The organism is Pseudarthrobacter sp. NPDC059871 (assembly GCF_042731175.1).
In the GTDB taxonomy this organism is placed as follows: Bacteria; Actinomycetota; Actinomycetes; order Actinomycetales; family Micrococcaceae; genus Arthrobacter.
Window position 1 is genome coordinate 1 of record NZ_JBHWJV010000004.1, and the last position, 55,304, is coordinate 55,304.

Sequence of the window (55,304 nt, forward strand, 5' to 3'; positions counted from 1 at the left end):
CTTCGCCGTGTGCGCCACATCCTTGGCTGCAGACGTTGCCTGTCCTGCCACGTCAGAGGCCTCCGCCTTTGCCGCATCGGTTTTCGAACCGCCGGACGGGGTGCCCGCCTGGTAACCGCCTGGCTGGTAGCCGTCTGTCCCGGGTACAGACGTCTGTGGAGTTGTGGCGGCGGGGAAGGTGGTTGCAGCCCGCTCGCCGGGAATTCCTGTATTGGCCGTGGGAACCGCGTTGGGGTCCTCGGGCCATTGGTTCTCTGTCATCTTCCATCTCTCTTTCCAAGAAGGCCGGTTGTTGATCAAGAACCAGCAATACTGGCCGTAAAATGATAAGCATGATTACTAATGAAAGGTAAGTACCCTTCGTAAACGAGTTATAACCGAACCCGAAAAGTCAGCCGGACGGCGAGGGCCTGCCCGGTCACAACTGAAGTGGAAAGTGGTGGGTAGCGTGGAAACAGCTCCATGGATTTGGATAATCATTGCCGTCGTTGTGGTGTTGCTGATTGTTGTCCTGCTGATGAGCGGGCGGCGCCGGAAGGCCGTCCAGGAAAAGCGCGAGCAGGAACACCGCGAAAAAGCAGCAGAAATCCGCAGGGAAGCGGAAACCAAGGAAATTGATGCCCGCGAACGTGAGGCCAAGGCTGCCCGCGCACGCGCTGACGCCGAGCAGGCGCAGGTCAACGCCGCACGCCTTCGCCAGGAGGCTGACGCGAAAGCCCGCGAGGCAGGTTCGCTCCGCAACGAAGTCGCCGATCACACGCGCAAGGCCGACGAAATAGATCCCGACGTCACGACCGATGCCGGCCGGCGGGCGCGCAGGGCCGACGACGGCGAGCAGCGTCCGCGCCAATCTGACGCGGCTGCCGGGACAGTCGGCCATGGGCATGATGACCGCGTGCAGGGCGACCATACACGCACCACCTCTTCGCAGGATGACCAGGCCTATGGCGGCCAGGCCGACGGGTCACCGCGTGATGCGGCGCGCGATGACAGTGCCCGCGATAACCGGGCGTACGGTGACCCGGTGTATGGCGACCACACGGGAAGCAGCCGCGAGGCTGACGGGCGGGGGCCAGTGGCCGGGCAGGACGGTTCCGACGGCAGGACCCCCGATGATGAGCGACACTCCGGCGAGCAGGATCCGCGCCTGGACCGGGACCGTCAGCCCGGCGACGCCGGCGTTGACGAAATCCGGCATGGGGAGCGTAATCCGCGCGACGGAATCTAGGCAGCAGGGGGCGTCGCGGCTACGTGCCGCTACGCGGTTTCAGTACGGGGGAGGGAGCTACTCCCTTCCCCGTTCCCATGCCTTCCAGTACTTCCCGGACTGCCTCTATAGCCGAGGTCTTTGCCTCCCACCCCAATATCCGCTGTGCCCGCCGGGTGTCCATGACGGGCGCTCCAGCGGCCATCTCAACCCACCCGGAATCGGTGGGTTGCAGCCGCAGCCGCCACGCCAGCCCGGCGGCCCGGTGAAGCAGCCACATGGGCACGGGGAGGATTCTCCTCGCGCCCAGGACCCGGCCCAGCTCCTGGGGATCCAGGACCGGCTCGGCAGCGATGTTGAAGGCACCGCTGGCCCGCTGGTCCACCACGCGCCAGTAAGCCTCGGCCACGTCATCGGCGTGCACCGCCTGGAATACCAGGTTGTCCGGTGCCGGCAGTAGCGGAATCCGCAGCTTGCCGGGCAGCACCCGCGGAATGACCGGGCCCAGGAAGTACCTGCCGATTTCGCTGCCGGCGTCGCCTTGGAAGATCAGGCCCGGGCGGAGCCTGGCCACAGCAATGCCGGGCTCGGACTCGGCGAACCGGTCCAGCAGCCGTTCCTGCTCAGCTTTGTGCCGGCTGTAGTGGGAGCCCTGCATCCCCTGGGCGGGCCAGGATTCGTCCCTGCGGCCGTCCTTGGACGACTTGCTGTAAGCGCCCACCGAGGACGCGCAGACCACTTGTTTTACACCCGCGGCCCTGGCTGCGTCCAGCACGTGCCTGGTCCCGACGACGTTTGTCCGGTACAGCTGCTCCAGGTCCCGGTTGGGCTGGATCTGCCACGCCAGATGGACGACGGCGTCGGCTCCTTCCAGCGCAGCTTCCAGCTTTTGGCGGTCCTGCTCCAGCCCTACGTCGAGCGTGTGCCAGTCCACCCCTGCGTACGGTGCCTGGCTGGTATCCGGGCGGCGGCGGCTGATCCCGGCGAGCTGGAGGCTCCCAGGTTTCCTGGCGAGCTGGCCCTGCAGGTTCCGCAAGAGGGCCGTGCCGGCGTTTCCACTGCCCCCGGTGATGACAATCCGCATGAGGTGCTCCTGACGCAAGGTGGACAGAACTGCGTACCAGACGAGCCTATCGCCGAGAAGGATTGTTTTATAAGCAAGCTTATGATTTGCTGCTCCTAAGTCTTGCCGCAGGCTTTCGGAACCATCCCCGAGGGAACCACCGTCAATGCCAGAATCCTTCTCTCCAGTTTCCGTGGACGCTTCATTCATCCACAGCCACCAGTCCACGCCGACGCAAACACCCGCTTCACCCCACGATCCGCACGCCAGGTCGGGGCGGCTGCGGGAGACTTTCGAAAACGATTTGGTCCTGGGCTACCTGGACCTCGCCGAAGCCCTGGCCGCGCGCTTCGAAGCCCGCGGCCGCGAGCGGGCGGACCTGAACCAGGTGGCCTACCTGGGGCTGGTCAAGGCCGCCCGTGGTTTCGACCGGTCCAAGGGCGAGAGCTTTCCCGCCTACGCCGCCCCCACCATCACCGGGGAACTGAAGAGGTACCTCCGTGACCGGACCTGGGTGGTCCGCCCGCCGCGGAACATCCAGGACCTGCGCACCCGGATGTTCAGGGCCGAACCGGAACTGACCCAGGCGCTGGGCAGGACTCCCAGCGTGGAAGAGCTCGCCGGTGAACTGGAAACAGATCCGGCGGAGGTGCAGGAGGCCATGTCGGCGTCCAGCAGTATGCACCCGGACTCCCTGGATGCGGTCAACCCGCATTCGGACGCGCCGTCCATCGGCGAGATGCTCGCCTGCCCGGACACGCCCCTGGAACGGCTGGAGGAACTGGCCTGTCTGCGCGATGCCATGCATGGCCTGGACCCGGCGGACCGGGAGCTCCTCTACCGCCGCTACTTCTGCGAGGAAACCCAGGTGCAACTGGGCAAGCGGCTGGGGATGTCGCAAATGCAGGTTTCCCGCCGGCTGGCCCGCGTGCTGGTGGAACTCCAGCGCCGCCTCGAAAACAGCTCCCGGCTGGACGAACCGTCCGGCAATTGCCCCGGAACTGCAACCTCCGGAGGGCGGGCGCAGACCCAACGCGCCGCCCACTCCCCACGGGAGCCCGCCCGGCGCCGCGGTTTTGGCCGGCCATCGACGCCGTGACCGGACTGCACTGACTTCCGGTCCGGCCACGGCCGGGCGCTCCACACCACAGATTTCCTATCTTGCCTGTTCAGCGGGCCGGACACGCCGCTGTCCGGTGCCCGGTGCGACGTCGGCCTGTTTAGGAGCAGCAGCAGGAGGGAACAGGACTGACATGGGAAGCCCCACAACTGCCAAGATCCGCGCCGTGCTGTTCGACCGGGATGGAACCCTGGTGGTCGATGTCCCCTACAACGGGAACCCGGCCCTGGTACGGCCCGTGCCCGGCGCGAGGGAAGTGCTGGATAGCCTGCGGGCGGACGGCATCGCCACGGGCGTGGTCAGCAACCAGTCCGGCATTGCCCGCGGACTCATCAGCGAGGACGACGTTGCCAGCGTCAATGCCAGGGTGGAGGAACTCCTGGGCCCCTTCGACGTGTGGGAAGTCTGCCCGCACTCGGACCAGGACAACTGTGCCTGCCGCAAACCCGCTCCAGGAATGGTCCACAGCGCTTGCAGAAAGTTGGGTATTGACGAATCCGAAGCTGCCCTGATCGGCGACATCGGCGCAGACGTCCTGGCCGCCGAGGCTGCGGGAGCCACCGGAGTCCTGGTACCCACCCCGGTGACCAGGGCCGAGGAAGTTGCTGCCGCCCGGCTGGTGGCACCTGACCTGGCCGGCGCCGTCGTCCTGCTCCGGAAGGCGCCGTAATGGGGCGGGTGCTGGTGGCGCGGCTGGACAGCATGGGCGATGTCCTGCTGGCCGGACCCGCAGTGCGGGCAGTTGCCAACGGCCGGATCCCGGACGGCAGCGGTGCTAACCATGTGGTGATGCTGTGCGGCCGGCAGGGCGAGGCTGCTGCGGGACTCCTGCCCGGCGCCGCCGGGGTCTACAGCTGGGACAGCCCGTGGATTATGAACCCGGCACCCAAAATGACGGGCCCCCACGCGGACCGCCTCATCGAGTACGTCCGCAACTCCAGGATCACCGAAGCCGTCATCCTCACCTCGTTCCACCAGTCCCCGCTGCCGCTGGCACTCCTGCTCCGGCTGGCCGGCGTCGAGCGGATCACGGGCGCCTCAACGGACTATGCCGGTTCCCTGCTCGATGTGCGGCTCAAACCCGGTGAGGACTTTCCCGAAGACCAGCCGGAAGCCGAACGTGCACTGGGCATCGCCGAAGCCGCAGGATTCAGGCTCCCCCAGGGCGACGACGGCAAGCTCCACATCACTCCCGGCCCGGATGTCCATGACCTCGTCGGCGACGGGCCGTACGTGGTGGTCCACCCGGGCGCCGCCGTACCGGCAAGGGCGTGGCCCCCGCTCCACCACGCCGCCGCCGTCGAGCTCCTCCAGGGCGCCGGCCACCGCGTAGTGGTGACCGGTGGGCCCGGCGAAACCTCATTGACGGCAACCGTGGCCGGTCCCTCCGCACTGGACCTCGGTGGCCGGACCGATGTGCATACCCTCGCCGGCGTCATGGCCGGCGCCGAGGCGGTGGTCACCGGAAACACCGGTCCCGCCCACTTGGCAGCAGCGGTGGGCACGCCGGTGGCCTGCCTCTTTTCCCCCGTGGTCCCGGCCATCCGCTGGGCACCGTACGGGGTGCCGCTGGAGCTGCTGGGAGACCAGAACGCGGCCTGCCGGATGACCCGCGCCCGCATCTGTCCCGTCCCCGGCCACCCCTGCCTGGACTCCGTATCCCCCGAAGAAGTGGTGGCAGCCGTTGAACGCCTGATCGGCGGAGTGAGCTCGTTCAGCACCCACGTCAGCACCCGTAGAAAGGCCCGTAACAGATGAGAATCCTGCTCTGGCACGTCCACGGATCCTGGACGGATGCCTTCGTCCGCGGCAGGCACGAGTACCTGCTCCCCGTCCTGCCCGAAGGCGGGCCGTGGGGCCTGGGCCGCGCCGGGCGGAACTGGCCGGACTCGGTGCGGGAGGTGGACCTGGCGACGCTGGACGCAGGCTCCATTGACGTCGTCGTGCTGCAACGCCCGGAAGAGATCAGCGAAGTCTCGGGAAGCCTCGGCCGGACCCCTGGCGTGGACCTGCCCGCGGTCTTCGTGGAGCACAACACGCCCAAGGGTGATTTCCCCTTCACCCGGCACCCGCTGGCGGACCAGAACACCATCCCCCTGGTGCACGTAACGCACTTCAACCGGCTCGCGTGGGACAACGGATCAGCCCTCTCCAAAGTCATCGAACACGGGATCCCCGACCCCGGGCAGCTCTATACGGGAGAGCTGCCGGACCTGGGCGTGGTGGTCAACGAGCCCGTGCGCCGCGGCCGGGTGACGGGCACGGACCTGCTGCCCGCTTTCGCCGACGTGGCGCCGCTGCAGGTGTTCGGGATGAAGACCGAGGGACTGGCAGTTGCCGCCGGCATCGGGACGGACCGGCTCACCCCGCGCGGTGACCTGAAGACGCAGGAACTCCACCGGGAGCTGGCACGCTGCCGCGTCTACCTGCACCCCATGCGCTGGACTTCCCTGGGCCTGTCCCTGCTGGAGGCCATGCACCTGGGCATGCCCGTGGTGGTGCTGGCCGCCACCGAAGCTCCCCGGGCAGTCCCGCCGGAAGCCGGGGCGGTGTCCGCGGACATCGACGAGCTGCTCCGGTGCGCACGCAGGCTGGTCGCCAACCCGGATGAAGCACGTCGGCGGGGCGTTGCCGCGCGCGAGGCTGCACTGGCCCGCTACGGCCTGGGCAAATTCCAGGACAGCTGGGACGGGCTCCTGGCGGATCTCGGGCGCAGCCCCTCTGCCCGCCACCGGCCGGGCGGGCAGATCCTTGTTCCGGCGCAAGAAAGGAAGACCGCATGAAGATCGCGATGATTTCCGAACATGCCAGCCCGTTGGCAGCCTTGGGCGGGGTGGATTCGGGCGGGCAGAACGTCCACGTCGCCGCATTGTCCGAAGCGCTGGCAAGGCGCGGACACCAGGTCACCGTGTATACCCGCAGGGACGCGACGGAGCTTCCCGCCCGTGTAAAGGTGGGGCCCGGTTTTGACGTAGTCCATGTGGATGCCGGCCCTCCGCGGCACGTTCCCAAGGACGAACTGCTGCCGTTCATGGGTGAACTGGCCGACGGCGTGGCCCGGGACTGGGACCAGCGGCCCCCGGACGTGGTCCACGGACACTTCTGGATGTCCGGCCTGGCCGCCCTGGACGCCGCCCGCCGGGCCGGCTCGGGCTACCGGGTCCCCGTCATCCAGACGTTCCACGCACTGGGCACGGTCAAGCGCCGGCACCAGGGTGCCGAGGACACCAGCCCGCAAGAGCGCCGGTGGCTTGAACCCGGCGTCGGGCGGTCCGCGGACCGGATCATCGCCACCTGCTCGGACGAGGTGTTCGAACTCAAAGCCATGGGCATCGGGACGGGAAAGATTTCCATCGCACCCTGCGGCGTGGACCTGGATGTCTTCGGGCCGGAGGGCCCGGTGGACGCCAAGCCCCGGTCCCACCGAATCCTTTCGGTTGGCCGGCTGGTGCCGCGCAAGGGCGTGGACCTGGTGATCCGCGCCCTGCCGCACCTGCGCGCAGCAGGCTTTGCCGACGTCGAACTCCTCATCGTTGGCGGCGGCTTGGACTCGGGTGCCCTTCACTCAGACCCCGAGGTGCGCCGGCTGCTGGACCTCGCCGCAGAACTCGGCGTCCAGGACCAGGTGGTGCTGGAGGGCCAGGTGCCCCGCGGGGACATGCCCGGCATCTTCCGCAGTGCCGACGCCGTGGTCTGTGCCCCCTGGTACGAGCCGTTCGGCATTGTTCCCCTCGAAGCCATGGCGTGCGGCGTGCCGGTGGTGGCCTCGGCCGTGGGCGGGCTGCGGGACACCGTGGTGGACCATGCCACTGGACTGCACGTCCCGCCCCGCGATCCGGAAGCCATCGCGTCGGCCCTGGCCATGCTGTTGGGCAACCCCTCCCTGCGGACCGAACTCGGCGATGCCGGCCAGCGCCGCGCCCGTGCCCGCTATTCCTGGGACCGGGTGGCCGCGGAATCCGAAAGGGCCTACAAGCTGGCGATGGCTGGTGCCGCCGCCAGCCCGGCAGCCATCCCCATGGAAGGAGCGGCGCTGTGACTGCTGAATCATCCGTCCGCGACATAGACCTGGCGCACCTGGCCATGGCCCCGGCCCTCCCGGCGGTGCTGCCCGGCGCCGCGTACGTGGATTCCGCCAGCACCGATGCCGTCAGGCTGCACCTGGACAACGTGGTTCCCGCCCTGGAATCCCTGCGCAGCCAGTCCGGCCGGCTCGCTGCCTGGGGTGTGGAACTGGCCCAGCGGATGCTCCGGGGGCAGCGGCTGCTGGCGGCCGGAAACGGCGGGTCCGCCGCCGAAGCCCAGCACCTCACCGCCGAACTGGTGGGACGGTTCGACGGCGAGCGGGTTCCGTTTTCTGCCATCTCCCTGCACGCGGAAACGTCCGCCATGACGGCCATCGCCAACGACTACGGGTACGACGACGTCTTCGCCCGCCAGGTGCGCGCCCACGGCCGCTCCGGAGATGTTCTGGTTTTGCTGTCCACCAGCGGCAAAAGCCCCAACCTGCTGCGTGCAGCGGAGGCCGCATCCCGCCTGAACATCACCACCTGGGCGCTGACCGGTGCAGGGCCAAACCCCTTGGCCGGCGCCTGCGATGAAGCCGTGATGATCGATGCCCTCAACGCGAACGCCCAGGAGGGCCACCTGATCGCCCTGCACGCCGTCTGCCGGGCCTTCGACCTCGAGGTGGACCGCCGCAGCCCCGCAATCCTGCAGCCGGGAGGCCGGCCATGAGGATCGTGGTGGTGGGCGACGTGATGCTGGACGTGGACCTCTCCGGCGAAGCGACCCGGTTGAGCCCGGATGCACCCGTCCCGGTGGTGGACGTCTCCGGGATCCGCAGCCGCGCCGGCGGCGCCGGACTGGTGGCGCGGATGCTGGCCGGGGAAGGCTGGCCCGTCACCCTGGTGACGGTGTTCGGCGATGACGACGCCGGGCGGCAACTCCGCGGCCACCTAGCCGGCGTGCGGCTGGTGTCCGGCCCCAGCGGCCACCCCACACCGGTGAAAACCCGGGTCCGGGCCGGCTCCCATGCAGTGGTCCGGTTCGACCAGGGGTGCGGCAAGCCACCGGTACCGGAGATGACCCCCGCCATGCTTCGCGCCGTGGAGGAAGCCGGGGCCATCATCGTGGCAGACTACGGCAGGGGAGTGGCGGCCAGCCCGGAGCTGCGCCGCCTGCTTGCCAGGCGCACGGCGGAAGTGCCCGTCATCTGGGATCCGCATCCGTCCGGGCCGGAACCGGTGCCGGGAGTTGCCGTGGTAACGCCCAACCTGGCGGAGGCCACCAAAGCCGCGGCGGCTTACTCAAGCCCCGCTTCAGGTGACGGCGCGCCCGGTGACCCGGCCGCCGTCGTCGGACGCATCCTGCTTGAACGCTGGCAGGGCAACGCGGTCCTGGTGACCAAGGGGTCGGATGGGGCCGTGCTGCTGCAGCGGGACAGCGTGTCCCCCCTGGATGTTCCGGCGCCGCGGGTGGAAGCCGGGGATCCCTGCGGGGCCGGTGACCGCCTGGTTGCAGGCCTGGCAGTCCACCTTCTGGCCGGCAGCGCCCTGCCCGAGGCGGCGGAGCTGGCCGTCAATGACGCCGCCGACTTCCTGGGCGCCGGTGGTGTCTCTGCCTTGCCTGACAGTAGCGCGGACCGCGGCGTGGTCCGGGACGACGGCGGGGATTCACCGGCATCAACCGGTCCGTGGGCGGGACTGCCGGCGGATGGACCCACACCGCTCCGGCGCCCCACCGAACCGCTGCTGCTGGCGCGCGCCGTCCGCGGCAACGGAGGAACGGTGGTGGCTACCGGCGGCTGCTTCGACCTGCTGCACGCCGGGCACGTGCGCTCGCTGGCCGCCGCCCGTGAACTCGGCGACTGCCTCATCGTCTGCCTGAACTCGGACAGCTCGGTCCGGCGGCTCAAGGGCGCGGAACGCCCCATCATCGGCCAGCAGGACCGGGCCGAACTCCTGCTGGCCATGGAGTGCGTGGACGCCGTAATGGTGTTCGACGAGGACACCCCGGAAGCCGCCCTGGACCGGCTTCGCCCTGACATCTGGGTCAAGGGCGGCGACTACAAAGGTTCCCGGTTGCCCGAAGCCGAGCTCGTGGAGAGCTGGGGCGGCCGGTGCGTGACTGTTCCCTACCATCCGGCACGGTCCACCACCGGATTGGCGGATGCTCTCGCCAAGGTGGGCTGACCTACCCTACTCACCCAGATGCCGCACCAAAAGATCAACAGCAAAACACCCGACGATTGTTTTCCCCTTGAAAGGAACACCATGACTGCAGATGCCAACAACCCCGGACGCGTACTGGTCACCGGAGGCGCCTCCGGACTGGGTGCCGCCGTCGTCGAAGCCGTCCTGACGGCAGGCGGAACGCCCGTGGTGCTGGACCGCGATATCAGCAGCGTGTCCGGAGTGAAGGCGTTCGAAGTGGACGTTGCGGACCGGCTGGCCGTCGAAGCGGCGGTCCGTGAGGCTGCCGAAACGGTGGGCGGCCTGGACGGCGTGGTCACTGCGGCCGGAATCGACCGCTGCGGCAAGCTCGCCGACGTGGAGGCAACGGAGTGGGAGAAGGTCATCGGGGTGAACCTGATGGGCACCGTCTCCGTGGTGCGCGCCGCGCTGCCCTACCTGAAGGCCAGCCACGGCCGCGTCATCACTGTTGCCTCCACGCTGGGCAAACGCGCCGTGGCCGATGCCACCGCCTACTGCGCCTCCAAGTTCGGTGTGGTGGGTTTCAGCCACGCCCTCGCGGCGGAAACCGGGGGCGAGATCGGTGTCACCACCATCATCCCCGGCGGCATGAAGACCCGGTTCTTCGATGACCGCACCGAACAGTACAAGCCGCAGGACGATTCACGCCTGAACGATCCCGCCAACACTGCCGAAGCCATCCTGTTCGCGTTGAACCAGCCCCGGGGCTGCGAGGTCCGCGAAATGCTGATCTGCCACGAGGAAGAAGGGTCCTGGCCCTAAAGCCGGCCCTAAACCCGGCCACAGGACACGTCCGTACACGACGGGAGGAACCCCATGCCCACCACAGCAATCGACACACCAGCAGGCCGGGACACGGCCGAATCCATCGGCATCACCATCACTGACCCGCGCACCGGCGAGGTCCTTTGGACAGTCCCCGAGGCGGGGTCCGAAGCGGTGAACCATGCCGTGGAGGTGGCCCGCAGGGCTGCACCGGAATGGGCTGCCACCGCTCCCGCGGACCGCGGGGCCGCCCTCAAGGCTGCCGCCCGGGCACTGGACTCCGCTGCGCAGGAGCTGGCAGGGCTCAACGCCAGTGAAACCGGGCGGCCCGTAGAGGAATCGCTGGCCGGCATCGGAGCAGCTGTTTCCACGCTTGAGCAGTACGCCGAGCTTGCTCCGGTGCACCGGGGCCACAGCCTCCGGGGCAACCGGCTCGCCGCCGACTACACCGTGGCCGAGCCGCGCGGTGTCGCGGTCCTCCTGACACCGTGGAACGACCCCGTGGCCGTGGCCTGCGGCCTCATCGGTGCCGCCCTGGCCACGGGCAACGCCGTCATCCACAAGCCGAGCGAACGCTGCCCGCGGCTGGGGGAGGCGCTCGGCGAGGTCCTGGCGCCGGCCTTCCCGCCCGGAGTGTTCCTTACCGTTTCCGGCGGTGCCGGGGTTGGCGCCCTGCTGTCCCAGGCTGAGGTGGACGTACTGGCGCACGTGGGCTCAAGCGCATCAGGCGCCCGGATTGCCCGTGCGGGTGCACTGACCGGCGCACACGTGCTCCGCGAGAACGGCGGCAACGATCCGCTCCTGGTGGACCGCGACGTCGACCCCGCCTGGGCAGCGGAGCAGGCCGCCATCGGCGCCTTCAGCAACAGCGGCCAGATCTGCACGGCAGTGGAGCGGATCTACGTGCACCGGGACATCGCGGAACAATTCACCGCGGCGCTCCAGGCGGAGGCCGCGCGCCGCAACGGCAACGGATCCGTGGCCCCGCTGGTGGACGGGCGGATGCGCGACGAGGTCCACGCGCAGGTCACCGAAGCCCTCGGAGCCGGCGCCACTGCAGTGGAGGGCGGTGACCTCCCGGATGGCCCGGGATCCTTCTACCCGGCCACCGTGCTGGTTGGCTGCACCGCGCAGATGCAGGTGATGACGGAGGAAACCTTCGGCCCGGTTGCCCCGGTGCAGGTGGTGGACTCGTTCGACGACGGCCTGCGGCTCGCGTGCAGCGGCAAGTACGGCCTCGCAGCCACCGTCCTGAGCAGCAACATCACCCACATCCAGCAGGCTGTGGCGGCCCTGCCGGTGGGCACGGTCAAGGTCAACGCGGTGTTCGGCGGAGCCCCCGGCGGCGCAGCACAGCCCCGCGGAGACAGCGGCGCCGGGTTCGGCTACGGGCCTGAACTGCTGGACGAGTTCAGCCAGGTCAAGGTGGTCCACATCTCCGCCCCGCCGGAGCCCCCTGCCGAACAGGACCGGCCGTGAGCCTGAACCCGGAAACTGCCGACCTTTCCACCCAGCGGGCGCTCGCCGAATGGCTGCCCGGACGCTTGGCGGCAGAGCAACCGAGCGTGCTGGTAATCGGTGACCTCATGCTGGACGGCTGGTGGAGCGGCACCATCGAGCGGCTCTGCAGGGAGGCTCCGGCGCCGGTTGTGGACATCGCCGTCAGGGACTCCTTTCCCGGCGGCGCCGCAAACACCGCCATGAACCTGGCCGCCCTGGGCGCCCGGGTCTCCGTTGCCGGCATCATCGGCACGGACGACGCCGGCGCGGACCTGCGCCGCCAGCTCGAGGCGGCGGGCATCGACGTCCGGCACCTGCACTCGCACCCGGACATGGTGACCACCACCAAGATCCGGATCAGCAGCGGCGGCCAAGTGATGCTCCGCATCGACGACGCCGCCCGGACCGTGCCCGCCGAAGCGCTCGCCGAGCTGGCCTCCGCGGTGCGCGCCGCCGTCGAACGCCGGGACGCCGTGCTGGTGTGCGACTACGGCAACGGCGTGCTCGCGGACCCCGTGCAGGAAAACCTGGTGGCAGCCCTGGGCAGCACCACCGGGGATGGCAGGGATGCCGGGAAACGCCGTCCGCTGGTGGTGGTCGATTCCCATGATCCACGGCCCTGGGCGCCGCTGCGGCCGGACCTGGTCACGCCCAATGCGCAGGAGGCTGCACGGCTCCTCGATGTCCGGCTCCCCGACGGGCCGGACCGCGCGGACACTGTCACCGGGCAGGCGCCGGCGCTGCTGGCAGCCACCGGCGCCGCGGCGGTGGTGGTCACCCTGGACCGGGACGGCACCGTTCTCGTCAGGCCCGACGGCGCCACCCACCGCACGTGGGCACGCCCGGCTGCCGAGAAGCAGGCCTCCGGGGCTGGCGATACCTTCGTGGCCGCGCTGACCCTGGCGCGCTCTGCAGGGTTGCCGCTGACGGCGAGCCTGGACCTCGCACAGTCGGCCGCCGACGTCGTGGTGCACCAGCCCGGAACCTCGGTGTGCAGCACCAGCCAGCTCAGCCGGTACCTGGCAGCCTTCGCGGACACCGCCCTCGGCGCTGACGAGCTGCAACAGCAACTGGACCTGCACCGGTCCGAGGGGCAGCGCATAGTGCTGACCAACGGCTGCTTCGACGTCCTGCACAGCGGCCACACCCGCTACCTGAACCAGGCCAAACAGCTGGGCGATGTCCTGGTGGTGGCGCTGAACAGTGATGACTCCGTCAGCCGCCTCAAGGGGCCGGGGCGGCCCATCAACGCCGTCGCGGACCGCGCGGCAGTGGTGGCGGCCCTGAGCTGCGTGGACTACGTGACTGTTTTTGACACCCCCACCGCAGAACCGCTGATCCGGCAGCTTCGGCCCGACGTCTACGCCAAGGGCGGTGACTACACGCCGGAAATGCTGGCGGAGACACCGGCGGTTGAGGAGTCGGGCGGCCGGGTGGCCATTCTGGACTACGTGGCCGAGCGTTCCACCACTGCCGTGGTCAACCGCATCCGCGGCGGCCAGGGAGCTGCCACGGCGCTGCAGGGCTCGGGGGAGTAGCCCCGCCGCAGTTCCACTAGGGTTGGATCCATGACTGAGGCGGGGCACGGGTAATGGCGAAACGCGGAAAGTCGGGTGGCCGCGGGCGTGCTGCGGCCGGCGTCGTGGAAAGCCCGGGCCCCGGGTCCAAAGGTCCGGTGGAAGGCGTCTACTACGTCGATACCGGCGATTGCGAGCTGATCGCGGACCAGGACAACTCCACCGGCTGGCTCCTGAAAATCAATGGGGTCATGAGCTCGCACATCGATCTCGCGGACCCGCTGTTCCTGGATTTCGAGTACATGCGATGGATCGCCGCGCTCATCGAGTCCCGCTGGCCGCCGTCGGACGTTTCGTCCGCCCGGGGCGGGGCCGCCGATAACCAGGGGAAGTTGCGCGGCCTCCACCTCGGCGGCGGAGCCTGCTCCCTCGCCCGGTACTTCGCCGCTGCCTACCCGGATGCGCGGCAGGTTGTGGTGGAACTCGACGGCAAGCTCGCTGAGTACGTCCGCGGCTGGTTCGACCTGCCCAAGGCGCCGCTGCTCAGGATCCGGGTGGGGGAGGCCCGGGAGGTCACCGAAACCCTCACCGCGGACACCCGCGACTTCATCATCCGTGACGTCTTCGCCGGCTCACTCACGCCGCGGCCGCTGACCACCGCCGAGTTCAACCAGCATGTCCGCCGGGTCCTGGCCCCGGGCGGCGTATACGTGGTGAATTCCGGGGACGCCCCGGACCTGAAGAGTGCCCGCGAGGACGCCGCCACGATCGCCGCTTCCTTCGAACACACCCTGATCATTGCCGATCCCGCCATGCTCAAGGGCCGGCGCTACGGAAACATGGTGATGGCCGGCAGTGACATCCCCTTCGGTGACGATCCCAAACTGGCCCGCAGGCTGCTGGGCGGGGCAGTACCGGCGCACATCTGGGATGACGCCCAGGTCCGCGCCTTCGCTGCCGGCATTCCGGTGCGCCACGACCCTCCCCACCCGCACCCCTAACCTCGCAAGTCCACCCCGGCTCCCTGCCCTCGCAAGCTCGGGCCGGGGCCCTCGCCGGGACGGCTCCACGGCCAGGGAACCCGGCGGGCGTGGGCCCACGTAGCTATCAACGGCCCAGCAGCGCGTCCCGGTGCATCGTCACCTGTTCGCGCAGGGCCTGGACGACGGCGGCGACGGCCGGGCGGCGCATCGAATCGGGCCGCAGGACCATCCAGTAGGGAAGCCGTTCGGCGATCCTGTCCGGGAGCAGCCGGACCAGGTCATCGTGCAGGTCGCCCATGAAGCAGGGAAGGAACCCGATGCCGGCGCCGGCGCGGGTCGCTTCAACGTGGACGAAGACGTTGGTGGACGTGAGCCCGTCCCGCATGGCCGGAACCAGGCGCCGCGGGGCGTCCAGGAGGTCCACCTGCAGCATGGAATCCACGAAGTAGACCAGCGGATGCCCATTGAGGTCAGCCACGGTGGCCGGTGTGCCGTGCTCCGCCAGGTATGCGCGTGAGGCGTACATCCCCAGCATGTACTCACCCAGCCGGACCGCCTCCGCGCGGTGCACCTGCGGCTCACCCACCACCACTTCGATATCCAGGCCGGAACGCTGCTGCAGCGCGCGCCGGGTCATGGTGACCACCTCCACGCTCAGCCCTGGGTGCGCGCGCCGGAGCCGGGCCACCGCTGGCGCGGCAATGTACGCGCTGAAACCGTCCGTCGCGGTCATGCGTACGACGCCGGTAATGGGGTCGGGTGCGCGGCCGCCGGGTCCCAGCGTGGCCAGGACCTCCTCCACCTGTTCGGCCACGCGCACCGCCCGCTCGCCCAGTTCGGTCAGCTCCCAGCCGCCCGCCGCCCGGGCCAGGACCCGCCCGCCGAGCGACTTCTCCAGCGCGGCGATCCTGCGTGAAACGGTGGTGTGGTTCAAGCCCAAGGCCTGCGCCGCCGTCGTGAATTTCGCCGAACGGGACACCTCCAGAAGGACCAAAAGATCATCGGGGTTGGCATTCATATCTGCAATTGTGCACACAGCCGGTGCCGCTTTGGTCATTGAAGGCGCAAGTTTGTGCAGCAATACTCAGGGTAGTCACTTGTGCTGGAGATCACAGCACGTGTCAACGTGGACACTAAAGGAGAAAACCAGTGAGCGTAGGAGAACGCCCGGCCAACCAGGGCGCCGGGACCCCCACAAAGGGTGGAGGACTAAAGAAGATCGTGGCCGCCTCCATGGTGGGCACCGTGGTGGAGTGGTATGAGTTTTTCCTCTATGCCACGGCCGCCACCCTGGTCTTTGGCAAGTACTTCTTCCCCTCCACCGGCAACGAGCTGGACGGCATCATCCAGGCCTTCATCACGTACGCGGTGGGATTCGTGGCCCGTCCGCTGGGCGGCATCGTCTTTGGCCAGATCGGCGACCGGCTGGGCCGCAAGCCCACACTGCAGCTGACGATCGTGATCATCGGCGTCTCGACGTTCCTGATGGGCTGCCTCCCCGGCTTCGCCGACATCGGCTACCTGGCCCCGGCCCTGCTGGTGTTCCTGCGGTTCATCCAGGGCTTTGCCCTCGGCGGTGAATGGGGCGGCGCCGTCCTGCTCGTGGCCGAACACAGCCCCAACAAGACCCGCGCCTTCTGGTCGAGCTGGCCGCAGGCCGCGGTGCCGGTGGGCAACCTGCTGGCCACGCTGGTCCTGTACATCATGTCCTCCACCCTCAGCAGCGAAGCCTTCCTCGGCTGGGGCTGGCGCGTGGCGTTCTGGCTCTCCGCCGTGATCGTGTTCGTGGGCTACTACATCCGCCGGCACGTCTCCGAAGCCCCCATCTTCCTCGAGGCCAAGGAGCTTGTGGAGAAGGAGAAGGCTGTCAGCTACGGCGTGGGCGAGGTCATCCGGAAGTACCCCAAGGGCATCCTGCAGGCCATGGGCCTCCGGTTCGCCGAGAACATCATGTACTACCTGGTGGTCAGCTTCGCCATCGTGTATCTGAAGAGCGTCCACAAGTACGACACCTCCTCCCTGCTGCTGGCGCTGCTGATCGCCCACGTCATCCACTTCCTGGTGATCCCGCAGGTGGGCCGTCTGGTGGACCGCTGGGGCCGCAAGCCCGTCTACCTGGTGGGTGCCATCACCGGCGCCACCTGGCCGTTCTTCGCCTTCCCGATGTTCGATACCCGCAACGCCGTGATCATCGTGCTCGCCGTGACCATCGGCCTGTGCCTGCACGCCTTCATGTACGCCGGCCAGCCCGCCATCATGGCCGAGCTGTTCCCCACCCGGATGCGGTATGCCGGCGTCTCGCTCGGATCCCAGGTGACGTCCATCTTCGCCGGTTCGCTGGCGCCGCTGCTGGCCACCCAGTGGCTCAAGGACACCGGTTCCTGGCTCCCCACCGCCATCTACCTGGTGGTTGCCTGCGCCATTACCGCGTTCGCCGTCCTGAGCCTGCGTGAAACCAAGGGGATTGCCCTGCAGGACGTGGACAAGGCCGACGCCGCCCGTGAGGGTCTGCTCAACGCCTCCGCGCGCTGAGCTGCCCCGGCCCCACGACAGTCTGCGCGTACGAAGGGATTCTGAGATGGAACACGAACTGAATGGCCGGAAGGCACTGGTCACCGGCGGTGCCGGCGGCATCGGCGCGGCCTGCGTCCGGGAACTGGCCGCCCGCGGGGCGAAAGTGGTGGTGGCCGACGTCGACGCGGCAGCGGCTGCCGCCCTCGCCGACGAAGTGGGCGGCACGTCCTGGGCCGTGGATCTGCTGGACGTGGACTCGCTCGCCACCCTGAGCCTGGACTGCGACATCCTGGTCAACAACGCCGGGATCCAGCGGATCAGCCCCATCGAGGAGTTCGATCCGGTGCAGTTCCGCCGGATCCTGGCCCTGATGCTGGAGGCGCCGTTCCTCCTGGTCCGCGCCGCCCTGCCGCACATGTACGCCAACAAGTTCGGCCGCATCATCAACCTGTCCTCGGTGCACGGGCTGCGCGCCTCCCCGTTCAAGAGCGCGTACGTATCCGCCAAGCACGGCCTGGAAGGGCTGAGCAAGGTGACGGCGCTTGAGGGCGGAGAACACGGTGTCACGTCCAACTGCGTCAACCCCGGCTACGTCCGCACGCCGCTGGTGGAAAAGCAGATCGCGGACCAGGCGGCCGTTCACGGCATCCCCGAATCCGAAGTGCTGGCCAAGGTGATGCTCACGGAGGCGGCCGTCAAACGCCTGGTGGAGCCGGAGGAAGTGGCGTCCCTGGTGGCATGGCTGGCCTCGGACCACGCCGGCATGGTGACCGGAGCCAGCTACACCATGGACGGCGGCTGGTCGGCGAAATAGCCCTTCCGTTACCCGCCCGTGGGCGAATTACTGAATGCCAGGCTGGGCTGGCCGCTCCGGCGGTCAGTCCAGCCTTCGCAGTTGCCGGTGGTCGTAGAAGAAGAGCCCGCGGACGGTTTTCACGCCAACGGTGGTTCCCTCCTGTGTCACCACTGTTCCCTCGTGCCGGCCATTGAAGGGGTCGTCCCCCAGCACGGCATCCCCGATCCGGTAGGGGCTGCGGGGGCGCAGGGCCTCAACCGCCCTGCCCCATCCCAGCGCCACCGCCGAGCCAAGGCTGATGGGCCGGCCCATGCCGGACAGGTCCTGGACATCACTCGTATCCATGCGTACCAACTCCCAGGCGGCAGCCTGCCGCTCAGTCGCGGTGCCTGGTGCCGGAACGCTCCCCAGCAGAGGATGGTCCTCGTAATCCCGGCGTGCACCTTACGCCAAAGCTATGCGCTAATCACACCAGTCACACCAGTAACAGGTACTCAGGTTTGAAAGCAGCACTACCCGGAGGAGGACACGGGAAGGTCACGGAGCCCGGCGGCCTTGCTGGGCCGGGCTAAGGGGATGCGGGCCAGCCTGTGCCGGTGCCGTATGTCATGCCCTGCCGTTGATGATCTCCTCGGCATTGTCGAAGGTCCACGCCACCAAGGGCACCAGCAGTGCGCTGAGTTCGTAGCCTTTCTCCGTCAGGCTGTAGTCCACCCGCGGCGGGATGACAGGCTGTGCATCCCTGCTCACCAGCCCGTCCCTTTCCAGGGTTTTCAGGGTCTGGGCCAGCATTTTCTCACTGATGCCCTCCGCCCTTCGCCGCAGGTCGCTCCAGCGCTGCGACCCCTCGGACAGGGCAATGAGGATCAGGACCCCCCACTTACTGGTGACGTGGTCCAGGAGCGTCCGGCTGGGGCATCCGGCCGGGAACACGCCGTCGGAAAAGCTCAGGGGAAGGGGAGCGGGCTGGAGGGTTGCGTCCATGGCACCAGCTTACCGCCGGGTCAGTACCTTACGGTGGGGTGAGTACCTTACTTCAAAGTGCGTACTCTCTTTCGGGAAGCAATCCCATCAGGGCATGGTTGTGACCTTTGACAGAGCAACCATCCCGAAAGGATCCACCCATGAGCATCGTCGTTACCGGAGCCACCGGACACCTGGGCCGCCACGTCCTCGAAGCACTGCTGGAGCGCAACGTTCCGGCCGGTGACATCGTGGCCGCAGGGCGCTCCGTGGACAAGCTGGCAGATTTCGCCGCCAAGGGCGTCCGCGTCGTGTCCGTCGATTACTCGGACGCCGCCTCCGTGGCAGCTGCCCTCAAGGGTGCCACCCGCGTCCTGCTGATCTCCGGCAGTGAAGTGGGCCAGCGGGTGGAGCAGCACCGCACCGTCATCGAGGCCGCCAAGGCCGAGGGCGGCGTGGAACTCCTCGCCTACACCAGCATCGCCAACGCTGACACCACGGGCATGAAGCTGGCGGACGAGCACAAGGCAACCGAGGAACTCCTGCGTGAATCAGGCGTTCCGTTCGCCCTGCTGCGCAACGGCTGGTACCTGGAGAACTACACGGAGCAGCTGCCCGGGACCCTCGCACAGGGTGCCATCGCCGGCAGCGCGGGGGATGGCAAGGTCAGCGGTGCGTCGAGGCAGGATTACGGACAGGCGGCCGCGGCAGTGCTGGTGGCCGACGGCCAGGCCGGCAAGGTGTACGAGCTGGGCGGCGACCAAGCCTTCAGCATGGCCGACCTCGCCGCGGAAATCACCGCGGCCACGGGCACGGACATCAGCTACAACAATATGCCCAGCGGCGATTACGCAGGCCTCCTGGCCCAGGTGGGTGTTCCGCAGGCGTTCGCGGAGATCCTGGCAGACTCGGACCTGGGCATCGCCCGGGGCGACCTCCTGGTCAGCACCGGCGATCTGCAGAAGCTGATCGGACGCCCCACGACGTCCCTCGCCGAGGCGGTCCGGTCCGCCGCGGCTTCGGCCTAGCAAACGCAAACGGTGCCCGGTCCCTTTCGAGGGGCCGGGCACCGTTGTGTCTCCGGTCAGCTGCGCTGCTGCGCTTGCTGTGCTTTCCCTGCGGGGCCGGCCGGCCCGCTAGCTAAGCCTCCTTCAGGGATGCGGGTGTTTCCTAGGATTTGCTGCCCGTCAGGGCCAGCGTCCCGCCGAGGCCGATCATCAGCGCGCCGCCGGTGGCCTTGACGCTGGAAACCCGGCGCGGCGACCTGGCAAACCATTCCCGGGCTGTCCCGGCCGCCACCGCCCACAGGCTGTCCGAAACCACTGCAATGGCGAGGAACACCGCGCCGAGGATCCCCAGCTGCAGGGGAATCGATCCCGACGGATAGTCGACGAACTGCGGGAGTACCGCCACGAAGAACACCACGGATTTCGGGTTGGTGGCCCCCACCACCGCCCCTTCCGCCACCAGCCGCCGTGGGCGTATGGCGGTTGCGCGGCTTTCGGATCCCGCTGGGACTTTCCGGTGCCTGATGGCTTGGACGCCCAGGTAGATCAGGTAGGCGGCCCCGGCGAATTTCACTGCGCTGAAGAGCAGCACCGACTGAGCCACCAGCACCCCAACCCCCAGCGCCACCGCAGCCACCTGCAGCAGCTGGCCGCAGGCATTGCCCAGCACCGTCAGGACGCCGCCCCTCCAGCCCAGGGCCAGGGACCTACCGATGACGAACAGGACGCTGGGGCCGGGGACGGCGATCAGCACCACCGAGGCCAGGGCAAACGCCAGGAGGCTGGAGGCAGGAACCATGCCTGATCTTAGCCCCGGGAGGAGCCCCCTGGCGCTGCTTTGTCCCGCTCTTTCCCTCTAGGTGCGCGGGGCCGGCTCCACCACCGGCAGCGGCGACGTTTCGTCCTCGAGGTGGGCCCGTCGTCGTCCGTCACCCTTGACCCACAGGCGGTAGCCGAGGACCAGCAGCCCCAGCCAGGCTGCGCCGACGTAAAGGGCGATCCGGGTGTCCTCGAAGGCGCCGAGCACCACGATGACCAGTGCCATGAAAGCGATGGTCAGCACCGATGCAGCGGGCCACCACGGCGAGGGAAATTCCGACGCCGGGAGTCCGCTGTGCTTGATTTCCCGCTTCATAGCCACATGGGAAGCGAGGATCATGACCCACACCCACACGGTGGCGAACGTGGCGATCGAGGCGATGACCAGGAAGACGTCCTCGGGGATGACGGCGTTCAGGACCACGCCCACCAGGAGGATCGCGGTCATCATCACCACCGTCATCCACGGAACTCCGTGCCGGGAGACCTTCCCGAAGGCAGCGGGGGCGTGGCCCTGCTGCGAGAGTCCGAAGAGGATGCGTCCGGCACCGAAGATGTCGCTGTTGATGGCCGAAAGCGCTGCTGTGATGACCACGGCGTTCAGGATGTGCGGCGCGGCCGGGATGCCCAGCCCGCTGAAGATCTGGACGAAGGGGCTGCCGTTGCTCCCCACCTCGTTCCAGGGGAAAAGGCTCATGAGCACGCCAAGGGTGAGGACGTAGAACAGCAGCACACGGACAGGAACGGTGTTGACGGCCTTGGGGATGACTTTCTTGGGCTCGGCGGCTTCGCCAGCGGTGATGCCGAGGGTTTCGATGCCGCCAAAAGCGAACATCACCACGGCAAAGGATGCCAGGAGCCCGCCGAACCCGTTGGGGAACAAGCCGCCGTGCTCCACGAGGTTGCCCAGGCCCGGTGCCACGCTGGAGCCGCCGGCCTGGAAACCGAAGGCGATGATGGCGGCGCCGCCGGCGATCATCGCAACGATGGCTGCCACCTTGATCAGCGAGAACCAGAACTCGAGCTCGCCGAAGACCTTGACGCTGAGGAGGTTCAGGGCGGCCAGGAAACAGATGATGGCCAGGATCCAGATCCAGCGGTCTACCTGCGGAAACCAGAAGCCCATGTAGATGCTGAAAGCCGTGACGTCGGCGATGGCCACGATCGCCATCTCGAACACGTACGTCCAGCCGGTCACGAAGCCGGCCAGCGGGCCAAGGTAGCGGCTGGCGTACTGGCCGAAGGAGCCGGATACCGGGTGCCGTACGGCCATCTCGCCCAGTGCCCGCATCACCATGAACACTGCGGCGCCGCCGATGATGTAGGCCAGCAGGACGGCGGGGCCCGCCTTCTGGATGGCGGAAGCGGAGCCGTAGAAGAGGCCGGTGCCGATGGCCGAGCCCAGGGCCATGAACCGGATGTGGCGGACGTTCAGCCCACGGTTCAGGACGCTTCCGACGGCGGCTGCCGGAGTCTGCTGTCCGGCGCGGCTTTCGTTCCGGGTTGGGGATGGTGCTTGTTGCATACACTTACCTTCTCGTCTTTGGGAGGGGAGCCGCTAACCAGCAGACCACTTCCGGGGACGCCGTGATGAGCCTCACGCAGGCTTGGTGTCTTTGATCTCAGATTGGCAGGGCGGCCCTGGTGGGTGGGCCCGGAACCGGCTGTGTGTTGTTACTCCCGCCCTTCGGCCGATGCCTTCCGCGCTGCGGTTTCGATGTCAGTGCGGTGGGCGTCCCACTCTTGCGGGCTGCGTGACGTCAGGTTGGGGTCGCCGGGGCGTTGGCCTGCCGTTCCGTCGATCAGTTCGCGAAGGATGTCCGCGTGGCCAAGGTGGTGTGCCCGCTCGGCCACCATGTGCACCAGGATCTGGTGCAGGGTGACCTGGCGTCGTTCCTCGGGCCACCACGGCACGGATCCCGGGGCGTCAAGCGACAGGGCCTCGATGGTGGCATCGCTGTGCTCGCCGGCGAACCTGTGCAGACCGACAATATCCTCCAGCGACTCGTCGGCGGTTGCCCACATGTCCGCATCGGGGAGGGCATCGGCGTCCAGCCACGGCAGGTGCCGCCCGCTGGGCCGGCCGAAGACCACCCCAAAGTAGTCGAGCTCCACACTGGCCACGTGCTTGACCAGGCCCAGCAGGTTGGTTCCGGTGGGCGTCAGTGGCCGGCGGGCGTCGTATTCGCTCAGGCCGTCGAGTTTGCCGAGCAGATTGTCGCGCCGGACCCGAAGGTAGCGGTGCAGTGTCTCTTTCTCATCCATGCAACGCACCCTACCCACGATGTCCGCCTGTCTGTTCCGTATCAGCGCGCCATCATGTCCGGGTCACGCGGCGCGGCAGACAAAAACCATGATGGGCGCGTCATCGGCAAACGGCGTACGGATCCAGTCGCCGTAGGTTGCCTCCACGGCAAAATCCGCTTCGAACAGATCGTTGGTGATGGTGGTGCGGTCGCGGAATGCCAGTAGCTGCGTTTCGTGGACGCATTCACCGGTGGCGGCAAACGTGGTGGACGCCTGAAGCTCCACGACTCCCGGCGACGGCGCGGAAACAGTCCTCCGCTCTATCAGGGGCCCGTGCAGGCTGGCCCGTCGCCTGTCCTCGAATGCCCAGTTGTCCCACGCGCGCGCCGTCGGATTCCGGCTTTCGAAGGCCAGCGTTCCGCCGTCGGCCATTGCTGTCCGAAGGTCCTGGAGTGTCCGGGGCCAGGCGGCGCCCGGAATAGCCTGGACAACGTTGCCGGTCATGACGGCGAAGTCGTAACCCGTCCCGGGGATGCTCGTGCTGTCGCCCACCACCCAGTCAACCTGTGCAGCGCCGGGCCGGTTGCGGGCGAAGCCGATCATCGATGCTGACGGGTCAACTCCCACCACCGTGCGTTCCGCGGAGGCAAGAGTGACAGTAAGGATGCCCGTGCCGCACCCCAAATCCACTACGTTCCGGGCCCGCACTTCGCCGGCGAGGCTCCGGTAGAAATCATGGTCAGGCCCGTCCGGATTGTCCTGGTCATACAGATCTACGAGGCGCGGGTCGTAGTCGGTCATGCAGGCCAGCCTAGGCCACGGACTGCCCTGCCTGCAGATTCGCCTTGTCCGGAATCCCAGACAGCAGGCCGCAGAACAGCCACCCGGAAACCTCGGGAAGCGTGCATGCTTGAGTATGGGATCCCGGACACGGCCGGATCCCGGTGAAGGGAGTGCGGATGGTTGCCATGGAGTCGATGCCGAGGGCAGCGGAACAGCCGGCGCAGGATGCCAGGCCGGCGTCGAAGGTCCCCGCTGCCGAGAACACGCTCCGGATCCTCAAGCTGCTGGCCTCCCGCCGCGGCCCGATGGCCGCCTCCCAGATCGCCTCGTCGCTGGGCCTGCCGCGCTCCAGTGTCTATCACCTGCTGGGGGTGATGGAGGCGAACGGATTTGTGCTGCACCTGCATGAGGAGCAGCGCTACGGCCTGGGAATCAGCGCCTTCGAGCTGAGCTCCGCGTACTCCAGGCAGGAGCCACTTTCCCGGCTGGGCCGGCCCCTGTTGGCGTCGCTGGTGGACGCGTTGGGGGAGAGCGCACACCTCGCTGTCCTCCACGGCAGGGATGTGCTGTACATCGTGGAGGAGCGGGCCAAGAACCGCCCATCGTTGGTGACCGACGTCGGCGTCCGGCTTCCCAGCCACCTCACCGCGAGCGGCCGGGCCATCCTCGCGGCCCTCCCGAAATCGCAGGTCCGCGCCCTGTACCCCAACGCGGCCGCGTTCACCGCAAGGCACGAAACTGAATCGCCCATCATGAAGTACTCGGCGCTTTCCTCGCACCTGGACCAGGTGCGGCAGCGCGGTTACGCCACGGAACACGGCGAGGTGACCCCCGGTTTCGGCTCCATCGCCGCAGCCGTGACGGACCACCTTGGCTGGCCCACCGCCGCCGTGGCCGTCACCTTCCTGGAGGAAAAGCTTGCCGCGGACTCCTGGCCTGTCCTGGCCGCCCGGGTGCAGAAAGTGGCCAACGAACTGTCGGTCCGCATCCACGGGCGGCCCACCACATAGCCCCACCTTCGCCATCACTTCGGGTCTCTAAAACCGCCTGTTAGGGACCCGACGTGACAGGGCAGCGCAGGGCGGCAGGCTTGTCTGGAATACCGGACAGCGCCGCCGCAAAACCCCTGTAAGGCCCGTTCCCAAAGGGCTTTAGTAGATACAGAAGAATTTTCCCATCCCGGACTTCCGCAGAACCAGACACACAATGAAAAGGAGCCACCATGGCACCCGCCGATTTCACCACCGGTGCCCGCCCGGTCAAAGCAGCCCGCGGCACTGAGCTCACCGCCAAGTCGTGGCAGACCGAAGCGCCGCTGCGCATGCTGATGAACAACCTGGACCCCGAGGTGGCAGAACGCCCGGACGATCTTGTGGTCTACGGCGGCACCGGCCGCGCCGTACGGTCCTGGGCAGCGTTCGACGCCATTACCCGCACCCTGGAAACCATGGAAAAGGACGAGACCCTCCTGGTCCAGTCCGGCAAGCCGGTAGGCGTGTTCCGCACCCACGAATGGGCGCCGCGGGTGCTGCTGGCCAACTCCAACCTGGTGGGCGACTGGGCAAACTGGCCCGAGTTCCGCCGCCTCGAAGCCGAAGGCCTGCTGATGTACGGCCAGATGACGGCCGGTTCCTGGATCTACATCGGTACGCAGGGCATCCTGCAGGGCACCTACGAAACCTTTGCCGCCGTCGGACGCAAACTCGACGACACCCGGCAGGACGCCGCCGGCCGCCCCGTGCCGGCCGGCGAAGGGTCCACCGAAGGACCTCTCGCCGGAACCCTGACCCTGACCGGCGGCTGCGGCGGCATGGGCGGCGCCCAACCGCTGGCCGTAACCCTCAACGACGGTGCCTGCCTGATCGTCGACGTCGACGAATCCCGCCTGCGCCGCCGCGCCGGCAAGCGTTACCTGGACGAGGTTGAAACAGACCTCGACGCCGCCATTGCCAAGGTGCTCAAGGCCAAGGAAGAGCGCCGCGGCTGGTCGGTGGGTTATGTGGGCAACGCCGCCGAGGTGTTCCCGGAACTGCTCCGCCGCCACCAAGCCGGCGAACTGGCCATCGACGTCGTCACCGACCAGACCAGCGCCCACGATCCCCTGTCCTACCTTCCCGAAGGCATCACCGTGGAGGAATGGCACACCGAGGCTGAGGCCGATCCCGAAGGATTCACCAAGAAGGCACAGGCCTCCATGGCCCGGCAGGTCCAGGCAATGGTGGAGTTCCAGGACGCCGGCGCCGAGGTGTTCGACTACGGAAACTCCATCCGCGATGAAGCCCGCAAGGGTGGCTACACCCGGGCGTTCGAATTCCCCGGCTTTGTCCCCGCCTATATCCGTCCCCTGTTCTGCGAGGGTCTCGGCCCGTTCCGCTGGGTGGCATTGTCCGGCGATCCGGAGGACATCCGCGTCACCGACGAAGCCATCAAGGAACTCTTCCCCGAGAACAAGCACCTCCACAAATGGATCGACGCCGCCCAGGAGCGGGTCGAGTTCGAAGGCCTGCCCGCCCGCATCTGCTGGCTGGGATACGGCGAGCGCGCCAAGGCAGGGCTGCTGTTCAACCGCCTGGTCAAGGAAGGCAAAGTGAAGGCGCCCATCGTGATCGGCCGAGACCACCTGGACTCCGGCTCCGTCGCGTCCCCGTACCGTGAAACCGAAGCCATGGCCGACGGCTCGGACGCCATTGCTGACTGGCCGCTGCTGAACGCCCTGCTCAACACCTCCTCGGGTGCCACCTGGGTGTCCATCCACCACGGCGGCGGCGTCGGCATCGGCCGCTCCATCCACGCCGGCCAGGTCTCCGTGGCCGACGGCACCGACCTCGCCGCCGAAAAACTCGAACGCCTCCTCACCAACGATCCCGGCATGGGCGTCATCCGCCACGTCGACGCCGGCTACGACCGTGCCGCCGAGGTCGCCAAGGAACGCGGCGTCCGCATCCCCATGAATGAGAGCAAGTAACCACCATGACTGCCATTACCCACGAACCGCTGACCGTCACCCTCGGATCCGCCGGCGTCACGCCTGAGGATGTGCTCGCCGTCGCGCGCCACAACGCCAAGGTGACCATCTCGCAGGACGCCCTGGACACCGTTGCCAGGGTCCGCGCCCACATTGACGGCCTCGCCGCCAGCGACGTCCCGGCCTACGGCATCTCCACCGGCTTCGGAGCGCTGGCCAACCGGCACATCCCCAACGACCTCCGCACCCAGCTGCAGAAGTCGCTGATCCGCAGCCACGCCGCCGGCATGGGCCCGGCCGTTGAGCGGGAGGTGGTGCGCGGCATCATGTTCCTGCGCGCCAAGACCCTGGCATCCGGCCGTACGGGCGTCCGCCCGGTGGTCCTGCAGACCATGGTGGACGTCCTCAACGCCGGCATCACGCCGGTGGTCCGCGAGTTCGGCTCGCTCGGCTGCTCCGGCGACCTCGCGCCCCTCTCGCACTGCGCCCTGGTGCTGATGGGCGAAGGCGAGGCAGAAGGGCCCGACGGCGTCCGCTACGGCGGGCGCGGTGAGGAACCTGTCGCCGGGCTGCTTGCGGAGCACGGGATCGAGCCCGTCATCCTCGCCGAGAAGGAAGGCCTGGCGCTGGTCAACGGCACCGAGGGCATGCTGGGCATGCTGCTGATGGCCATCGCGGACCTCCGCAAACTGCTGACGACGGCGGACATCACCGCCGCGCTCAGCGTCGAGGCACTGCTGGGCACCGACCAGGTGTTCCTGCCCGAACTGCACGCAGCCCTGCGGCCGCACCCGGGCCAGGCCGCCAGCGCGGACAACATGCTGCGGGTCCTTTCCAACTCCCCGATCGTCGCATCCCACCGGGTGGGGGACTCCAAGGTCCAGGACGCATACTCGCTGCGCTGCGCACCCCAGGTGGCCGGGGCCGTCCGTGACACCGTGGACCACGCCGAGCTGGTGGCATCCCGCGAGCTCGCCGCGGCAATCGACAACCCCGTGGTCCTGCCGGACGGGCGCGTCAGCTCCAACGGCAACTTCCATGGCGCTCCGGTAGCCTACGTCCTGGACTACCTGGCCATCGCCGTGGCGGACCTCAGCTCCATTGCCGAGCGCCGCACGGACCGGATGCTGGACCCGGCGCGCTCGCACGGCCTGCCCGCATTCCTCGCCGCGGACCCCGGCGTGGACTCCGGCCTGATGATCGCCCAGTACACCCAGGCAGGCCTGGTCTCGGACAACAAGCGGCTGGCAGTGCCCGCCTCCGTTGACTCCATCCCCAGCTCCGCCATGCAGGAGGACCACGTGTCCATGGGCTGGCACGCTGCCCGGAAGCTCCGCAAGGCTGTGGAGAACCTCCGCAGGGTCCTGGCCATCGAGCTGGTGACCTCGGCCCGGGCGCTGGACATGCGCACGCAGTTGTCCGGCGGCGACCTCACGCCGGGACCGGCGGGCACCGCCGTCGTGGCCGTATTGCGCACCGTGGTGGACGGTCCGGGGACGGACCGCTTCCTTTCGCCGGAACTCGAAGCGGCTGACCGCCTCGTTTCCTCCGGCGACCTGCTCAGGGCAGCCGAATCCGCCGTGGGATCGCTGGCCTGATACCGAAGAATCTTCAGCGTCTGCGCACTCCGCGTCCATCACGTGGAATTTTGGCCGACACGGCGGCCGGTGGCACGCGGAGTGTAGTAGAACTGAAGGTGTAGTGAAAGTCACACCGAAGACGCTGTGACGGCAGAACGCATACAAAGGGGTAGTAGTTCAAATGAAAGCACGTGGGGCAGTCCTGTCGAGGCGCCATGCCCATTCCGCCGCGGTATCCGACTGGAAATCACTCCAGGTTGGCGACCACGTCGAGATCATGAAGCATGCGCATGTGGTAGCCGCCGGTGAGGTGGAAGAAGTATCCCAGAGCGGGAACGTTCTCTGGCTTGTGCCGGCCGGGCCGGCGGAGAAGCAGCTCTTCCTCAAATCCGACGGCGTGCAGGTGCGCCGCAGCTAGCATTTCGGCCCGCACCACGGAACGGACCAAACGACAATCCCCGCCCACTGCCTTACGGCAGGGCGGGGATTTTCGCGTTTTTAAGGTGTGTGCCGGCAGCGGTGCTGTCAGGCCGCGATGGCCTCGAACGTCTGGCCGAACGGCACCGACTCGTCCAGGGCTACCGTGTAGCGGCCGGGGTACAGGCGTGTCACCAGGATGCCGCAGGAAGCATCCTGTGCTGCGACGCTGATCAGCTCGGCAACTGCTTCTTCCAGTCCGGCGTGGACTTCGCTGGCATTGGAGAATTCCAGGTCGATGGACCGGTGCGCGGGCGCTTCGGCATGGCCGAAAGCGGCGGGACGGCGTTCCAAGGTAGCTGTACTCATGTGCTGAACTTTCTGTATTTTTGCCTGAAGCTACAACAGTTTACCGGCTCGCGGCCCAGATGTCAGATGTCTGTTCTCTGGAGACCGGTCATAAACCGCCGGTTCACGGTGCACGGCAGCAATCCGCGACGATGGTGAGGGGCGCGGAGCACCCGGCCCGCAATCCGCCATCAAAGGAGATCCGCCATGAAAATCATGCGCCTGGGCAACGCCGGCGAAGAGCAGCCGGCAGTACTGGTTCCCGCAGCGGACGGCCCGGACAGGTACTTCAGCCTGCTGCCCCTCACCACGGATGTGGACGGCGGATTCCTTGCCTCCGGCGGCCTGGACCGGGTGCGGGAAGCCCTGGCGGCAGGGGAACTGCCACTCCTTGATAATGCCGGGGACCTCCGTATTGGTGCTCCGCTGGCCCGGCCGGGCTCGGTGGTGGGCATCGGCATGAATTACGCCGCCCACGCGGCCGAATCCGGTTCCGCGCCTCCGGAAATCCCCGTGGTGTTCCTGAAGCCAACCAACACTGTCACAGGACCGTGCGATCCTGCCCCCATCCCGCCGCACTCCGCGAAGTACGACTGGGAAGTGGAACTCGGCATCGTGATCGGCAAGGAAGCGAGCTACCTCGCGTCCGAAGAGGAGGCCCGGGAGTGCATCGCCGGATACGTCACGGCCAACGACCTATCCGAACGCGAATACCAAATCCCCGGAGCGGCGGGCCAGTGGACCAAAGGCAAGTCGCTTCCCGGGTCCACGCCGCTGGGGCCGTGGCTGGTTCCGGCCGGGGATGTTGACGCCGGAAACCTTGCCCTGGGCAGTTGGGTCAACGGGGACGTGCGCCAGGATTCGAATACGGGTGGACTGATCTTCAGCCCGGCCACGCTGGTCCACCACTGCAGCCAGTACATGCGGCTGGAGCCCGGTGATGTGATCATCACCGGGACTCCGGAGGGGGTGGCGCTGAGCGGCCGCTTCCCCTACCTCCAGCCGGGGGATGTGGTGGAGGTAGAGGTGGAAGGTCTGGGCCGCCAGCGCCAGGAGCTGTACCGCGCCGGTGCGTAGGCGCCGCCCCGCCGGTTACTGCAACTAACCCGCTTTGACGGCCAGGACGGGGCAGTCGGCTTCCAGCAGGATCCGCTGCGAGACGCTGCCCATGATCAGCTTGCCCACCGGCGTCCGGCGTCGAAGGCCGATCACGATCAGCTCGGCGTTGTGTTCCTCGGCCGCGTCGAGGACTTCCGCTGCGGCATCGTGGCCACGGACCGGCTGCTTGATCACGTGGTCGATGCCCTGGGTGGCAAGACGGTCCTCGATGCTTTGGATCTCCTGCTCCTGGGCGTAGCGGTTGTCCACCAGGGCGTCACCCTTGGAGGAGTTGATGACCAGCAGGGTGGTGCTGTTCCTGCGGGCCTCGGCGATCGCCTGGGTGAGGGCGGCTTCGCCTTCGGGTGTCGGGACGTATCCCACCACGATGGTCATGGTGTCTCCTTTGGTTTCTTGGACCGCGCTTCGGCGGTTCAGTCGCTGTAGTCTGCTGCGCCGGAGTTCGCCGGAAGCAGCGGGCTGTTCTTCGGACGGTTGCGGCGGATCAGCTTGTAGGCAAACGGCCACAGCAGGATCAGGCCGATGATGACGTAGATCCCGACGGCGATCGGTTCACTCCACAGGCCGGCAGGATCGCCTGCGCTCAGCTGCAGGGCTTTGCGGAGCTGTCCTTCAATCCGCGGACCCAGGATCACGCCGAGGATCAGCGGCAGTACGGGAAGCCCGAAGCGCCGCATCATGAACCCGAGTGCGCCAAGCACCAGCAGGAGCACCAGGTCGAAGGCCTGCAGGTTCACCGAGTAGGCGCCCAGCGTGGCGAAGAACAGGATGCCGGCGTACAGGTACGGGCGGGGGAGCTGGAGCAGCTTGGCCCACATCGGTGCCAGCGGCAGGTTGATGATCAGGAGCAGGAAGTTGCCGATGAAGAGGCTGGCGATCAGCGCCCAGACCAGGGGTCCCTGGCTGGAGAAGAGCTGCGGGCCCGGCTGGATGCCGTAGGACGTGAAGGCGGCCAGCATCACGGCGGCCGTGGCGTTGGTGGGCAGGCCCAGGGCAAGCATGGGGGTCAGGGTGCCGGCAGCGGCGGCGTTGTTGGCCGCTTCCGGACCGGCAACACCTTCGATGGCGCCCTTGCCGAACTCTTCAGGGTGCTTGCTGAGGCGCTTTTCCGTGACGTAGGAGAGGAACGTGGGAATCTCGGCTCCGCCAGCGGGGAGTGCACCGAAGGGGAACCCGAAGGCGGTACCGCGCAGCCACGGCTTCCAGGAGCGCTTCCAGTCGGACTTGCCCATCCAGGGCTGCCCCACGGGGATCGCGTGCAGCGGGGTCCGGCGCAGGTGCGCCGCTACCCACAGTGCCTCGCCCACGGCGAAGATGGCCACTGCCACCACCACGATGTCCAGGCCGTCCGCCAGGAGCGGCTGGCCGAACGTCAGGCGGCGCTGGCCGGTGACGGAGTCCATTCCCACCAGGCCGATGGCCAGGCCGAGGCCCAGGGAAGCGAAGCCGCGCAGCCGGGATGAACCGAGCACCGCCGTGACGGCCAGCAGGGCAAGCACCATGATGGCGAAGTAACTGGGAGCGCCGAGGCTGACGGCGAACTTCACCACGATCGGTGCGCAGACGGCCAGCAGCGCCGTGCCGATGGTGCCGGCGACGAACGAGCCGATGGCCGCCGTCGCAAGCGCCTGCGCAGCCCGGCCCGCTTTGGCCATCTTGTTGCCCTCGATGGCGGTGACCACGGAGGACGATTCGCCGGGGGTGTTGAGCAGGATCGAGGTGGTGGAGCCGCCGTACATGCCGCCGTAGTAGATGCCGGCGAACATGATGAAGGCACTGGTGGGTTCCAGGGCGTAGGTGACCGGGAGCAGCAGCGCGACGGTCATGGCCGGGCCCAGGCCGGGAAGCACGCCGACGGCGGTTCCCAGGATGACGCCGATCACGGCGTACATGAAATTCATGGGAGTCAGGGCGGTGGCAAAGCCGTCCATGAGGGAGGACCAGACGTCCATTTAGAGGATTCCTTCCAGGAGGCCGGCCGGCAGTGCGATGCCCAGGCCGAGGTAGAAGCCGTAGAAGGTCAGCAGGGACAGTGCCACGGAGATCAACCCGTCCCGCACGTAGTGGCGGCTCCCGAGAGCCAGGACGCTGCCCCAAAACAGGACGGTGCCGGAGATGACCCAGCCTGCCCAGTCCACGAGCAGGATATTCAGGATGAAGGCTCCCGCCAGCGGCAGGATGGTCTTCCAGTCGGCGGGGTGATCCAGGTCGACGTCCTCGCCGCCCTCAGCCTCTCCCCTTCCGCCGCGCAGGACGTTGATGGCCAGCAGTACGGCGCAGACCACCAGCATTCCGGCCACGATGAACGGCACGGTCTTGGGCCCCACCGGGTCCGACTTCGAATACGGGGTTACCAGGCCGTTGGCGTCCAGGAAGACCAGGACGCCGGCCACGCCGAGCAGGAGTGAGACTCCCAGCTCGGCGCGGCCTTTAAGGCCTGTGGTCAGGGATGTCACGCCAACCCAAGCTTGGTGAGGACGTCTGCCACCCGCTTGTCCTGCTCGGTGAGGAAGCTCTTGAACTCGTCGCCGGTGATGAACGCGTCGGTCCAGCCGTGGGTCTTCAGTGCTTCCTTCCAGCCGGTGGTGCCGTGCATCTTCTCAAGGGCCGCGATCAGGGAGGACTTGTCCTCGTCGCTGATGCCCGGAGGGGCCACGATGCCGCGCCAGTTGGTGAAGACGAGGTCGATGTTGGATTCCTTCAGCGTGGGGGCGTCGACGCCGTCGAGCCGCTTCTCGCCGCTCGTGGCGAGGACACGGACCTCACCGGATTCGATCTGCTTCAGGTACTCGCCGGCGCCGGAGGCCGCGAAGCCCAGCTTGTTGCCGAGGATCGCGGGGAGAAGGTCGCCGCCGCCGTCGTAGGAAACGAAGTTGACCTTGGTGGCGTCAATGCCCACGGCACCTGCCAGCTGCATGGGCAGCAGGTGGTCCGGGCCGCCCGGGGAGGAACCGCCGCCGACGGCGATGGAACCCGGATCTGCCTTCCAGGCCTTCACGAGGTCGTCGATGGTCTTGTAGGGGGAGTCCTTGCTGACCATGATGGCGCCGGGCTCTTCGATCAGCCGTGCCAGCGGAGTGGTCTCGGTCAGCTTCGACTCGGACTTGTTGGTGTAGCTGGCACCCACCACGCCCAGGCCCATCAGCATGGTGAGGTCGCCGTTGCCCTTTTCGTTGACAACGCGGGCCAGGCCCACGGTGCCGCCGGCGCCGGCAAGGTTGAAGACTTCGGTGTTGGTGGAGATCTTCTCGTCGTCGAGGACCTTCGCGGCGGCGCGTGCAGTGGTGTCGTAGCCGCCGCCCGGGGTGTTGGGGACCATGATCTGGAGTCCGGTGACGGGCTTGGCGGCGGAGCCGGAGCTCTCGGCGCCGGTGGAGCTTTTGCCGGTGGCACCGCAGCCGGTGGCCATCAGGGCGATGCCGGCAGCGACGGCGGCAATTCGCAATGCGCGGATCTGGCGCATGGGTTCCTCTTCTCATGAAAAACGATCAGCAAGACTGACTGGTGCAACCGATGCTATGGTCGGCCGTGACGCCGGTCACTCTTATGTACGCAGAGAAAGTTAAGTACATTGCGTTCACGTTTCCGAAGTCCCACCCCGCATTCTTCCGCGCTCCGGTGGCGCCGCAGGTGGGATATAGTTCCCACGTATTGCGGCCGGAACGGTGGCCGCGTGAAGCCAAAAAAGGACCAACCACAGTGACTCGACGAAGAGGCATGTCCCTCGCGGGGCAATACCTGGTGCTGCAGTTGCTGATCGTGTTGGCCGTGCTGGTGGCCGTGGTGGCCATCTCGCTGGCTCAGTCCGCCGCAGCTTTCGAACGCGTGGAAGGGCGCAGGGCGCTGTCCGCAGCCGAAGCCCTCGGCGCCAACCCTGCCGTCCGCGAGCTGCTTCCGGCGGCCGAACCGCGGGGTGGTGCGGCCCTCCCGGCCGTGGCCGAGTCGGTGCGGATCGTCTCCGGTTCCTCCCAGGTGGCGCTGGCCCGGAAAGACCGCACCGTGGTGACGGCGTCGGACCCCAGCCTGCTGGGACAGCAGCTGGCCCTCGGCGAAAGCCGGGTCATGGAGGGCAGGGCCTGGACCGGGGTGCTGACCACCAACGGAACGGCAGTGCTGTCCGCGCACGTTCCGGTCCTGGACGATGACGGCAAAATGATCGGGATCGCGTCCATCAGCCGCAACTATCCCACCACGCTGGAGCGCCTGGGCGACGCCGTCCCCAATCTCCTCACCTACGTGGGGGTGGCCAGCGTCCTCGGTGTGGCAGGGTCACTGTTGCTGTCCCGCCGGGTCAAACGGCAGACGCTGGGCATGGAACCGAGCGAGATCACCGGCCTGGTGGAGAACCGCGAGGCCATGCTGCACGGCCTGAAGGAAGGCGTGGTGGCTCTCGACCCGCACGAGCGGATCACCGTGGCCAACGACAGCGCCAGGGAATTGCTGGGCCTGCCCGCGGACTGCGTGGGCAGGAAACTGGCGTCCCTTCCGGTGGACCCGGCACTGAAGATTGTGCTTACCCGCGACCAGCCCGCTCCGGACCAGCTGGTGCTGGTGGGGGAGCGGCTGGTGGTCCTGAACCGGGTCCCCATCCAGTCGCGGGGCCGCGGGATCGGATCGGTCACCACCCTGCGCGACCGGACGGAGCTGTCCTCGCTCGAGCGGGAACTGGGCACCACCCGGACCGCCACCGACACCCTCCGCGCGCAGGCGCACGAATTCGCCAACCAGCTGCACGTCATCTCGGGGCTGATCCAGATTGGCGATTACGATTCCGTGGTCCAGTTCGTTAACGGGGCAACCGTGGAACGGACCCGGCTCAGCGACGAGGTGACGGGCAGCATCAAGGACCCGGCCCTGGCCGCGCTGCTCATCGCCAAGTCCAGCCTCGCCACCGAGCGGGGCGTTGCCCTCCAGTTGGATCCGGCGTCGTCGCTGCTGCCCGTGGATGAGGAACTGTCCCGGGACCTGGTGACGGTGGCGGGAAACCTGGTGGATAACGCGTTCGACGCCGTCTCCGGGCTCCCGCAGGCAGCCGTCCGCGTGCTGGTGGAGGACGGGGAGGATCAGGTGGTGGTGACGGTCCGGGACAATGGCCGCGGGGTGCCCGCCGACGCCGCGGACCACATCTTCCGGCAGGGCTTCACCACCAAGGATGCCCGGCGCGAGGGCGGACGCGGCTTCGGGCTGGCCCTCTCCCGCGTGGTGTGCCGCAGGTCCGGCGGGGACCTGGCAGTGGCCAACGACAACGGGGCGGTCTTCACCGCCCGCTTCAACAAAGGTGCACACGCATGATCAAGGTCCTGATCGTCGATGACGACTTCATGGTGGCCAAGGTCCACGCCGGCTTCATCCAGCGCACCTCCGGCTTCACCGTGGTGGGCGCCGCGCACACCGGCGCCCAGGCCGTCGTCGAAACCCAACGCCTCCAGCCGGACCTGGTGCTGCTGGACATCCACCTTCCGGACATCAACGGCCTGGACCTGATGCACCGGTTGCGGGAGGTGGCGCCGGAGCTCGACGTGCTGGTGATCAGCGCCGCCCGCGAGGTCGAAACGGTGCGCAAAGCGCTGCGCGGCGGGATCGTGCACTACCTCATCAAACCCTTCTCCCAGGCTGACCTGCAGGAGCGGCTGGACCACTACCGCAGCGCTTACCACGGACTCGATTCGTCCAAGGACGTGGCCGAGCAGTCGGACGTCAACAGGGTTTTCGGCCTGGACAGCGCCACGGCCCAGCGGCCGCTGCCCAAGGGGTGCAGCGTGGAGACTTTGCGGTTGGTTGAAGGCGCCTTAAAAAGGGCCGACGGCGACCTGTCGGCTGCCGAGGTAGCCGAACAGTTGGGCACGTCAAGGGTCAGCGCGCGCCGCTACCTGGAGTACCTGCACGACGAAGGGCTGCTGGAGGTCCGGCTGAAATACGGGGTGGGGCGGCCGGAACGCAGGTACCTGCCCAAGGCCTGATCCCGAACCCGGCACTGGAACGCGGCCCGGTGGGACGGCCGGTCAGCGGAGCAGCGTGCCCACCAGCCGTGCCGCAACGCGGGCGGTGCGGTGGTCAAGGTCGAACTCCGGGTTCAGTTCCGCCACATCGCAGTGCAGGAGCTTCCCGCTCCGGGCAACCTGCCGGCACACCGCGCTGATCACCGGCAGTGGAACGCCGAAGGCAGCTGGCGCGCTGACGCCGGGTGCCACCGACGCCGGAAGTACGTCCAGGTCGATGGTCAGGTACAGGACATCGATGCCGTCGAGGAAGGACGCCACGAATGCCTCCACCCGGTCCGCTCCGCAGTCCTCGTCCAGCAGGTAGCGGACCCCCAGGCGGTCCGCTGTGTCGAACAGGGCCCGGGTGTTGTTCGCTTCGGAAATCCCCACGACGGCGTACCGGAATTCGCGGCCGGCGGCGGCTTCCGCACGGGCCATCTGGAGGAATGGCGTCCCGGAGCTGGCAACGGGTTCGTCGCGCAGGTCGAAGTGGGCATCGAGGTTCAGGACGCCCAGCCGGCGGCCGTTCCGGACGGCACCGGACCCGCTGACGCCGAGGTAGCTGGCGTAGGCGGTCTCGTGGCCACCGCCCAGCACCACTGTCAGGTGGCCGCCGTCGAGCATGGCCGTCACGGCGCTGCCCAGCCGGGCCTGGCCGCCTTCCAGGTCGGGGCCCGGGACCGTGACGTCGCCGGCGTCGTGCACTGCCCGGTCCAGGTGGAAAGCCAAAGGGCCCAGCGCCTTGCGGATCGCGGCGGGGGCGGCGGCCGCACCCGGGCGGCCCTTGTTCCGGCGGACTCCTTCGTCGCTGCAGAACCCCAGCAGGACCGCCGGACGGCCCTCAGCCGGGGCGCCCGGAGTGCCACGGTGGTCTCTTGCCGCCCCGTCCGCGCAGGGTTCCACCGCCTGCCACCAGCGCCGGTGCTCCGGCCCGTCACCATCGAACCTGCCGGTCCAGGCGCTGGGCGGGGTGTCGACGTCGGGGTTTGAGGAAGCCATGCTCCAAGCTCACCGTATGGCCGCCGCGAAAGCGAGCAGGACCGCCGTCGTCCTGTCTGGAATCCAAGAACCGGGCAAAAGCCACGCCACGGCGGCAGGCCGGTGGCATCATCGGAGGCCACATACCAGACGCCCGTCAATCTCGACCGGAGCTCCGGAGCTGGGCGGGGATGGGGGCTATGGTGGAGCTCAATACCTTCCCACGGGGCCTCAGCACCTTGCCAGCGCCGGAAGGCCCAGCACGCCAAGGCCGGAGAGCACTGTGTTTGAAGCCCCCAACATCCTGTTTGCCGCTGCGGGAGTAGCCGTCTTCGTTGCGGCCGTGCTGCCAAAGCTGCTCCGCAACATGCCGTTTTCCATGCCAATGGTCTTCCTCGGTGCAGGCATGGCCGCGTTTGCCCTCATCCCGACGCTTCCCGATCCGGACCCTGTGGCGCACGGCGACTTTGTGCTGCACCTCGCCGAAATCTGCGTCATCATTTCCCTGATGGGCGCCGGCCTGGCACTGGACCGGCCGGTAAACCGCAGCGGCTGGGCCACCACCTGGCGCCTGCTGGGGATCGCCATGCCGCTATGCATCCTGGCACTGACCCTGCTGGGGCTCTGGTTCCTGGGGTTGGGGCTCGGAGCCGCGCTCTTGGTGGCGTCGAGCCTGGCACCCACCGATCCTGTACTGGCCTCCGAAGTGCAGGTAGGCGAACCCGCGGATGATGAGGAGGGAACCGACCAGGAGGACGAGGTGCGGTTCGGACTCACCTCCGAAGCCGGACTCAATGACGGCCTCGCGTTCCCCTTTGTCTACCTCGCGATCGCCATCAGCGTGGCCGGATCATCACCGTCGGCCTGGTTCCCCGAATGGTTTGGGCTGGATGTGCTGTGGCGGCTGGCCGCCGGCCTGCTGCTGGGCTTCCTGACCGGGAAGATGCTGGCCCGGCTGTTCTTTTCCGCGCGGACGGAAAGCCTGCGGCTGTCCAACCATTCGGAGGGTTTCGTGGCCCTTGCGGCTACATTCCTGGCGTACGGGGTGACGGAAATGGTGGAGGGGTACGGCTTCATCGCCGTGTTCGTCTGCGCCGTGACCATCCGGGCCGCTGAACGGACGCACGGCTACCACCGGGTGCTGCACTCCTACGTCGAGCAGCTGGAGCGGCTCATGACGGTGGTGATCCTGGTGCTCCTGGGCGGCGCCATTGCTCGTGGATTGCTGGTGCCCATCGGGTGGCCGGAACTGCTGGTGGCGCTGGCGTTCCTGCTGCTGGTCCGCCCCCTGGCCGGCTGGCTGGGGCTGCTGGGCGGCAAGACCGGACCGCGCGAGCGGATCGCCCTGTCCTTCTTTGGGATCCGGGGGATCGGCTCGGTGTACTACCTCGCTTATGCCCTGGGCAAGGGCCGGTTCACAGACCAGGCTGAGTGGCTCTGGGCCTTCATCGGCCTGGTGGTGGCGCTGTCCATTGTGATTCATGGCGCCACCACCTCACCGCTGATGAACCGGCTGGACCGGCTCCGCAGGAGGAAGGCCCGTGCCGTATCCGGGGACGAGGGAAAGGCGCCGACCACGCCTGTCTGAGTCCCGGCTAACTGCAGGTCAGAGCATGCCCAGGGCGGCCTCGATGGGACCGATGGCGAAGAACAGCAGGAACGCTGCGGCCACGGCCCACATGAGGGGGTGGATTTCCTTGGCCTTGCCCTGCACGGTCCGGATCAGCACGAAGCTGATGAAGCCTGCACCCAGGCCGTTGGCGATTGAGTAGGTGAACGGCATCAGGGCGAAGGTCAGGAACGCCGGGATGGCGATGCCCCAGTCCTGCCAGTCGATCTTGCCCACCTGGGACACCATCATGAAGCCAACCACCACCAGGGCCGGTGCCACGGCCTCGAACGGAACGAGGTTGATAAGCGGTGTGAAGAACATGGCCACCAGGAACAGCAGGCCGGTGACAATCGAGGCCAGGCCCGTCCGGGCGCCTTCGCCGATGCCCGCGCCGGCCTCAACGTAGATCTGGTTGGAGGACACGGACGCGCCGCCACCAACGATGGCGCCGAGGGCATCCACCTGCAGGACGCGGTCGACGTCGGGAATGTTGCCGTGCTCGTCCACCGTGCCGGCCTCGTTCGCCAGGCCCACCATGGTGCCCATGGCGTCGAAGAAGATGCTGAGCAGGATGACGAAGGCCAGGAGGGTGGCGGCCACGAAGCCCAGGTGCTCGAAGGCGCCGAATGGGTTGGCCTTGCCGATCAGGGAGAGATCCGGCGCAGCCCACTCGGAAAATGCAGGGGAAACCAGGGACCAGCCCTGCGGGTTGAACGGCTTGTCAGGCTGCACGCTGGGGCCGATGTGCAGGGTCATTTCCAGGATGACGGCCAGCACGGTGGAGGTGATGATGCCGATCAGGATGGCGCCCTTGACCTTGCGGACCACCAGGGCGATGGTGAGCACCAGGCCGAACACGAACACCGCGGTGGGCCAGCCGAGCAGCTTGCCGTCGAAGCCCAGGCCCACGGGGACGGTGGTCCCGGCGACGTCGGGGATGCGGCGGACGAAGCCCGCGTTCACGAGGCCGATCAGGGCGATGAAGAGGCCGATGCCCACCACGATCGCCGTCTTGAGCCCGTCCGGCACCGCTTTGAAGACGGCGGTGCGGAAGCCCGTGAGGACCAGGATGAGCATGGTCACGCCGGACAGCACCACCAGGCCCATCATGTCCGGCCACGTCAGGCCGGGGTTGGTGGCCACGGTGACCGCCACGAACGCGTTGACGCCCAGGCCGGTGGCCAGGGCGAACGGGTGCTTGGCCCATGCCCCCATCAGGATGGTCAGGATGCCGGCTACGAAGGCCGTTACGGCGGCCACAGCGGTGAACCCGAGGGTGTTGCCGCTGGAGTCCGCCCCGGAAAGGATGAGCGGGTTCAACACCACGATGTAGCTCATCGCGAAGAAGGTGGCGAACCCGCCGCGGATCTCGCGGGAGAGGTTGGAACCGCGTTCGGTGATCTTGAAATACCGGTCCAGGGCAGAGCCTTGCTTAAGCATTAGTCCTCCGGGGAAATGATGTGGGGATACCTGCATCCTATTGGGGAGGCGGCGGGACGGCCGCCAATTTCACCTAGTCTGTAAGGAAGCCAACACAAGGAGCAGTGCACCATGCGTCCCTTCCGCCATTTCCGCGCCCTTCTGCTGGGAGCCGCCGTCCTGGCCGCCTCGCTGGGCCTGGCTGGTCCGGCTGCCGCCCACGACGCCGCAGAATCCAGCAGCCCGGCCCAGGGCGCGTCAGTCCCGGTGCCACCCGGGAAGGTTTCAGTGACCTTCAACAACAAGCCGCTGGGCATCGGGGCGTCAATCTCGGTCAAGGATGCCGCCGGCGCCGAATGGGCTGATGGTGGCGTGGAAATCGTGGACAACGTGGCGTCGCAGAAGCTGCGCCCGGGCGGCCCGGCCGGTGGGTACACGGTGGCCTGGCGGGTGGTCAGCTCCGATTCGCACCCCATCGAGGGGACATTCACGTTCACAGCTGCCGCGGCGGCGGAAGGGGCGGGCGGAGCGGCCACAGGCGGTGCCAGTACGACGCCGGGCGGGGCCGTTCCGGGGGCTGGCACCGCCCAGCCCGGGGCCACAGCGCCTGCCGAACCGGCAAGCTCGGGGCAGCCGTTCCAGTGGAGCATCGTCATTTTTGCGGTGGTTGCGGTAGGCCTGCTGGTTGCGCTTGCCGTGATCGCCAGGCGCCGCCTTTCCGGCGGCGGCGATGAGGAAGCGGACGGCGAGTAGGAACCACGCCGCCGGGGGCTGCTGCCTCCGGCGCGTTCGCCAGGCCGCTAGCAGGGCAGCATGGCCAGGCTGCCCGTTGCCGGGAAGGCCGTGCTGTCCGGGTTGACCTTGGCGGAGATGGCCTGGCCCACGGTCTTGGCCTGGCGCAGCACCTCCTTGGGCGACGGCGTGAGCAGCTCTCCCACGCCCACCAGGTAGATGCCGATGGCACGCATGGCTGCGGCGAGGTTCCGGCCAACAGCGATGCCAAAGTCATTGATCATGCGGCGCAGCTGGCTCTGCGCGCAGCGGGTGAGGACAATATGGTCCGCCACCAGCACGCCGGTGGGGGTGTGCACTTCCCATTGCGGGCCAGCTGTGCTTTCCGGCCTGCCGTCTACCTGGGTCAGCTGCACGGCCCGGGTGCTGCGGATATCGACGTCGTGGCTGGCGGCGTAGTTGCGGAGGTGGCGCAGGATCTCGTTGCGTTCCTGGAGCGTCGCGGAATCCGCCGTGTCAATGCGCTGGAGTGAGGTGGTGACTGCTGGCAGCGTGGCCCCGAAGGTGTCCAGGCCGTCAACCACGATGGAGTCGATACCCCTGCGGCGCAGCTCGGCCGCCACAGCGAGTCCGGACAGCCCGGTGCCAATGATCACGGTGGTGGTCTGTTCGGTCCCGGCATTTCCAGGCATGTTTGACACTGCTGTTTCCCTCCTTCGACATTTCTGCAGGTGCTGGCGTCATCGCCGGCGGGCGCGGTCCCGTTGCCCCAAATGCAAGGCCGCACAGTGGTCCCGGGCAGCCGTCGAACGGAAGTTACTGTCGGCGTCCCGGACCAACAATGTCCAGAAGACTACAGAACAAATTCGCCCATGGATAGCCCAAAACGTAAACATTCTTCAGGCGCTGAACACGCTTTCCCGCAGGGTGTGGAAAAACTGTGGATAACCTGTGGATTCCGGGCCTGAGCAGGCTTGCTATGGTCCTTCGGACGCGGAATAGTGAGAACTGGAAGCGGTTCTTGTCCGCAAGTCTCCGGCAGCCGTCCGGGGGTGCGCGGAGAGGGTTCCACTTTCTGGCAGAATGGCCGGAACATCAGGCAGTAGCGCAAGGAGGCGGCCCCATGGGCGCACAAGAGTTGCATCCGGACCCGGCGCGGGATGGTGGCACGTCCGCCGCTCCCGAAGGAATCGTCGTGGGCGTGGACGGCTCCGACCATGGCCAGTGCGCCCTCGTATGGGCCGCGCGCGAGGCGCAGCGCCGGCGTCGTCCGCTGCACATCGTGACCGCGTACTCGGTGCCCATCTTTGCTGCCTCCGGGCTGGACGGCGGATACGCCACGGTGGACGATTCCGTCATCCGGGAGGGTGCGGAGGCCATCGTGAAGCAGGCCATGGAGAAGGTTGCGGGCTACGGCATCGATGTCAGCGCCTCAGTGGAGAACGGTGACGCCTCGGGTGTCCTGCTGGAAATGTCGGAAACCGCCGAACTCCTGGTCTTCGGGACCCGCGGCCGTGGCGGCTTTGTGGGACGGCTGCTGGGATCCGTGAGCAGCGCCCTGCCCGCGCATGCGAAATGCCCCACGGTCACCGTGCCCCTCATCTGCTCGGACCGGCTGGGTGAAACCACCGAGGACAGGCGCGTCCTGGCCGAGCAGGCCAAGTCCGGGCACCAGCTCGTGGAGAACGTGGTGGTGGTGGGCGTGGACGGTTCCGAGCAGGCCCGGGTTGCGGTCCTGGACGCCGCGGACCAGGCGGAACGCCTCGGCGCAAAGCTGAGGGTGGTGTGCGCCGTTCCCCAGTACAGCGGTTCTCTGGCCTGGGTGCCCGCGCCCATGGACCGCAAGGCGCTGTTTGCCGAAATCCAGGTCACGCTGGACGCCGGCATGGCCTGGCTGCGCAGCCACTATCCCGGCCTTGACGCCGAATCCGAACTGAAGGACGGTTCGCCCGTGGACGTTCTGGTGGGGGAGAGCCGGCACGTCGAACTGGTGGTCGTCGGCACCCGGGGACGCGGCGGGTTCACCGGCATGCTCCTGGGCTCCACATCGGACGGCGTGCTGCACCACGCCAAGGGGCCGGTCATGGTGGTCCCGGACCATGCGGATCCCCGCCTGGCCGACAGGCCCAGGTTCGGACCCATCCTGGGCGACGCCGACGCCGCCTGATCCCGCCGCGGCCGGGCCCGTCAGCTACGGATAGGTGGAGGCGCCATCATGCAGCATCCGGAATCTTCCCAGGGCGGCGGGCCGGCTGCCGCTTCCCGCGCGGACCTGGTGGTGGACCTGCGCCGCCTCAGCTCCGGAATGCTCGTGCGCGTGGGTGGCAAGGCCGCCAACCTTGGCGAACTGCTGTCCGCCGGGCTCCCCGTCCCGGAGGGCTTCTGCCTCACCACGGACGCTTACCGCCTGGTGACCGGGGTTCCGGGCGCGGTAAATCCGGAGCTGGCAGCGGTCCATGCGGCCCTGCGGACGGCGCAGGGCGGGCCAGGTCAACGGGACAGCGCAGCCCCGGAACCTCCGTCCCACGGGATTCCCGCCCCGGAAACTCCCGCGCCGGATAGTCCCGCGCCGGATATTCCCGCCTTGGCCGCGAGGGCCCGTGCCGCCGTCGTGTCCGCCCCGTTGCCGCCGGAGGTGAGCGCCGCCGTCGGACGCGCCTACGGGCAGATGGGGCCGGACGTGCCGGTGGCCGTCCGCTCATCGGCCACCGCTGAGGACCTGCCCTTTGCCAGTTTCGCCGGGCAGCAGGACACGTACCTGAACGTCGTTGGGGCCGCGGCGGTACTGGAAGCCGTCCGGAACTGCTGGGCGTCGCTGTGGACCGACCGGGCAACCACGTACCGGGCAAGCCTGGGCATCGATCCTGCCGAGGTGGCCTTGGCGGTGGTGGTGCAGCGGATGGTGGACGTGGAGACGGCCGGGGTGCTGTTCACCGCCAACCCCATAACGGGCCGCCGGAATGAGGCCGTCATCGACGCCAGCCCGGGCCTGGGGGAAGCCGTGGTGTCCGGCGCAGTCGATCCGGACCACTTTGTGGTGGACCCAGCGGCCGGTCGCGTCGTGGAGCGGCGGCAAGGCGACAAGAAGATCGCCGTCCTCGCCGTGCCCGGCGGCGGCACCCACACTGTGGACGCCATGGACCACGCCGGCTTCTGCCTTACCGACAGGCAAGCCGTGGATCTGGCCCGGCTTGGCCTGAAAGCGGAGCAGCATTTCGGAGCGCCGCAGGACCTCGAATGGGCCATCAGCCGCGGCGGCGCGCTGTGGCTCACGCAGTCCCGGCCCATCACCACCCTGTATCCCGTTCCCGGCCGCCGGGACGGCGCCCCCGGGACCCGGGCGTACCTGTGCTTCAGCCTCGCCCAGGGCCTGACCCGGCCCATCACTCCGATGGGCCGGGCCGCCATCCGGCAGATTGCTTCATCCGTGGCACGGACAGCGAAAATTCCCGTCACTGATCCCCGCGAGGGACCGCCGGCGTACGCCGATGCCGGGCAGCGGATCTTCATCGACTTCACCACCCCCATCCGCAGCACCGTGGGCCGGGCAATCCTTCCCCGCGTGTTCGACGTCATGGAAGCCCGCTCCGCGACAGTGATGCGGCGGCTCTTCGACGACCCCTCGTTCGGCATCACGCTGCGGACGCCCCTGCCGCTGCTGCGCCGCATCCTGCCCGCCGCAGCCCGTGCCGGTGTGCCCGAAGCAGTGCTCCGCGGGATCTTCCGCCCGAAGGCCGCGCTCCGGCGCCTTGACCGGTTCACCCGGGACTTCGAAGCCGCCCTCGAAATCGACCTGGGGGCTACGGCGCAAGCAGAGGGCGGACCCACAGCCAAGGACCGGTTGGCGCACGCCGAGGGCCTCCTGCAGCGGCGGCTGTTCACTATCGTTCCCGCCATCCTGCCCCTCGCTGCCCTGGGGTTCGGCATGCTGGGCGTAGCGGGAAAGCTGCTCGGCGGAAACCGATGGGATGACCTCCAGGGTGTGCTCCGCGGGCTGCCCAACAACGTCACCACGGACATGGACCTGGAGTTGTGGCGGCTGGCTGCGGCCATTCGGGATGATCCTGGGTCGCGTGCGTTCCTGGCAGGGAAGGGCGCCGCGGCGCTGGGAGCGGCCAACCGGGACGGCGGCCTTCCGCCACGGCTCGAAGCCGGGCTCAGCAGGTTCCTCGACAGGTACGGCCACCGCGCCGTTGCCGAGATCGACGTCGGCATGCCCCGCTGGTCCGACGACCCCGCCCATATCCTGGGGGTCCTGGCGAACTACCTCCGGCTGGAGGACCCGGACCTCGCACCCGACGTCCAGTTCAGCAACGCCGCCGAAGCTGCCGAGGCCCAGGTGCAACGGCTGGCTGCCGAAGCAGGCATCCGGGGGCGGATCCGGGGAGCCCTGGTCCGCGCTGCGCTGCGCAGGGCCCGGCTTTTCGCCGGACTCCGGGAACTGCCCAAATACCAACTGGTGCTCGGACTGGCAGAGGTACGCCGGCAGCTGCAGCATGTGGGGGCGGACCTCGAGGCGGCGGGCACCCTTGACCAGGCTGAGGACATCTTCTTCCTCGACTTCGCTGAGGTAAGCGAGGCACTGGACGTGGCCGCCGGAGCTGGCGCGGTAACCGGCCCTGGCCAAACCGGGGAACGGTTGCGCGCACTGGTGGCGGAGCGCCGGGCCGACTATGACAGGGAACTTGGGCGGCGGCACATTCCCCGGGTGCTGCTCTCCGACGGGACCGAGCCGGAGGCGGCACAAACGGCTGCCGGCGGCATCGCCGAAGGTGCCCTGATTGGCAGCCCGGCTTCCGCCGGAACGGTCACGGGAGTTGCAAGGGTCATCCTGGACCCTGTGGGGGCGCACCTGGAACCGGGTGAGATCCTGGTGGCGCCGTCCACCGATCCCGGGTGGACTCCGCTGTTCCTCACCGCGGGCGGGCTGGTGATGGAGATGGGTGGCGCCAATTCGCACGGTGCCGTGGTGGCCCGCGAATACGGGATCCCGGCGGTAGTGGGGGTGCCAGACGCCACCGGAAGGATTTCGACCGGGCAGGAAATCACGGTGGACGGCGGCGCTGGAACCATCGTGCCTTCGTAGTTTTCCTGCCCGGTTCCGTCGCGGCACAGCGTCGGTGGCGTCACTTCCCGGAGCCGGCCCGCACAGCCCGTGTGGCGGGACGCGGACAGGCGTAACCTTGAGCTATGGGCTCCGAGACCACGGGATCCGCCAAGGGCACCGACTCAACGTTCCAACTGCACGGCAACCGCCGCAGCGGCCGCCACTGGCCGCGGTGGCTGCCTGCCCTCGCAGCGCCGGTGGTGATCGCCGCCGCCGCGCTCGCAGGGACCCTGCCCGCAAACGCCGGTGACCCGCTCCCGCAAAAGACGCCCGCAGACGTGCTGGCCCTGGCAGCCACGCACCACCCCCAGGCCTTCTCCGGAACCATTGAGCAGTCCTCGGACCTGGGGCTGCCCGCCCTGCCCTCCACAGGTGCGTCCTCCGACCCCGCGTCCGCCGGAGGCGCCGCGTCCGTAGTCGAATTCCTTTCCGGACAGCACACCGCCCGCGTCTACATGGACGGCACCACCAAAGCCCGCATCCAGGTAGTGGACAAGCTTGCCGAACGCGACCTCATCCGCCGGGACGGCGACGTCTGGTTCTACTCCTCCAAGGACAACTCGGCCGCCCATCTGACCCTGCCGGCCCGCGCCGCCGACCTGCCGCTCGCCGCGCCACAGGCCCAAGGTGATGATCCCGCCACTCCCGCGCAGCCCGGTTCACCGTCGGAATCCATGATGCCGACGCCGGAGGACCTCGCCCGGCACCTGCTGGAGAAAGTGGACCCCACCACCGCCGTGACAGTGGGAGCCGATGTGGAGGTTGCCGGAAGGGCGGCCTACAACCTGCTGCTTGAACCCCGGTCCGAAGCCACCCTGGTGGGCCAGGTGGCCATCGCTGTGGACGGCGAAACCGGAATGCCCCTCGCCGTCCAGGTCACAGCGCGCGGCGCCGGAACGCCGGCCTTCCGCTTGGGGTTCACCGCCCTGTCCCTGGACAGGCCGGACGATTCCCTGTTCACGTTCTCGCCGCCTCCGGGCAGCACTGTGAAGGAACTGCAGGTGCCCGACCCCGGGCAGAAGACCTACGGCGGACACATCGCCGGCGGTCACAATTTCGGTGACCCCGCCGGCGACGGTAAGGGCTCCGAACATCCTTCAGTCACCGGGCAGGGCTGGGAAACCATCCTGCGTCTGCCTGCCGCGGCAGCGGGCGCACCGGCCGCCAATTCCTTCCTGGAGGATCCGTTGCTGGCCCAGGCCGCCGTCGTCGTTCCCGGCGGGCGGCTCGTTTCCTCGGCGCTGCTCAACGTGCTCATCACCGACGACGGCCGCGTCTTCGCGGGCATGGTTCCGCCGGACAGGCTGCAGGCCGCCGCTTCGGCGGCCCCGTGAACCCGGGCCCTCCGGACCCGGAAAGAAGCTACGGGCTGACCATTGAGACCCATGGGCTGACCAAGAAGTTCGGCCACCAAGTGGCCGTGGATGGCGTGGACCTTGCAGTGCCGCCCGGCTCCGTGTTCGGCTTCCTGGGCCCGAACGGATCCGGGAAGACCACCACCATCCGCATGCTCCTGGGCCTGGCGTCGGCCTCAGCCGGGACGGTGAACCTGCTGGGGATGGAGATGCCGGGCCGGTTCCACGAGGTGCTGCCGCGCGTGGGGGCACTCGTGGAGGGGCCGGCGTTCTACCCGTTCCTGTCCGGGGCCGCGAACCTGCACCGGCTGGATGCTGCCACGCGCCACACGGTGCCGGCAACCCGCCGGGCGCGGGTGGACCGCGCACTCGACCAGGTGGGCCTTGCCCATGCCGCCAACAAACGGGTGCACGCCTATTCGCTGGGCATGAAACAGCGCCTGGGGATTGCGAACGCACTGCTGTCTCACCGGGACCTGCTGGTGCTGGACGAGCCCACCAACGGGCTGGACCCTCAGGGCACCCGGGAAGTCAGGCACCTGGTGCGCTCCCTGGCACACAACGGCACCACCGTCTTCGTCTCCAGCCACCTGCTGGCCGAGGTGGACCAGATGTGCACGCATGCCGCCGTCATGAGCGCCGGGAAGCTGGTGGCCCAGGGTTCCCTCACCGAACTCCGCCGGGCCGGCAGCGCCAGGGTCCGCCTCCTCACGCCGGACGGGGGACAGGCGCGGAACGTGCTGGCGGGCCTGGGACTGGACTGCAAGGCCGGCGATGCCCAGCCGGGAGGGGAAACCCTACTGGCTGCCCTGGTGCCTGCCTCCGGTGCCTCCTCAGCACGGATTGACGGGTCCCCGCAGGCCAGGTCCGGGGAAATCCTTGCGGAGGACATCGTGGCGCAGCTGGTGGCGGCCGGGGTCCGGGTCCGGGGATTCGCCGTCGAACGCGAAAGCCTGGAAGACCGTTTCGTCGCCTTGACCGGGGAGGGGTTCGACGTTGCCCAATAGCATCCCGGCAGGCATCCCCGGTTCGGCCCGAACACAGAAAGTGGCCGTGCCGCGCTGGTCCGGGCTCTCATTGATGCAGTCCGAACTGAAGGTCCTGTTTGGTCGCCGGCGCACGTGGGCCCTCCTCCTGGCCCTGGCGGCAATTCCCATCCTTATTGCGGTGGCCGTGCGGCTCTCTTCCGGCGTCCCTTCCGGCCGGGGACCGGCATTCCTGGACCGCATCACGCAAAACGGGCTGTTCGTTGCCTTTACCGCCATGCTGGTCTCCGTGCCATTGTTCCTGCCGCTTACCATTGGCGTCGTGGCGGGCGACACCATTGCCGGCGAAGCGAACATGGGCACGCTGCGGTACCTGCTGGTAGCTCCCGCCGGGCGAGTGCGGCTTCTGCTGGTCAAGTATGCGGCGGCGCTCGCGTTCTGCATCGTGGCGCCCCTGACCGTGGCGCTGGCCGGCGCCGCGATCGGGGCTGCGCTGTTTCCGGTGGGGCCTGTCACCCTGCTGTCCGGTGATGTGATCCAGCCGCCGGAGGCCGCGGTGCGGATGCTGCTGATCGCGGCGTACATGGCGGTGTCCCTGGCCGGGTTGTCGGCCATCGGACTGTTCCTGTCAACGCTGACGGTGGTTCCGGTAGGGGCCATGGCAGCCACGGTGGTGGTTTCCGTGGTGTCGCAGATAGCCGACCAGTTGCCGCAGCTGGAGTGGCTGCACCCGTGGCTGTTCAGCCACTACTGGCTGGGCTTTGGCGACATGCTCCGGCAGCCGGTCCTCTGGGATTCATTCGGCAGCAACGCGCTGCTGCAGGCCGGCTACATCGCCGTGTTCGGTGCGCTCGCCTACGCCCGGTTCACCACCAAGGACGTCCTCAGCTGACCGGGTGACGCCCCTGCGTGGGTGCTCAGTACCTCGCTACATAGGGATGCAGCTGCATCCCGGCCATGGCACTGAGCTGGGTGACGCCGATTCCCTCCTGCGGGTTGAGTGCCTGCACCACCTGGCCGTTCCCCAGGTAAATGGCCACATGGTAGAAATCCGGTCCGGAGCCCCACACCAGGAGGTCGCCGCGGCGGGCCTGCGAGAGGGGTACGTGGACGGGAGCGGCAGCGTACTGCTGGCTGGCGGTCCGGGGAAGGTACTTCCCGGCGGCAGCGAAGGCTGTCTGCACGAGCCCCGAGCAGTCGAAGCCGTTGGGTCCCGTGCCGCCCCACTGATAGAAGTACGGCGAACCCACCTTGCCGAGCGCAACGGAGATGGCCGTTTCGAGGGTGGCGCCGCCGGTAGTTGGGGGAGCTGGCGCGGGTGCAGGAGCCGGGGGAGCCGGGGCAGGAGCCGGAGGAGCGGGGGCGGGTGCAGGGACTGGGGCAGGAGCGGGTGCAGGCGCCGGAGCGGGTGCAACGGGGGCGGGCGCCGGTGCCGCAGGAGCGGGCGCCGGAGCAGGGGCCGGGGCAGCTGGGGCCACGGCTGCGGGCGCGGGCGATGATCCGCCCTGGTTGGCTCCTGTTTCACCAGGGGGTACGGTGCCCTGGGAATTGGGTGTGGCGGCTGCTGCGTTCGCCGCCGCCGTGACGGCAGCCAGGCGCGCTTCCTCGCGCTGCCGTTCAAGCCCGTCCACCCGGGCTGATTCGAGCTCCACGGTCGTGTTGCGCAACTGCGCGAGCTGGTCCACCAGGACGGTCCGCCGGGCACGGGCATCCGCCACGGCCGCGGCCTGGGCGGCGTTGGCCTGCTCGGCGCCGGTTTTCCGTACCTCGGCGGTCCGGGCCGCCTCATCAGCTGCCTTTGTGGCGTCTCCTGCCGCAGCCGTCAGGGTTTGCGATGCGGTGGAAGCAGCATCGGCCGCCTCGAATGCGCGGCTGCGGCCGGCGGACAGCGCCTGGAGCGTTGCGGCCTGCTGCAGGCTTTCGCCGGTGCCGCTGACCAGTGTCCCGAGCGTAGGGTTCAGGCCGCCGTTCCGGTAGAGATCACCGGCCAGCTGTCCCACCTGCTTGCGGGTCTTGTCCTGCTCCGCCTGCGCGGCTGCTGCCCGGGCGGCGGCCACGGACGCGGCCTCCGACCGCTGCTGCAGCTCCACCAGTGCCTCGCTGTAGGAGTTGTTTGCCTGCATTGCCACAGCGAAAGCCGCCTGCTGGGCGTCCGAGGCGTCCCCAAGGATGCGTTCGATCGCGGCCACCTGGTCTACTGTTGCCGCTTCGCTGGCCTTCGCCGCAGCAATGTCCTCAGGCGAGGGAAGGGCGGGCGCCGCTGGAGCCGGCGCGGCGGGGAGGTGCGGGCCGGGGGCCGCCGCTGCGGGCAGTCCTGAGGATCCAAGAAGTACGACGGCGGCGCACAGCACTGCCGCTTTCCGGCCGGACGCAGCCCGGAGCCCGGGCAAAAGCGATGTAGGCAGAAACCTCGACATGGGCTGGAACCTCGCAGCGGTTGGGGCTGGGAGTGAGGTCCTGGTGGTGACACGGAGGTACGCCTCGGCTGCTCGCCAGCAGTCCGAGGTTACGTCACCCGTTGCACAGAAGCAACAGCTGTCACATCAATAACACTAATCACAGCAGTGTCATTACAGCCGCAGGTTGTGCGGCGTGTTGTCAGGCGTGCTGGCGTTCCTCGTGTTCGGAGTGGCTGGCCGGCTCAAGCTGGAAGGTGCAGTGGTCGGTGTCAAAGTGGGAACCCAGGCAGGTGACAAGCTTGTCCAGCAACTGGTCGGCGCCCCGGGCGTTGAGGACGCCGTCCTCCACCACCACATGGGCCGAAAAGACCGGCACTCCGGAGGTGATGGTCCAAATATGGATGTCATGTACGTCAGTGACGCCGTCCACCGAAAGGATGTGTTCGCGGATCATCTGCACTTCCACACCCTTGGGGCTGGCCTCCAGCAGCACGTCCACCACATCCCGTAGCAGGCTCCACGCCCGCGGCAGGATCATCAGCGCGATGACCACCGAGGCGATAGTATCCGCCGCCTGATAGCCGGTGAACATGATGACCACGGCCGCAACGATCACGGCGAAGGAGCCCAGCAGATCCCCCAGGACTTCGAGGTAGGCGCCGCGGACGTTGAGGCTTTCCTGATGGGCGCCGCGGAGGATCAGCAGCGAGACCAGGTTGGCCACGGCGCCGAGGATGGCGGCGAAGAGCATGATGTCGGTGTGGACTTCGGGCGCGGATCCGATCCTGCGGATGGCCTCGGTGAAGATCACCACGGAGATGACAATCAGGATCAGCGCGTTGGCCAGGGCGGCCAGGACTTCGGCGCGCTGGTACCCGTAGGTCCGCTGGTCGCTGGCGGGCCTGCCGGCTATCCAGGCGGCCAGGAGGGCGATCGTGACGCCGGCGGCATCGGACAGCATGTGGCCGGCGTCTGCCAGCAGGGCGAGTGATCCGGACAGGATGGCACCCGCCACCTGGATCAGCACCACGCTCAGCGTGATCGCCAGGACGGCCACCAGCCGTTTGCGGTGCCGCCCGGTGGCGGTGATTCCGTGCGTGTGGCTGTGGTCGTGTCCCATGCCTACAAGGCTAGCCCCAGCCGAGCTCGTGCAGCCGCTCGTCCGAAATGCCGAAATGGTGCGCGATCTCGTGGACCACAGTCACCGCCACCTCGTGGATGACGTCCTCGCGCGAATCACAGATTTCGAGGATGGGTTCACGGAATATCGTGATCCGGTCGGGCAGTGATCCGGCGTCCCACCAGGAATCCCTTTCAGTCAGGGGCACGCCCTCGTACAGGCCCAGCAGCACGGTGTCCGGGTCGTCTCCCGGCCTCGGTTCGTAGTCGTCATCAATGAAGACGGCCACATTGTCCATGGCCCGCGCCAGCTTCGTGGGGATGCTGTCCAGGGCGTCGGAGACGGCGGCCTCGAACTCGTCCGGGGACATGGTGAAACCCCGCGGTTCGTGCGGGCCCTCCGGGATGATGGGGAGACCGGGCGGAAGGCTTGCAGGCATACCTCGACTTTAGTCCCGATTGTCCCCCGGGACGGCCGGGTTTCGCGCGGAAACGCCTCCGGCAGCGCCACCGGCACCGCCGCGGCGGGTGCGGGTCCGGCGGCGCGTCAGGCTGACGCCCACCAGGCACACCAGCCCGCCCACCAGGCCCCAGGCTGTGGGGATCTCGCCCAGCAGGAGCCATGAAATCAGCACCGTAGTTCCGGGGACCAGGTAGGTGGTGGCCGCCAGCTTTCCGGCATCCACCAGCGACAGCGCGTAGGCCCAGGTGGTGAAGGCGATTGCTGTGGGAAAGATCCCCAGGTACACCAGCCCCGCGGTGGCCGCGGGCGGTGCGGCCTGCACCTCGGACACCAGCTGCCCGGCGAAGGGGAGGCAACATACCGCGCCCACCAGGATGCCGAACCACGTGGCCTGGGCGGCGGGAAACTTCCGCAGCACTGGCTTCTGGATGATGACGCTGACTGCGGCGAGCACCGCGGCAAGGAGGCAGAGGAGCACGCCGGCCATGTCCGTCGTCGCGCTTTCCTCTGGCCGGCCGGGCGCACCGGACCCCAGCGCGATGAGTGCGACGCCGGCGAAGGCGATGGTGCTGCCAATGAGCAACCAGCGCGGAAAGCCTTCCTTGAGGAAGACGCCGGCCATGATGGCCACCAGGATGGGATTGACGTTGATGAGCAAGGCGCTGGTACCTGCATCGAGGACATGCTCGGCGGCATTCAGCGCCACGTTGTAACCACCGAACCACATCACCCCATACGCCAGGATGGGCCACCACTCGCGGCCCCGCGGCACGAGGCGCGTTTTCAGTATTTTCGGCAGCGCCACGGCGGCGAGTACGACGGCGGCAATCGCCAGCCTGCCCAGCGTCAGGGAGCCGGGGGAGAAGTGCGGGCCGATGGCGCGGATACCCACGAACGCCGAAGCCCACAGGACCACGGTGACCGCCATGGCAGCGATTCCCAGGGCCCTGACCGGGGCGGCCGCCGATGACGCCGAAGCGGGGCTGCTGACAGGGGTAGTGGAGGGCATGAGCCCAATCTAGTCGCGCAGGCCGGGCCCGGGCTGGCGGAAATCGGCCACGTCTGGCCAACTTCCTGCCAAAGTGGAGCCGGCCGTGGGATGGGGTGGTTTCCTGCCTCGGCTAGGATGCCAAACATGGTCTCAACCCCTGCCCCACCCCGTGATACCGCACGCCTCGTCCGGACAGTGATCTGGATTGTGCTGGCACTCGCCGTCATCGGTGGAGTGGCCTGGTACGCCGTGTTTGCCGTAAATCAGGAGCAGAAAGCTGCCCCGCCGGCGCCGGGGCCCGAACAGCTCGTCCGGGAAAACAGCTACCGCCTCACCGCGCCGGAGGTGGAAAAAGCTCAGTTGGTGGAGTTCCTGGATTTCGAATGCCCCGCGTGCGGGTCCATCCATCCCGTAGTGGAGGAGCTCAAAGCCGAGTTTGGCGACAGGATTACCTTCGTGAACAGGCACTTCCCGCTGGCTGCCCACGCCAACTCCGGCCAGGCGGCGCTCGCTGCCGAGGCCGCAAGCCAGCAGGGCAAATACCAGGAAATGGCCAGCAGGTTATTCGACACCCAGCCGCAGTGGGCCGGGCAGCAACAATCGCAGGCTCCCTTGTTCCGCACGTACGCTCAGGAACTCGGATTGGACCTGGCGCAGTTCGATGCAGCCGTGGCTGACCAGGCAACCGAAGAGCGCGTCCTGGCGGACATTGCCGACGGCGAGGCGTTAGGCGTCCACGGGACGCCCACCTTTTTCCTCAACGGGGAGAAACTGACGCTCACCACCAAGGCCGATTTCCGGCAGAAACTTGCCGACGCCGTCAAATAAACGCAGCACGTCAACGCCGGCAATGTAACTGACTGGCAGAGGTTCAGGTGGCCGCCCAGTCAAGGAGCTTCTCCACCGGCCAGGTGGTGATGATCCGCTCCAGCGGCACATCATTGCGTTCGGCCCGCTCGGCCCCGTACTGGAGGAAATCCAGCTGCCCGGGCGCGTGCGCGTCGCTGTCGATGGAAAACAGGCAGCCTGCTTCCAGGGCGAGCTTGATCAGGTCATCCGGCGGGTCCTGCCGCTCTGGCCGGGAATTGATCTCGACGGCCACGTTGTTCTCGGCGCAGGCGGCGAATATTTCCTTGGCATCGAATTCCGACTGCGGCCGCGTACCGCGCGAGCCTTCCACCAGCCGGCCCGTGCAGTGGCCCAGGACATTGGTGTGCGGTGCCAGGATGCCGCCGAGCATCCGTGCGGTCATGGTTTTACGGTCTGCGCGGAGCTTCGAGTGGACGCTGGCCACCACGATGTCCAGCCGGTCCAGCAGTTCCGGGTCCTGGTCCAGCTCACCGGATTCCAGGATGTCCACTTCGATGCCCGCCAGCAGCCGGACCGTGCCGTCCTGCGGGCCGCCGTTCCTGTTGCCGCTGTTGATGGCGTCCACCACGTCGAGCTGTTTCGCCAGGCGTTCGGCGGAAAGGCCGTTGGCGATGGTCAGGTTGGGGGAGTGGTCGGTCAGGGCCAGGTACTCCCGGCCCAGAACCTCCGCGGCGGCAACCATCACTTCAATGGGGGAGCCGCCGTCGGACCATTCGCTGTGGCTGTGCAGGTCGCCGCGCAAGGCTTTTCGGACGGCGGCTCCGCCGGCGGCCAGCGGCTGCGCGCCCTTCTCGCGGAGGTCGGCGAGGTAGTCCGGAACGGATCCGTCCACCGCTTGCTGGATCACCTGGAAAGTCCGGTCGCCGATGCCCTTCATCGACTTCAGCCGGCCGTTCCGCGCCCGCGCGGCCACTTCTTCCGGTGGCAGCGCGCTGATGGCGGCGGCGGCCTTCCGGAACGCCTGGACTTTGAAGGTGGCAGCGCGTCCGCGCTCCAGCCAGAAGGCGATCTCGTTGAGCGCTGCGACGGCATCCATCAGTCCATCTTCGCCCGTTCTTCATGTTCAGGCACGGGTTTTTCGCCGATTTTGGATAATCGCAGAGTAGGCCCTATAGTTGTTGAGTCCAGTTCGGAGAAACGCAAAGGACAAAGACGGAAAGCCCCGCTTTACGCCTTTTATTTTGTTCCGAACGGGTTCTGGCCCCCATCGTCTAGCGGCCTAGGACACCGCCCTTTCACGGCGGCGGCACGGGTTCGAATCCCGTTGGGGGTACGCAAGGAACTGGTCAAACAGGCAAAAAATGTCTGGTAGGCTGGAAGCCTTGAAAAAAGCAGTAGAGATACTGTGAAGCAAGAAAAGCAAG

General features: G+C 67.9%; 51 protein-coding genes, 2 tRNA genes and 1 pseudogene (1 of these 54 running past the window's edge). 32 read left to right on the plus strand and 22 right to left on the minus strand.

The features are described from left to right. Nucleotides 1–261, minus strand: a pseudogene (locus tag ACFV4R_RS06805) (hypothetical protein); the annotation flags it as partial. A 187-nt stretch (nt 262–448) separates the two neighbouring features. On the opposite strand from ACFV4R_RS06805, the gene ACFV4R_RS06810 reads away from it, so the two are divergent. Continuing rightward, nucleotides 449–1,228, plus strand: coding sequence for a hypothetical protein (locus tag ACFV4R_RS06810; RefSeq protein ID WP_377201655.1), 780 nt, complete (start codon nt 449–451; stop codon nt 1,226–1,228). Between the two features lie 19 nt (nt 1,229–1,247). Here ACFV4R_RS06810 and ACFV4R_RS06815 read toward each other — a convergent pair whose 3' ends face one another. Continuing rightward, nucleotides 1,248–2,291 (minus strand): NAD-dependent epimerase/dehydratase family protein, encoded by a 1,044-nt coding sequence (locus ACFV4R_RS06815; RefSeq protein ID WP_377201656.1) that lies wholly within the window; start codon nt 2,289–2,291, stop codon nt 1,248–1,250. A 145-nt stretch (nt 2,292–2,436) separates the two neighbouring features. Between ACFV4R_RS06815 and ACFV4R_RS06820 the strand changes: the two genes are divergently transcribed. The 11 genes from ACFV4R_RS06820 to ACFV4R_RS06870 all read left to right on the plus strand — a co-directional run bounded on the left by ACFV4R_RS06820 (nt 2,437) and on the right by ACFV4R_RS06870 (nt 14,388). Continuing rightward, complete coding sequence (locus ACFV4R_RS06820; protein WP_377201657.1) at nt 2,437–3,369, plus strand: sigma-70 family RNA polymerase sigma factor; 933 nt, start codon at nt 2,437–2,439, stop codon at nt 3,367–3,369. A 154-nt stretch (nt 3,370–3,523) separates the two neighbouring features. Next, a complete protein-coding gene (locus tag ACFV4R_RS06825; RefSeq protein WP_377201658.1) occupies nt 3,524–4,060 on the plus strand; it encodes a D-glycero-alpha-D-manno-heptose-1,7-bisphosphate 7-phosphatase in 537 nt (178 codons plus the stop codon). Then, nucleotides 4,060–5,148 carry a glycosyltransferase family 9 protein gene (locus tag ACFV4R_RS06830; protein WP_377201659.1) on the plus strand — a complete coding sequence of 363 codons (1,089 nt, stop codon included), beginning with the start codon at nt 4,060–4,062 and terminating at the stop codon, nt 5,146–5,148. The genes ACFV4R_RS06825 and ACFV4R_RS06830 overlap by 1 nt, the downstream gene beginning before the upstream one ends. Beyond that, the gene (locus tag ACFV4R_RS06835; protein WP_377201660.1) at nt 5,145–6,173 is read left to right on the plus strand and encodes a glycosyltransferase; all 1,029 of its coding nucleotides are present in this window, start codon (nt 5,145–5,147) and stop codon (nt 6,171–6,173) included. The genes ACFV4R_RS06830 and ACFV4R_RS06835 overlap by 4 nt, the downstream gene beginning before the upstream one ends. Further along, on the plus strand, nt 6,170–7,429 hold the full coding sequence (locus tag ACFV4R_RS06840) for a glycosyltransferase (protein ID WP_377201661.1): 1,260 nt from the start codon (nt 6,170–6,172) through the stop codon (nt 7,427–7,429). Before ACFV4R_RS06835 ends, ACFV4R_RS06840 begins: the two co-directional genes overlap by 4 nt. Beyond that, entirely contained in the window at nt 7,426–8,127 is a 702-nt protein-coding gene (locus tag ACFV4R_RS06845) for an SIS domain-containing protein (protein ID WP_377201662.1), read from the plus strand. Before ACFV4R_RS06840 ends, ACFV4R_RS06845 begins: the two co-directional genes overlap by 4 nt. Continuing rightward, nucleotides 8,124–9,584: a PfkB family carbohydrate kinase gene (locus ACFV4R_RS06850; RefSeq protein WP_377201663.1), complete on the plus strand. Its 1,461-nt coding sequence runs from the start codon at nt 8,124–8,126 to the stop codon at nt 9,582–9,584. Before ACFV4R_RS06845 ends, ACFV4R_RS06850 begins: the two co-directional genes overlap by 4 nt. Before the next feature lie 81 nt (nt 9,585–9,665). Then, nucleotides 9,666–10,367: an SDR family oxidoreductase gene (locus ACFV4R_RS06855; protein WP_377201664.1), complete on the plus strand. Its 702-nt coding sequence runs from the start codon at nt 9,666–9,668 to the stop codon at nt 10,365–10,367. A 54-nt stretch (nt 10,368–10,421) separates the two neighbouring features. After that, complete coding sequence (locus ACFV4R_RS06860; protein ID WP_377201665.1) at nt 10,422–11,849, plus strand: aldehyde dehydrogenase family protein; 1,428 nt, start codon at nt 10,422–10,424, stop codon at nt 11,847–11,849. After that, entirely contained in the window at nt 11,846–13,408 is a 1,563-nt protein-coding gene (gene rfaE2, locus ACFV4R_RS06865) for a D-glycero-beta-D-manno-heptose 1-phosphate adenylyltransferase (RefSeq protein WP_377201666.1), read from the plus strand. The genes ACFV4R_RS06860 and rfaE2 overlap by 4 nt, the downstream gene beginning before the upstream one ends. 53 nt (nt 13,409–13,461) lie before the next feature. Continuing rightward, the gene (locus ACFV4R_RS06870) at nt 13,462–14,388 is read left to right on the plus strand and encodes a spermidine synthase (protein WP_377201667.1); all 927 of its coding nucleotides are present in this window, start codon (nt 13,462–13,464) and stop codon (nt 14,386–14,388) included. A 106-nt stretch (nt 14,389–14,494) separates the two neighbouring features. Here ACFV4R_RS06870 and ACFV4R_RS06875 read toward each other — a convergent pair whose 3' ends face one another. Continuing rightward, nucleotides 14,495–15,388, minus strand: coding sequence for a LysR family transcriptional regulator (locus ACFV4R_RS06875; protein WP_377201668.1), 894 nt, complete (start codon nt 15,386–15,388; stop codon nt 14,495–14,497). 131 nt (nt 15,389–15,519) lie between these two features. Between ACFV4R_RS06875 and ACFV4R_RS06880 the strand changes: the two genes are divergently transcribed. Then, nucleotides 15,520–16,902 carry an MFS transporter gene (locus ACFV4R_RS06880; RefSeq protein ID WP_377201669.1) on the plus strand — a complete coding sequence of 461 codons (1,383 nt, stop codon included), beginning with the start codon at nt 15,520–15,522 and terminating at the stop codon, nt 16,900–16,902. 46 nt (nt 16,903–16,948) lie between these two features. Next, nucleotides 16,949–17,698 carry a 3-hydroxybutyrate dehydrogenase gene (locus ACFV4R_RS06885; RefSeq protein WP_056077015.1) on the plus strand — a complete coding sequence of 250 codons (750 nt, stop codon included), beginning with the start codon at nt 16,949–16,951 and terminating at the stop codon, nt 17,696–17,698. A 63-nt stretch (nt 17,699–17,761) separates the two neighbouring features. Here ACFV4R_RS06885 and ACFV4R_RS06890 read toward each other — a convergent pair whose 3' ends face one another. Both ACFV4R_RS06890 and ACFV4R_RS06895 read right to left on the minus strand, forming a co-directional pair. After that, nucleotides 17,762–18,025, minus strand: a complete 264-nt coding sequence (locus tag ACFV4R_RS06890) for a hypothetical protein (protein ID WP_091717848.1) — start codon at nt 18,023–18,025, stop codon at nt 17,762–17,764. Between the two features lie 261 nt (nt 18,026–18,286). Next, nucleotides 18,287–18,664, minus strand: coding sequence for a winged helix-turn-helix transcriptional regulator (locus ACFV4R_RS06895; protein WP_377201670.1), 378 nt, complete (start codon nt 18,662–18,664; stop codon nt 18,287–18,289). Nucleotides 18,665–18,804: 140 nt separating this feature from the next. On the opposite strand from ACFV4R_RS06895, the gene ACFV4R_RS06900 reads away from it, so the two are divergent. Continuing rightward, the gene (locus tag ACFV4R_RS06900; protein ID WP_377201671.1) at nt 18,805–19,671 is read left to right on the plus strand and encodes an SDR family oxidoreductase; all 867 of its coding nucleotides are present in this window, start codon (nt 18,805–18,807) and stop codon (nt 19,669–19,671) included. Nucleotides 19,672–19,813: 142 nt separating this feature from the next. On the opposite strand, the gene ACFV4R_RS06905 is transcribed toward ACFV4R_RS06900, so the two are convergent. The 4 genes from ACFV4R_RS06905 to ACFV4R_RS06920 all read right to left on the minus strand — a co-directional run bounded on the left by ACFV4R_RS06905 (nt 19,814) and on the right by ACFV4R_RS06920 (nt 23,517). Further along, on the minus strand, nt 19,814–20,449 hold the full coding sequence (locus ACFV4R_RS06905) for a LysE family translocator (protein ID WP_377201672.1): 636 nt from the start codon (nt 20,447–20,449) through the stop codon (nt 19,814–19,816). A 57-nt stretch (nt 20,450–20,506) separates the two neighbouring features. Continuing rightward, entirely contained in the window at nt 20,507–21,994 is a 1,488-nt protein-coding gene (locus tag ACFV4R_RS06910; protein ID WP_377201673.1) for an amino acid permease, read from the minus strand. 149 nt (nt 21,995–22,143) lie between these two features. Beyond that, complete coding sequence (locus tag ACFV4R_RS06915) at nt 22,144–22,734, minus strand: DinB family protein (RefSeq protein ID WP_377201674.1); 591 nt, start codon at nt 22,732–22,734, stop codon at nt 22,144–22,146. 63 nt (nt 22,735–22,797) lie between these two features. Further along, the gene (locus ACFV4R_RS06920) at nt 22,798–23,517 is read right to left on the minus strand and encodes a class I SAM-dependent methyltransferase (protein WP_377201675.1); all 720 of its coding nucleotides are present in this window, start codon (nt 23,515–23,517) and stop codon (nt 22,798–22,800) included. Nucleotides 23,518–23,684: 167 nt separating this feature from the next. Here ACFV4R_RS06920 and ACFV4R_RS06925 point away from each other — a divergent pair, with 167 nt between their 5' ends. The 4 genes from ACFV4R_RS06925 (at nt 23,685) to ACFV4R_RS06940 (ending at nt 28,462) form a co-directional block, all read left to right on the plus strand. Next, nucleotides 23,685–24,509: an IclR family transcriptional regulator gene (locus ACFV4R_RS06925; protein ID WP_377201874.1), complete on the plus strand. Its 825-nt coding sequence runs from the start codon at nt 23,685–23,687 to the stop codon at nt 24,507–24,509. Nucleotides 24,510–24,721: 212 nt separating this feature from the next. Further along, nucleotides 24,722–26,464, plus strand: coding sequence for a urocanate hydratase (locus tag ACFV4R_RS06930; RefSeq protein WP_377201676.1), 1,743 nt, complete (start codon nt 24,722–24,724; stop codon nt 26,462–26,464). 5 nt (nt 26,465–26,469) lie between these two features. Further along, a complete protein-coding gene (hutH, locus tag ACFV4R_RS06935) occupies nt 26,470–28,062 on the plus strand; it encodes a histidine ammonia-lyase (protein WP_377201677.1) in 1,593 nt (530 codons plus the stop codon). 163 nt (nt 28,063–28,225) lie between these two features. After that, nucleotides 28,226–28,462, plus strand: coding sequence for a hypothetical protein (locus ACFV4R_RS06940; RefSeq protein WP_045732783.1), 237 nt, complete (start codon nt 28,226–28,228; stop codon nt 28,460–28,462). A 107-nt stretch (nt 28,463–28,569) separates the two neighbouring features. Here ACFV4R_RS06940 and ACFV4R_RS06945 read toward each other — a convergent pair whose 3' ends face one another. Further along, nucleotides 28,570–28,830 (minus strand): hypothetical protein, encoded by a 261-nt coding sequence (locus tag ACFV4R_RS06945; protein WP_377201678.1) that lies wholly within the window; start codon nt 28,828–28,830, stop codon nt 28,570–28,572. Nucleotides 28,831–29,016: 186 nt separating this feature from the next. On the opposite strand from ACFV4R_RS06945, the gene ACFV4R_RS06950 reads away from it, so the two are divergent. Further along, a complete protein-coding gene (locus ACFV4R_RS06950; protein WP_377201679.1) occupies nt 29,017–29,886 on the plus strand; it encodes a fumarylacetoacetate hydrolase family protein in 870 nt (289 codons plus the stop codon). A gap of 24 nt (nt 29,887–29,910) precedes the next feature. Here ACFV4R_RS06950 and ACFV4R_RS06955 read toward each other — a convergent pair whose 3' ends face one another. The 4 genes from ACFV4R_RS06955 to ACFV4R_RS06970 are packed head-to-tail and all read right to left on the minus strand — an operon-like array spanning nt 29,911 to nt 33,391. Continuing rightward, a complete protein-coding gene (locus tag ACFV4R_RS06955) occupies nt 29,911–30,303 on the minus strand; it encodes a universal stress protein (protein ID WP_091717866.1) in 393 nt (130 codons plus the stop codon). A gap of 38 nt (nt 30,304–30,341) precedes the next feature. After that, complete coding sequence (locus tag ACFV4R_RS06960) at nt 30,342–31,880, minus strand: tripartite tricarboxylate transporter permease (protein WP_377201680.1); 1,539 nt, start codon at nt 31,878–31,880, stop codon at nt 30,342–30,344. Then, the gene (locus ACFV4R_RS06965) at nt 31,881–32,384 is read right to left on the minus strand and encodes a tripartite tricarboxylate transporter TctB family protein (RefSeq protein WP_377201681.1); all 504 of its coding nucleotides are present in this window, start codon (nt 32,382–32,384) and stop codon (nt 31,881–31,883) included. It lies immediately after the preceding gene. Beyond that, nucleotides 32,381–33,391: a Bug family tripartite tricarboxylate transporter substrate binding protein gene (locus tag ACFV4R_RS06970; RefSeq protein WP_377201682.1), complete on the minus strand. Its 1,011-nt coding sequence runs from the start codon at nt 33,389–33,391 to the stop codon at nt 32,381–32,383. Before ACFV4R_RS06970 ends, ACFV4R_RS06965 begins: the two co-directional genes overlap by 4 nt. A gap of 254 nt (nt 33,392–33,645) precedes the next feature. Here ACFV4R_RS06970 and ACFV4R_RS06975 point away from each other — a divergent pair, with 254 nt between their 5' ends. Next, nucleotides 33,646–35,220 carry an ATP-binding protein gene (locus ACFV4R_RS06975; protein WP_377201875.1) on the plus strand — a complete coding sequence of 525 codons (1,575 nt, stop codon included), beginning with the start codon at nt 33,646–33,648 and terminating at the stop codon, nt 35,218–35,220. Then, complete coding sequence (locus tag ACFV4R_RS06980) at nt 35,217–35,888, plus strand: response regulator (protein ID WP_377201683.1); 672 nt, start codon at nt 35,217–35,219, stop codon at nt 35,886–35,888. The genes ACFV4R_RS06975 and ACFV4R_RS06980 overlap by 4 nt, the downstream gene beginning before the upstream one ends. Nucleotides 35,889–35,930: 42 nt before the next feature. Here ACFV4R_RS06980 and hutG read toward each other — a convergent pair whose 3' ends face one another. Further along, nucleotides 35,931–36,908 (minus strand): formimidoylglutamase, encoded by a 978-nt coding sequence (gene hutG / locus ACFV4R_RS06985; RefSeq protein WP_377201684.1) that lies wholly within the window; start codon nt 36,906–36,908, stop codon nt 35,931–35,933. A 262-nt stretch (nt 36,909–37,170) separates the two neighbouring features. Here hutG and ACFV4R_RS06990 point away from each other — a divergent pair, with 262 nt between their 5' ends. Further along, a complete protein-coding gene (locus ACFV4R_RS06990; RefSeq protein WP_377201685.1) occupies nt 37,171–38,475 on the plus strand; it encodes a cation:proton antiporter in 1,305 nt (434 codons plus the stop codon). 18 nt (nt 38,476–38,493) lie between these two features. Here the strand turns inward: ACFV4R_RS06990 and ACFV4R_RS06995 are convergent, their stop codons facing one another. Continuing rightward, nucleotides 38,494–39,939 carry an NCS2 family permease gene (locus ACFV4R_RS06995; protein ID WP_377201686.1) on the minus strand — a complete coding sequence of 482 codons (1,446 nt, stop codon included), beginning with the start codon at nt 39,937–39,939 and terminating at the stop codon, nt 38,494–38,496. 111 nt (nt 39,940–40,050) lie between these two features. On the opposite strand from ACFV4R_RS06995, the gene ACFV4R_RS07000 reads away from it, so the two are divergent. Further along, complete coding sequence (locus ACFV4R_RS07000) at nt 40,051–40,671, plus strand: copper resistance protein CopC (protein WP_377201687.1); 621 nt, start codon at nt 40,051–40,053, stop codon at nt 40,669–40,671. A 47-nt stretch (nt 40,672–40,718) separates the two neighbouring features. Here the strand turns inward: ACFV4R_RS07000 and ACFV4R_RS07005 are convergent, their stop codons facing one another. Then, on the minus strand, nt 40,719–41,342 hold the full coding sequence (locus ACFV4R_RS07005) for an FAD-dependent monooxygenase (RefSeq protein WP_377201876.1): 624 nt from the start codon (nt 41,340–41,342) through the stop codon (nt 40,719–40,721). 431 nt (nt 41,343–41,773) lie between these two features. On the opposite strand from ACFV4R_RS07005, the gene ACFV4R_RS07010 reads away from it, so the two are divergent. The 5 genes from ACFV4R_RS07010 (at nt 41,774) to ACFV4R_RS07030 (ending at nt 48,990) form a co-directional block, all read left to right on the plus strand. After that, entirely contained in the window at nt 41,774–42,817 is a 1,044-nt protein-coding gene (locus tag ACFV4R_RS07010; RefSeq protein WP_377201688.1) for a universal stress protein, read from the plus strand. A 48-nt stretch (nt 42,818–42,865) separates the two neighbouring features. Next, the gene (locus tag ACFV4R_RS07015; RefSeq protein ID WP_377201689.1) at nt 42,866–45,736 is read left to right on the plus strand and encodes a PEP/pyruvate-binding domain-containing protein; all 2,871 of its coding nucleotides are present in this window, start codon (nt 42,866–42,868) and stop codon (nt 45,734–45,736) included. Nucleotides 45,737–45,840: 104 nt separating this feature from the next. Next, a complete protein-coding gene (locus tag ACFV4R_RS07020) occupies nt 45,841–47,091 on the plus strand; it encodes an outer membrane lipoprotein carrier protein LolA (RefSeq protein WP_377201690.1) in 1,251 nt (416 codons plus the stop codon). Then, the gene (locus ACFV4R_RS07025) at nt 47,088–48,119 is read left to right on the plus strand and encodes an ABC transporter ATP-binding protein (RefSeq protein WP_377201691.1); all 1,032 of its coding nucleotides are present in this window, start codon (nt 47,088–47,090) and stop codon (nt 48,117–48,119) included. The genes ACFV4R_RS07020 and ACFV4R_RS07025 overlap by 4 nt, the downstream gene beginning before the upstream one ends. A gap of 73 nt (nt 48,120–48,192) precedes the next feature. Next, nucleotides 48,193–48,990 carry an ABC transporter permease gene (locus ACFV4R_RS07030; RefSeq protein WP_377227106.1) on the plus strand — a complete coding sequence of 266 codons (798 nt, stop codon included), beginning with the start codon at nt 48,193–48,195 and terminating at the stop codon, nt 48,988–48,990. 25 nt (nt 48,991–49,015) lie between these two features. Here ACFV4R_RS07030 and ACFV4R_RS07035 read toward each other — a convergent pair whose 3' ends face one another. From ACFV4R_RS07035 to ACFV4R_RS07050, 4 genes are all read right to left on the minus strand, one after another. Continuing rightward, nucleotides 49,016–50,515, minus strand: a complete 1,500-nt coding sequence (locus ACFV4R_RS07035; protein WP_377201693.1) for a C40 family peptidase — start codon at nt 50,513–50,515, stop codon at nt 49,016–49,018. Nucleotides 50,516–50,696: 181 nt separating this feature from the next. Beyond that, a complete protein-coding gene (locus tag ACFV4R_RS07040) occupies nt 50,697–51,617 on the minus strand; it encodes a cation diffusion facilitator family transporter (RefSeq protein ID WP_377201694.1) in 921 nt (306 codons plus the stop codon). A gap of 10 nt (nt 51,618–51,627) precedes the next feature. After that, a complete protein-coding gene (locus tag ACFV4R_RS07045; protein ID WP_377201695.1) occupies nt 51,628–52,056 on the minus strand; it encodes a metallopeptidase family protein in 429 nt (142 codons plus the stop codon). 9 nt (nt 52,057–52,065) lie between these two features. After that, complete coding sequence (locus ACFV4R_RS07050; RefSeq protein ID WP_377201696.1) at nt 52,066–53,088, minus strand: DMT family transporter; 1,023 nt, start codon at nt 53,086–53,088, stop codon at nt 52,066–52,068. 126 nt (nt 53,089–53,214) lie between these two features. Here ACFV4R_RS07050 and ACFV4R_RS07055 point away from each other — a divergent pair, with 126 nt between their 5' ends. Further along, nucleotides 53,215–53,898 (plus strand): DsbA family protein, encoded by a 684-nt coding sequence (locus tag ACFV4R_RS07055; RefSeq protein WP_377201697.1) that lies wholly within the window; start codon nt 53,215–53,217, stop codon nt 53,896–53,898. A gap of 43 nt (nt 53,899–53,941) precedes the next feature. Here ACFV4R_RS07055 and ACFV4R_RS07060 read toward each other — a convergent pair whose 3' ends face one another. Then, a complete protein-coding gene (locus ACFV4R_RS07060; protein ID WP_377201698.1) occupies nt 53,942–54,976 on the minus strand; it encodes a PHP domain-containing protein in 1,035 nt (344 codons plus the stop codon). A 164-nt stretch (nt 54,977–55,140) separates the two neighbouring features. Here ACFV4R_RS07060 and ACFV4R_RS07065 point away from each other — a divergent pair. Both ACFV4R_RS07065 and ACFV4R_RS07070 read left to right on the plus strand, forming a co-directional pair. Continuing rightward, nucleotides 55,141–55,213: transfer RNA gene (locus tag ACFV4R_RS07065), tRNA-Glu, on the plus strand. Between the two features lie 90 nt (nt 55,214–55,303). Next, nucleotide 55,304: transfer RNA gene (locus tag ACFV4R_RS07070), tRNA-Asp, on the plus strand (it continues 73 nt past the right edge of the window).

Excerpts from the sequence above, each read along its gene's own strand:
- ACFV4R_RS06815 (WP_377201656.1), bottom strand. The coding sequence starts at position 2,291 with ATGCGGATTGTCATCACCGGGGGCAGTGGAAACGCCGGCACGGCCCTC.
- ACFV4R_RS06820 (WP_377201657.1), top strand. The coding sequence starts at position 2,437 with ATGCCAGAATCCTTCTCTCCAGTTTCCGTGGACGCTTCATTCATCCAC.
- ACFV4R_RS06825 (WP_377201658.1), top strand. The coding sequence starts at position 3,524 with ATGGGAAGCCCCACAACTGCCAAGATCCGCGCCGTGCTGTTCGACCGG.
- ACFV4R_RS06830 (WP_377201659.1), top strand. The coding sequence starts at position 4,060 with ATGGGGCGGGTGCTGGTGGCGCGGCTGGACAGCATGGGCGATGTCCTG.
- ACFV4R_RS06835 (WP_377201660.1), top strand. The coding sequence starts at position 5,145 with ATGAGAATCCTGCTCTGGCACGTCCACGGATCCTGGACGGATGCCTTC.
- ACFV4R_RS06840 (WP_377201661.1), top strand. The coding sequence starts at position 6,170 with ATGAAGATCGCGATGATTTCCGAACATGCCAGCCCGTTGGCAGCCTTG.
- ACFV4R_RS06850 (WP_377201663.1), top strand. The coding sequence starts at position 8,124 with ATGAGGATCGTGGTGGTGGGCGACGTGATGCTGGACGTGGACCTCTCC.
- ACFV4R_RS06855 (WP_377201664.1), top strand. The coding sequence starts at position 9,666 with ATGACTGCAGATGCCAACAACCCCGGACGCGTACTGGTCACCGGAGGC.
- ACFV4R_RS06860 (WP_377201665.1), top strand. The coding sequence starts at position 10,422 with ATGCCCACCACAGCAATCGACACACCAGCAGGCCGGGACACGGCCGAA.
- ACFV4R_RS06870 (WP_377201667.1), top strand. The coding sequence starts at position 13,462 with ATGGCGAAACGCGGAAAGTCGGGTGGCCGCGGGCGTGCTGCGGCCGGC.
- ACFV4R_RS06875 (WP_377201668.1), bottom strand. The coding sequence starts at position 15,388 with ATGAATGCCAACCCCGATGATCTTTTGGTCCTTCTGGAGGTGTCCCGT.
- ACFV4R_RS06885 (WP_056077015.1), top strand. The coding sequence starts at position 16,949 with ATGGAACACGAACTGAATGGCCGGAAGGCACTGGTCACCGGCGGTGCC.
- ACFV4R_RS06890 (WP_091717848.1), bottom strand. The coding sequence starts at position 18,025 with ATGGATACGAGTGATGTCCAGGACCTGTCCGGCATGGGCCGGCCCATC.
- ACFV4R_RS06895 (WP_377201670.1), bottom strand. The coding sequence starts at position 18,664 with ATGGACGCAACCCTCCAGCCCGCTCCCCTTCCCCTGAGCTTTTCCGAC.
- ACFV4R_RS06900 (WP_377201671.1), top strand. The coding sequence starts at position 18,805 with ATGAGCATCGTCGTTACCGGAGCCACCGGACACCTGGGCCGCCACGTC.
- ACFV4R_RS06905 (WP_377201672.1), bottom strand. The coding sequence starts at position 20,449 with ATGGTTCCTGCCTCCAGCCTCCTGGCGTTTGCCCTGGCCTCGGTGGTG.
- ACFV4R_RS06910 (WP_377201673.1), bottom strand. The coding sequence starts at position 21,994 with ATGCAACAAGCACCATCCCCAACCCGGAACGAAAGCCGCGCCGGACAG.
- ACFV4R_RS06915 (WP_377201674.1), bottom strand. The coding sequence starts at position 22,734 with ATGGATGAGAAAGAGACACTGCACCGCTACCTTCGGGTCCGGCGCGAC.
- ACFV4R_RS06920 (WP_377201675.1), bottom strand. The coding sequence starts at position 23,517 with ATGACCGACTACGACCCGCGCCTCGTAGATCTGTATGACCAGGACAAT.
- ACFV4R_RS06925 (WP_377201874.1), top strand. The coding sequence starts at position 23,685 with ATGGAGTCGATGCCGAGGGCAGCGGAACAGCCGGCGCAGGATGCCAGG.
- ACFV4R_RS06930 (WP_377201676.1), top strand. The coding sequence starts at position 24,722 with ATGGCACCCGCCGATTTCACCACCGGTGCCCGCCCGGTCAAAGCAGCC.
- hutH (WP_377201677.1), top strand. The coding sequence starts at position 26,470 with ATGACTGCCATTACCCACGAACCGCTGACCGTCACCCTCGGATCCGCC.
- ACFV4R_RS06940 (WP_045732783.1), top strand. The coding sequence starts at position 28,226 with ATGAAAGCACGTGGGGCAGTCCTGTCGAGGCGCCATGCCCATTCCGCC.
- ACFV4R_RS06945 (WP_377201678.1), bottom strand. The coding sequence starts at position 28,830 with ATGAGTACAGCTACCTTGGAACGCCGTCCCGCCGCTTTCGGCCATGCC.
- ACFV4R_RS06950 (WP_377201679.1), top strand. The coding sequence starts at position 29,017 with ATGAAAATCATGCGCCTGGGCAACGCCGGCGAAGAGCAGCCGGCAGTA.
- ACFV4R_RS06955 (WP_091717866.1), bottom strand. The coding sequence starts at position 30,303 with ATGACCATCGTGGTGGGATACGTCCCGACACCCGAAGGCGAAGCCGCC.
- ACFV4R_RS06960 (WP_377201680.1), bottom strand. The coding sequence starts at position 31,880 with ATGGACGTCTGGTCCTCCCTCATGGACGGCTTTGCCACCGCCCTGACT.
- ACFV4R_RS06970 (WP_377201682.1), bottom strand. The coding sequence starts at position 33,391 with ATGCGCCAGATCCGCGCATTGCGAATTGCCGCCGTCGCTGCCGGCATC.
- ACFV4R_RS06975 (WP_377201875.1), top strand. The coding sequence starts at position 33,646 with ATGTCCCTCGCGGGGCAATACCTGGTGCTGCAGTTGCTGATCGTGTTG.
- ACFV4R_RS06980 (WP_377201683.1), top strand. The coding sequence starts at position 35,217 with ATGATCAAGGTCCTGATCGTCGATGACGACTTCATGGTGGCCAAGGTC.
- hutG (WP_377201684.1), bottom strand. The coding sequence starts at position 36,908 with ATGGCTTCCTCAAACCCCGACGTCGACACCCCGCCCAGCGCCTGGACC.
- ACFV4R_RS06995 (WP_377201686.1), bottom strand. The coding sequence starts at position 39,939 with ATGCTTAAGCAAGGCTCTGCCCTGGACCGGTATTTCAAGATCACCGAA.
- ACFV4R_RS07000 (WP_377201687.1), top strand. The coding sequence starts at position 40,051 with ATGCGTCCCTTCCGCCATTTCCGCGCCCTTCTGCTGGGAGCCGCCGTC.
- ACFV4R_RS07005 (WP_377201876.1), bottom strand. The coding sequence starts at position 41,342 with ATGCCTGGAAATGCCGGGACCGAACAGACCACCACCGTGATCATTGGC.
- ACFV4R_RS07010 (WP_377201688.1), top strand. The coding sequence starts at position 41,774 with ATGGGCGCACAAGAGTTGCATCCGGACCCGGCGCGGGATGGTGGCACG.
- ACFV4R_RS07015 (WP_377201689.1), top strand. The coding sequence starts at position 42,866 with ATGCAGCATCCGGAATCTTCCCAGGGCGGCGGGCCGGCTGCCGCTTCC.
- ACFV4R_RS07020 (WP_377201690.1), top strand. The coding sequence starts at position 45,841 with ATGGGCTCCGAGACCACGGGATCCGCCAAGGGCACCGACTCAACGTTC.
- ACFV4R_RS07030 (WP_377227106.1), top strand. The coding sequence starts at position 48,193 with ATGCAGTCCGAACTGAAGGTCCTGTTTGGTCGCCGGCGCACGTGGGCC.
- ACFV4R_RS07035 (WP_377201693.1), bottom strand. The coding sequence starts at position 50,515 with ATGTCGAGGTTTCTGCCTACATCGCTTTTGCCCGGGCTCCGGGCTGCG.
- ACFV4R_RS07040 (WP_377201694.1), bottom strand. The coding sequence starts at position 51,617 with ATGGGACACGACCACAGCCACACGCACGGAATCACCGCCACCGGGCGG.
- ACFV4R_RS07045 (WP_377201695.1), bottom strand. The coding sequence starts at position 52,056 with ATGCCTGCAAGCCTTCCGCCCGGTCTCCCCATCATCCCGGAGGGCCCG.
- ACFV4R_RS07050 (WP_377201696.1), bottom strand. The coding sequence starts at position 53,088 with ATGCCCTCCACTACCCCTGTCAGCAGCCCCGCTTCGGCGTCATCGGCG.
- ACFV4R_RS07055 (WP_377201697.1), top strand. The coding sequence starts at position 53,215 with ATGGTCTCAACCCCTGCCCCACCCCGTGATACCGCACGCCTCGTCCGG.
- ACFV4R_RS07060 (WP_377201698.1), bottom strand. The coding sequence starts at position 54,976 with ATGGATGCCGTCGCAGCGCTCAACGAGATCGCCTTCTGGCTGGAGCGC.